This is a genomic window from Micromonospora sp. NPDC004551, from assembly GCF_040609975.1.
Classification (GTDB): Bacteria; Actinomycetota; Actinomycetes; order Mycobacteriales; family Micromonosporaceae; genus Micromonospora.
This window is the reverse complement of record NZ_JBEXLM010000009.1, coordinates 111,346-167,822: the sequence shown is the minus strand read 5'-3', so window position 1 is coordinate 167,822 and position 56,477 is coordinate 111,346. Positions and strand designations below refer to the sequence as shown.

Here is a 56,477-nt window from a genome sequence, read left to right as displayed (position 1 = left end):
CTCCCTGCTCGCCGTGGCGCTGGTGATCCTCACGATGGTCGCCGTGGCGTACGTGGCGCAGGGGCTCGGCGTCGAGCCCGCCGCCGCCTGGGTGCTCGGCGCGGTGCTCGCGCCCACCGACGCCGCCGCCGTGGCCGGCCTGGCCAAGCGGATGCCGCGCGGCATCCTCACCACGTTGCGCGCGGAGAGCCTCGTCAACGACGGCACGGCGCTGGTCCTCTTCGCGGTGACCGTCGGGGTGATCGCCGGCGGGGCGGTGCCCAACGCGCTCGAGCTGAGTGGCCAGTTCGTCGGCAAGGCGCTCGGCGGGGTCCTCTCCGGCCTGCTGGTCGGTGGTGTGGTCGTCCTGATCCGCAAGCACGTGGACGACCCGATGCGCGAAGGCGGGCTGAGCATCCTCACCCCGTTCGTCGCCTTCCTGCTCGCCGACGCGGTGCACGCCAGTGGGGTGCTCGGGGTCGTGGTCGCCGGTCTGGTGCTCTCCTACGCGGGGCCGCGGGTGATCCGGGCCCGCTCCCGGATCACCGCGTACGCGTTCTGGGACCTCTCCACCTTCATGATCAACGGCAGCCTCTTCGTGCTGCTGGGCATGCAGGTGCCCCGATCGCTGCGCAGCATCACCAGCCACTCGCCGCTGGAGTCGTTCGGCATCGCGGTGGTGATCGTTCTGGTGGTGACCGCCACCCGCATGATCTGGGTGCACCTGTCGGTGGGCGGGTTGCAGGGCCTGGACCGCCGGGAGTCCCGCCGCGCCCGCCGCTTCGACGCCCGGGTCCGCACCGCCGCCGGCTGGGCCGGGTTCCGGGGCGCGGTCTCGCTCGCCGCCGCGCTGGCCGTGCCGGTCACCGCGCACGACGGATCCCCCGTGCACGAGCGCGACCTGATCATCTTCGTCACCGTGGTGGTGATCGTGCTGATCATGCTGGTGCAGGGCACCACCCTGCCGGCCGTGGTCAGCTGGGCCCGCCTCATGGGGGACCGGGAGCGGGAGGACGAGGTGCGCTGGGCCCGGATCCGGGCCACCGAGGCCGCCCTGGACGCGCTGCCCCAGGTCGCCGCCGAACTGGGCGCCGACACGGACACCGTCGACCGGCTCCGCGCCGACTACCAGGACCATCTGGCCGACGTCCGCTCCCCGCGCAGCGACCAGGCCGACGAGGAGCGGGAGATGACCCGGCGGCTGCGGCTCGGCGTGCTGGACCGCAAGCGGCAGGAGGTCACCCGGCTGCGCAACAGCAACCAGATCGACGACGCGGTGCTGCGGCAGCTCCAGGCGGCCATCGACATCGAGGAGATCCGGCTGCTCGGCCCCGAGCCGGAGGACTGAACGCCGGCCGCCGGAGGCGGCGGTGGCCCGGCGCGGCCGCACCCGCGCCGGGCCGGTCGGTCAGCCCGCGGTGCAGGTGGGGGCGCCGGAGGGGGCGGTGCCCGAACCCTGGAAACCGAACTCGGTGCTGCCGCCCGCGCCGACCTGGCCGTTGTAGGCGACGTTGCGGAAGGTCAGCGCGCCGCTGGTGCCGCTCGGCTGGGCGTTCCAGGTGTTGACCAGGCTCGCGCCGGCCGGCAGCGTCAGCCCGACCGCCCACCCGTTGAGCGGTGCGGCTCCGGCGGTGACCCGGACGGTGGTGACGAAGCCGCCCTGCCACTGGTCGGTGGTGAACGACGCGGTGCAGGCGTTGCCCGACGGCGGGGGCGTGGTCGGCGGGTTGGTGGTGGGCGGCGGGGTCGTCGGGGTGGTCGGCGGCGGGGTGGTGCCGCCGGCGTTCAGCGCGTCGAGCACCGCCGTGTACGCGGGCTTCTTGTTGCCGTTGCCGTCGAAGAGCAGCGGGGTGCCGCTGGCCCGCCAGGAGTCGGTGTCCCGGATGCCCCACACCGTGATGCCGGTGCAGCGGGACACGGCCAGGCAGTCCTTGACGACGTTGCCGTAGGTGGTGGCCTGGGTGGTGCCCGACCCCTCGATGTCCAGCTCGGTGATCTGCACGTCGACGCCGAGGGCGGCGAAGTTCTGCAGGGTGGTGCGGTAGTTGCCCGGGTACGGCGAGCCGCTGTTGAAGTGCGACTGGAGGCCGACGCAGTCGATCGGCACGCCACGTGCCTTGAAGTCCTTGACCATGTTGTACACGGCCTGCGTCTTTTCCCAGGTCCAGTTGTCGGTGTTGTAGTCGTTGTAGCAGAGCTTCGCCCCGGGGTCGGCGGCCCGGGCGGTCCGGAACGCCACCTCGATCCAGTCGTTGCCGGTGCGCTGGAGGTTGGAGTCGCGGCGGCCGCCGCCACTGTCGGCGAACGCCTCGTTCACCACGTCCCAGGCGTAGATCTTGCCCTTGTAGTGGGTGGCGACCTGGGTGATGTGGTTGACCATCGCCTGCCGCAGGGCGGTGCCGGACAGGTTCTGCGCCCACCCCGGCTGCTGCGAGTGCCAGGCCAGCGCGTGGCCGCGGACCCGCATGCCGTTGGCCTGCGCGTGACTGACGATCCGGTCGGCGTTGGTGTAGTTGAACTGGCCCTGGGACGGCTCGGTGGCGTCCCACTTCATCTCGTTCTCCGGTGTGACCATGTTGAACTCGCGGTTCAGGATGCCGACGTACGTGGCGTCCGACAGCTTGTTCGCGGCCACCGCGGTGCCGAAGTAGCGACCCTTCTCGGCCGCCGACGCCCCGAGCGTCGTGCCGGCGCTGGCGCCGGTCGCCGCCGCCACCGTGGCGGCTACGACCGCCACGCCGGCCATCATCGACAGCACCGCGGTACGCGGGCGCGACCGGGCCACCGCGCTCCCGCTGCCGCGGGCGAGCACCTTGTCCATCTGAAGCCTCTCCTAGCCGTTCGGTGTGGACGGTCGCCCCGACCACTGCCCGCCACGGTGGTCGGCTCGTGCGCGGCCGCCCGGAGGCCGCGCGGGGTGGGGAAGGTTCCCCGCCACCGTGAGTTGATCGAAGCGAATCTTTGGAGCGAGAGTACCGGAAGGCTTTCGAAAACTTAACTGCTTCGATTGGTGGGGCTTTTTGCCGGTAGGGCGGACCCACTTCCGCGCGAGGGGCCGAAACTTCCGGAGCCCGGCGGCGCCCGGGTGGGTGGGGCGGCCGGACCGGAGGGTTGAACCGGGGGCGGTCGGGGCGGATGCTGGACAGGCATCGATCCTCGACGATGGAGGAGGCATCCCGGATGCGCCGATCGCTCGCCGTCCTCGCCCTGACCGCCCTGCTCGCCAGCACCCCGTCCGCCGCCTGGGCCGGCACCGCCCCCGACCCCGCGCCCACCGGGCTCGCCGCGGTACGCACCGCGGGCACCGCGTGGGGATTCGATCCGGCCGGCGGCCGGATGACGCTCACCGTCGACGACACGGTCACCGGCGCCGAGCTGGCCGCGCTGCGGCGCACCGCGGCCCGGGCCGGCGCGGTGCTCCGCCACGAGCCCGGCCGGCTGCGTACCCTGATCGCGGGCGGCCAGGCGATCTACAGTGGCGGCGGCCGCTGCTCACTCGGCGCGAACGTGCGCAGCGGCAGCACCTACTACTTCGTCACGGCCGGGCACTGCACGAACCTGGCCGGCACCTGGTACGCCGACAGCGCCCGCACCACGGTGCTCGGCAGCCGGACCGGGACCAGCTTCCCCGGCAACGACTACGGCGTGGTCCGCTACACCGGCACGGTCGCCCACCCCAGCGCGGTGTACACCTATCCGGGGCAGGTCACCATCAACGGCGCCGGCAACGCGTACGTCGGCCAGGCGGTCTGCCGCAGCGGCGCCACCACCGGCGTGCGGTGCGGCCTCGTCACCGGCCTGAACCAGACGGTCAACTACGCCGAGGGTTCGGTGAGCGGGCTGATCCGCACCAACATCTGCGCGGAACCGGGGGACAGCGGCGGCCCGCTCTACGTGGCCTCCACCGGCACGGTGATCGGGATCCTCTCCGGCGGCAGCGGCAACTGCACCTCCGGGGGCACCAGCTACTACCAGCCGATCACCGAGATCCTCGCCGCGTACGGCCTCACCATTCCGTGACCGCGCCGGGCGGGGGTGCCGAGACACCCCCGCCCGGCCCGTCCGCTCAGCCGGCGCAGTTGTTGTTCCGCACCGGCTGGGTGAGCTTCTCCTGCGTGCCGAACTTCGCATACACCCGCAGGTAGCACGGCAGGTCGACGTCGCCGTAGTAGTTGCCGACCTGGTTGTCGTAGTGCGTGGTGCCGCTCTCGGTGACCTGCCAGCTGCCGCTGTCGCCCGACTGGATCTCCCAGTAGACGTCGCCGGAGCAGCCCTCCAGGCCGCGGGCCCAGGCGATCAGGTTGGCCCCGTTGTAGATCTCGGACTGCACCAGGGTGCAGGACGCCGCCTGCGCCGGTGCGGCGCCGACGAACAGTCCCGCCGTCAGCAACGCCCCCGCACCGACCGCCGACATGAGCTTGCGCATGGTCCGACCCCTCCAAGGTGGATAGTGGATCACTTCCTCGGAGCCTAGCCGGTGCCGCAAACAACCTTCAATATGATGCGCCTCGATCGGTGGAAATTTTCAGACCTTGAGCACCACCTTCAGGCAGTCGTCCTGCTTGTTCTTGAAGATGTCGTAGCCGTGGGGAGCATCGTCCAGTTGCATCGTGTGGGTGATGATGAAGCTCGGGTCGATCTCACCCTTGTGGATGCGCTCCAGCAGCGGGCGCATGTAGCGCTGCACGTGGGCCTGCCCGGAGCGCAGGGTCAGCGACCGGTTCATGAACGATCCCATGGGGAACTTGTCGATGAACCCGCCGTACGCCCCGATCGCCGAGACGGTGCCGCCGTTGCGGCAGGCCAGGATCGCCTCGCGCAGCGCGTGCGGCCGGTCGGTCTCCGCCTTCACCGCCTGCTTGGCCCGGTCGTACGCGTGCAGCGCCGCCGAGGGGTGGTGCCCCTCCATGCCGACTGCGTCGATGCAGACGTCCGGCCCGCGGCCGGCGGTCATCTCGCGCAGCGTGTCCAGGACGTCGGTCTCCTCGTAGTTGATCGTCTCCGCGCCGGCCCGGTCCCGGGCGATCCGTAGCCGGTACGGGAACCGGTCGATGACGATCACCTGCTCGGCGCCGAGCAGGAAGGCGCTCACCGCGGCGAACTGGCCGACCGGGCCCGCGCCCCAGATCGCCACCACGTCACCGGGCTTCACCTCGCCCATCTCGGCGGCCATGTAACCGGTGGGCAGCACGTCGGACAGGAACAGCACCTGCTCGTCCGGGAGGCCGTCCTCGATCTTGAGCGCGCCGACGTCGGCGTACGGCACGCGGACGTACTCGGCCTGCCCGCCCGCGTACCCGCCCATGAGGTGCGAGTAGCCGAAGATGCCGGCGGGGGTGTGGCCCATGGCGGTCTCCGCGATGGCCGCGTTCGGGTTCGAGTTCTCGCAGACGGAGTAGAGGCCGCGCTGGCACGAGGCGCAGTCCCCGCAGGCGATGGGGAAGCCGACGACCACCCGGTCGCCGACGCGCAGCCCGTCCCGCGCCCCGGAGCCCAGCTCGACGATCTCGCCCATGAACTCGTGGCCCAGCACGTCGCCGCGCTTCATGGCCGGGATGAACCCGTCGAGCAGATGCAGGTCGGATCCGCAGATCGCCGCAGAGGTGACCTTCACGACCGCGTCGCGCGGGTTGAGGATCTTCGGATCCGGTACCTCCTCGACGGCCACCCGGTTCGGTGCCATCCAGCAGTTGGCCTTCACGGTGCCTCCTCACGCGGTCCGGTGGGCCGCCAGCGGGCGGGCCGGACGCTGCTTCGCCTGGGTCTGGATGCTCGTGCCGTCGGGTGTCCCGTCCGACCGGGTCAGCTCGCCGGTCTCGATGACCTGTTTGAACCGCCGCAGGTCGTCGCAGATCTGCTGCTGCGGGTTCTCGCCGAACGCCCGGGCGACCAGCGTGCCCGCCCGGCGGCCGGGCACCGCGTACTCCAGTTCCACCCGCACCTCGGTGCCGTTGCCGCCGGCCGCCGGGGTGAACCGGACGGTGCCGCAGTTGGGCACCCGGGAGCCGTCGACGGAGCGCCAGCGGATGAGTCGGTCCCGGCGTTCCTCGACGATCTCGGCCTCCCACTCCACGCTCACGCCGGCCGGCCCCTTCGCCGACCAGCGGGAGCGCCGCGGGCCGGTGCTGCGCACCGACCGGAGGTGGTACATGAACCGCGGCAGGTTCTCGAGGTCATGCCAGAAGCGGTACGCCTCCTCGGGGGTGCGGTTGACCGTCACGGCGCCGTGCGCGAAGCCCTCCGGGCGGATCCGCCGGTTGCGGGTGGCGCGCACCGAGGCGTACAGGTCGAGGGCGGTGATCCCGCCCAGGGCGGCGAGCGTGAGGCCGAGCCGCCGGCGCCGGTCGCCGCACCGGTTCCGGTACGCCCGGCCGGTCGCGGCGAGGTCCAGCACGTCACCCGCCACCCGGGTCCAGGGCCCCAGCCCGGCCCGGCGCGGCACCAGCAGCACCGCGGCATGACCGATCTCCCGGATGCCGGCGGCCCGCAGCACCGTCCGGGCCGTCCGGGAGTCGTCCACGCCGGCGGCCCGGGCCACCCGGGATCCCGCCGCGAGCGCCGTCACGCCCAGGCCGAGGCTGAACCAGCCCAGGAAGCGCGCGAGTCCCTCCGACCCCTGGTCCCCGGTCGCCCGCTGGAGCCCGAGATTGTCGGTCACCGAGCGGACCCCCATGGTCGTCTCTCGTGTCATACGTCGTCTCCCCATGTCCAGAAGGTGCCGGCGCCCGGTCGAGAGGCAGGCCGGGTGCCGACAGGCCGGTCTGCCTTTCCCGCTGATCCCGGCCGCACACCCGGCCGGTGGGCCGGAGTGTGGAACCGCCGTCGCCGGGAACCCGGCGGCGGCACGGGGCCCGCGCGGGGCGACACGGGGGAGGGGCATGGGACGGTGACCGCCACCACGGACGCCACCGCCGAGCAGTCGTTCTCGGCCTGGTCGCCGCTGCGCACCGCGGTCTACCGCAACCTGTGGCTCGCCCTGCTGGCGGCGAACATCGGCACCTGGATGCAGACCGTCGGCGCGCAGTGGCTGCTGGTGCACCAGGCCAACGCCTCCACGCTGGTCGCCCTGGTGCAGACCGCCAGCCTGCTGCCGATGCTGCTGCTCGCGCTGCCGTCGGGCGCGCTCGCCGACACCTTCGACCGCCGGCACCTGCTGATCTCCGTGCAGCTGTTCCTGGTGGCGGTGGCCGTGGCGCTGACGCTGCTCACGGCGGCGGGGCACATGCCGCCGGCGCTGCTGCTCACCCTCACCTTCGCCTTCGGCGTCGGGCAGGCGCTGACCCTGCCGGCCTGGGCCTCGATCATCCCCGAGCTGGTGCCCCGCGACCAGCTCCGGGCCGCCTCCGCGCTCGGGGCGATCAGCGTCAACGCGGCCCGTGCCGTCGGGCCGGCCGCCGCCGGTGTGCTGATCGCCCGGGTGGGCGTGGCCCCGGTCTTCGGACTCAACGCGGTGGCCTACCTGATCTTCGCGCTGGCGCTGTTCCGGTGGCGCTCCGGGGGCGCCCGGGCCGTCGAGGTGCCCGAGCGGTTCACGGCCGCGCTGCGCGCCGGCGGCCGCTACGTGCGGCACTCGCCGACGGTGCGCCGGCTGCTGCGCCGGGCGCTGGTGTTCATCATCCCCGCCAGTGCCCTGTGGGCGCTGCTGCCGCTGGTGGCGAGCCGCCGGCTCGGCCTGGGTTCCGGCGGGTACGGCCTGCTGCTGGCCGCCCTGGGGGTGGGCGCCATCCTGGGCGGGCTGCTGCTGTCGTGGACCCGCACCGCGCTGAAGCCCAACCAGTTCCTGCTGCTGGCCGGGGCGGTGTACGGGGTGACGCTGATCCTGGTGGGCACGGTCCGGAGCGTGCCGGTCGTGCTGGTCGCCCTGCTGCCGGCCGGGCTGGCCTGGGTGACCGTGCTCTCCAACGTCAACGCCGAGATCCAGCTCTTCCTGCCCGGCTGGGTACGCGCCCGCGGCCTGGCCGTGTACCAGGTGGTCCAGGGCGGCGGGCAGGCCGTCGGGGCGCTGCTCTGGGGCGTGGTGGCCGACCTCGCCGGGCTGGTCGCCGCCTTCGGCGTGGCGGCCGCCCTCATGCTGATCGGTGCGGTGACGTCGCAGATCTGGCCGCTGCCCGACCTGCGCGGACTGACCCGCGACCCGACCGCCTACCGGCCGCCCCTGTCCCTCGCGCTCCAACCGGACCCGCGGGTCGGGCCGGTGCTGGTGACGGTCACCTACACGGTCCGGCCCGAACGGGAGGCGGAGTTCCTCGGCGCGATGGACCACGTCCGCGGGTCGCGGCAGCGCACCGGGGCGATGCGCTGGGGGCTCTTCCGGACCGGCGAGACGCCCGACCAGTTCAGCGAGGTCTACCTGGTGCCCTCCTGGGACGAGCACCTGCGCCAGCACGGCGGCCGGTTGACCGAGGCGGACCGGGAGGCGGAGAACCGGGCGCGGGAGCTGTCCGACGGCGCGCCGGTGGTGCGCCACCTGCTGCCGGCGGCCGTCGGCCGGGCGGAGGCGGCCGGCGAGCAGGTGTGCTGACGGGCCGTCCCGGTGTCAGTCGCCCTCGGGCACGGCCATCTCGCCGAGCCGCGACCAGTCCTGCTGCGGCACGGTCGTGTTGACGATGCGGGGCGTCTCGGCCAGGTGCGGCGGCAGGGTGCGCTGCGCCTCGCGGAAGTGCGCGGACTGCACGTGCGCCGCGCCGGCCTCGCCGTCGCGGAACGCCTCGACCAGCACGTACTCCGTCGGGTCGTCCAGGCTGCGGGACCAGTCGAACCAGAGGCAGCCCGGCTCGGCCCGGGTGGCCTCCGTGAACTCGGCGGCGATCTGCGGCCAGCGGTCGGCGTCCTCGGGCCGGACCCGGAATTTCGCGGTAATGAAGATCATGCGCTTCAGGCTACCCAGGCCGGCGGCCGCTCGCCCCCGTCGCCGCTCAGCCCCCCTTCGTGACCGGGGTGAGCAGCTCCGACGCGCGGCGGTCGGCGAACGCGGTGACCGCCTGCTGCCCGGCGCCGAAGACGATGGCCACGCCCAGCAGGGCGGCCGTGCTGTTCACCGTTGTCTCCACCAGGCCGCCGATCACCAGCATGATCCCGACGACCGCGACGAGCGGGCCGATCGCCAGCTTCAGCAGGCCCTGCTGGAAGGGCAGCTTGTAGGGCAGGCCGCCGGAACGTGAGGTGATCATCGAGGGCAGGGCGCTGATGAACGCCCCGAGCGCGCCGGCGATGAGCACGAAGACGAGCAGCCGCCAGGCCGGCACACCGGCCGCGTCGGTCGGCGGCTTGAGCAGCTGCACGTCGCGGCTGCGCCACTGCACCACCACCATCAGCGCCTCCGCGACCAGCGCGAAGACCGACAGCCCCAGCATCCGGTTACGCAGCCGGCGCACCGACTCGTGGAACTCGTCCGACGCCGAGTGGTAGCGCAGGAGCAGGGCCTGCACCTTGGCCTGGAACCGCTCCGGTGCCGCGACGTCGGCCGAGGCGTCGAAGTCGGTCAGCACCTTGTCGTCGGCCTTCAGGAACTGCGCGGCCGCGCCCTGGTACGCCGGCAGCAGGCCGAGCAGCTCCGCGGGTGTCCGTAGCTCCACCATGGCCCGTTCCACCGCGTGGATGGTCTGCCAGGCGTACTCCAGGTTGCCGCCGCGCAGCCACGCGACCACGCCGCTGCGGCCCAGCACGGCCTCGGCCCCGGACAGTTGGGCGCGCAGCGCGGCGACCCGGGAGGCGGATGCGGGGTCGCGCGCCGCCAGGCCACTCAGCTGCTGGTACAGGTCGTCGAGCTTGGTGCGTACCCGCACCTGCCACACGGCGGTGGGCACCATGGACCCGCCGCCCCCGCCGAGCGCCGCCGGTAGCGGCGGCGGTGGCGGGGTCTGCGGTGTGCTTCCGGGCTGGGTCTCCTCGTCGATCATGGTGCCTGCCCCCCAACCGGCGCAGCGCGACCGCTGGCCTGTGGTGTCCAGTATTCGCAGGTCAGGAGCGATCTGGCCACGGCGGATCGGGCAGTTGACAGTTCCCGTACCGGGGCGGTGCGCAACCTGACGGTCCACGGTGGTCGGCCGCTGGGCGGCCGTCCGGTGCCGGGCCGGGGGACACCGGTAGGGCGTACCGGTGAGTAGCCTGGGCCGGTGACCGTCTACGCCCTCGCGCAGATCACCGTCCACGACCGGCGGCGCTACGACCGCTACGTCGCCGCCTTCCTGCCCGTCCTGGCCCGGCACGGCGGGCGGCTGCTCGCCGCCGACGCGTCCCCGCGGGTGGTCGAGGGGAGTTGGCCGCACGAGAAGGTCGTGCTGATGTCCTTCGAGAACCGCGAGGACTTCGAGCGGTGGTCCACCTCGCCGGAATACCGCGAGATCTCGCGGGACCGGGAGGCGGCCACCGAGGGCGTCGTCCTCCTGCTCGACGGGATCGGCCACGCCTGGCCGGCCTGACCGTTACAGCCGGTGCCGCACCCAGACGTTCGGCTCGACGTAGGCGGCGTGGTCGTGCGCGACATCGGCCAGCACCGGGGCCAGCGCGCCCGGCACGTGCACCGGTCCGCTGGCGTCGAACGGCAGCCCGGTCCACCGGCGCCAGTCGGCGAGGGTCCCGGTGACCGCCATCGATCGGGGCGCGACCCGCTCGATCACCCCGCCGGCCCGCACGTGCACCCGCAGCCACGGGTCGACCGGCAGGCCGTCGGGGCGCACCCGGGCCGCGTACTCGCTCATCGGCACGTCGGGGACGGCGGCCTTGCCGTTGGGGCGCACCGGCGCGACAAGGGTGTCGAAGCCCTGCCGGGCGACCGCGTCGCGCATCGCCGCGAGCATGAGCCCGGACACGCCGCCGCCGCGCCGGTCCGGCCGCACGCAGATCTCCAGCGCGGAGACGAGGTTCGGGGTGGCGCCGGAGAGCCGGTTGACCGCGGCCCGCTGGATCATCCGGTCCCAGCCGCCGTCGGGCAGTTCGTCCTCCGTCCACCGCAGCGGCACGGCGTACGCCCGGGCGACGGCGCGGCCGGGATCGGCCGGGTCGACGGCGGCGAAGACGAACTCCGGGTAGAGGTCGTGGGCGACGCTGTAGTAGACCGAGCCCATCGGGTCCCAGAGCATGAACTGCGGCCAGGCGCCGTCGAAGCCGGTGTCGAGCAGGGGTGCCAGGTCGGGGCGCTCCGCCAGGCTCACGATGTCCAGGGTCACGCCGGGCAGGGTAGGGCGGCGGCCGCCCGGACCGCACGTTCTTTTCCGCTCCGGCGGCGGCCGGTGCCCCCGGGCACCGGCCGCCGCCGGAGCGGGTGCGGCCGTCACGGTCAGGTGCCGAAGACCTCCACCTCGTAGAGCCGGGCGGCCGCGTCGGTGGTCTGGGTGGGGGTGAGCACCTTGACCAGCACGTACCTGCCGTCGGCGGACACCGGATGGCTGGTCACCCCGGCCGTGTTGCCGCGCACCTGCGCGACGGTCGTCCACGCCGACCCGTCCGGGGAGACCTGGAGGTCGAAGTCCCGCGTGTTCCAGGCGGGATCCTCGCCACCGGCGGCGGCGTGGTAAACGGTGATCGACTGGAGGTGGTGGGCGGCGCCCAGGTCGATGCGTAGGGACTTCGTGCCGCCGGTCGCGCACCACTTGTCGGAGTTGCCGCCGGTGGTGCTGCCGTTGACGGCCTTCTCGGGCCCCTCCGTGCTCGCGCACTGGGAGTCGGCGGTGGCGGGCCGGTTCAACGCGAGGTTCGTCGCGCCGGCGGTGCCGTACACCTCGAACTCGTCGATCCGGGCGGCGCTGTTGCCGTTGTTGGTGGGCGTGGTGATGCTGAGTCGCACGTACCGGGCCGTCGTGGCCGGGACGGGGTGGTAGGTGCGGCTCGCGCGGTTGCCGGAGACGGTGGCCCGGGTCGTCCACGTGCTGCCGTCGGTGCTGGTCTCGATGGTGAAGGCGCCGGTGTTCCAGCCGGTGTTCTCCCCGCCCAGCCCGGCGTGCTTGACCACGAAGGACCCCACGGTCCGGTTCGCGCCGAGGTCCACCTGGAGGACCTTCGTGCCGGCGGCGAGCGAGCACCACTTGCTGGCGCTGCCGAGGCGTCCGTCGAACGCCCTCTCCGGCCCCTCCGCGGCGTTGCACGGGGCGGAGCCGGTGGCGGGCCGGCCGGCGGCCAGGTTGGCGCCCAGTTCCGGTGCGGCGGGCGGCGGGGTGGCCCCGTCGGTGAACGACGGCGGCACGTCGGCGGGGTCGGTGCCCCACGCCGAGGGCGTGCCGCCCATCGTGTACGACAGGGTGGCGCCGCCCGCGAGGTCGCCGTACCGCAGCCAGGTGCGCCGGCTGGCCGCTCCGTTGACGGCGACGCTCTGCACGTACTGGTTGCCCTGGCCCGCGTTGGCGGCGCTGATCTGCACGTCGCCGGCCGGCCGGTCGACGAGGACCGACGGGAAGAGCGGGCCGTGCAGGGCGAGGGTGTCCGCGCCCGGCGTGGGCGGGTACATGCCGAGGGCCGACCAGACGTACCAGGCGGAGGTGGCGCCGAGGTCGTCGTTGCCGGGCAGGCCGCCGGGGCCGGTGGTGAACGACTCGTTCATGATCCGCCGGACCGCGGCGCTGGTGCCGGCCGGCGCCGCGGCGAAGTGGTACGCCCACGGCACCCCGTGCTCCGGCTCGTTGCCGATGTAGAAGTACGGCTGCGACTGCCCGCCGTTGGTCTGGGTGAAGTGGTGGTCGAGGCGTTGGACGGCGGTCTGCCGCCCGCCCATGAGGTCGATCAGGGCGCCGAGGTCGTAGGGGACCATCCAGGTGTACTGCGAGGCGTTGCCCTCGACGTAGTTCGACTGGCTGGCCGGGTCGAGCGGCCAGGGCCAGGTGCCGTCGGCGTTGCGGGGGTGGATGTAGCCCGACTCGGTGTTGAACGTGTTGCGCCACCACTGCGCCCGCGCCATGTGGGTGTCGTACGTGGCGGTGTCGCCGAGGGCCCGGGCGAACTGGGCGACCGCGAAGTCGCTGGCGGAGTACTCCAGCGAGTCGGACGGGTCGCCGTCGATGTAGTGACGCTGGACGTAGCCGCTCTGCCGGCCGCGGATCGGGCTGCCCTGGGTGGTGCCGCCGGCGGAGCTCTTCTTCATGAGGGCCAGTGCCGCCGCGGTGTCGAAGCCGCGTACACCGAACTGGTACATGCTGTCGACGATGATCGGGCCGGGGTCGCCGGTCATGACGAAGGCCTCGTTGGTGTTGTGCGACCACTTCGGCAGCAGGCCGCCCTGCTGGCCGTCGAGCACCATGGACCGGGCGATGTCGGTCGCCTCGGTGGGGGCGAGGAAGGCGATCAGCGCTGCCCAGGACCGGTAGATGTCCCAGCCGGAGTAGTTCTGGTAGACCGGGTGGCCGGCGGTGTGGACGGCGTTGTCGAAGCCGCGGTACTGCCCGTCGACGTCGCTGGCCAGGTTGGGGTTGATGAACACGCGGTACAGCGCGGTGTAGAACTTCTGGAGGTCGGCGGTGGTGCCGCCGGTGACCTGCACGCGGTTGAGCATCGCGTTCCACTGCGCGTCGGCGTCGGCGCGGACGGTGTCGAAGGCGAAGCCGGACTGCTCGGCGGCGAGGTTGGCCTGCGCGCCGGCCGCGCTCACGAAGGAGATGCCGACCTTGACCTGCACCACGGGGTTGGCCGAGGTGTCGAAGGTCAGGTACCCGCCGGAGTTGGTGCCGCTGGCGCTCGTGGAGCCGGCGGTGACGGTGCCGCCGAGCCAGGTGCCGACGCCGCTCGGGGCGCGGTCGAACTCCATCCGGTAGAAGATCTGGTAGGTCTTGCTGTTGCCGCAGAAGCCGCCACCCGTGACGCTGCCGGTCACGGTGGAGCCGCTGATCTGGATCGAGCCGGCGCGGCTGCCGGTGGCGCTGCGACTGGTGTTGACGAGCACCCGCGCGGTGCTGGTCGCGGGATAGGTCAGCCGCAGGATGGCGCTGCGCCGCGTGGCCGACGCCTCGACGCGGGTGTTGCCGTAGTTGCTGAGCACCGCCTGGTAGAAGCCGGGCCGGGCCTGTTCCTGTGCCTTGTCCTGAGTGGCGCGGTAGGCGGTCCACGAGGTTCCCGGCGAGGCGCCGAGCGCGCCGGTGACGGGCAGGATCCCGAGGTCCTCGTTGTTGGGGCAGCCCGCGCCGTTGAAGTGGGTGAGGCTGAACTCCTCGATCTGGGTGTCGCTGAAGCGGTAGCCGGACGGTGAGGCGGTGGGGGTGTCCGGGCTCAGCTTCACCATGCCGAAGGGCTGCACGGGGCCGGGGACGGTGCTGCCGCCGGCGCCGCCGCCGACGGGGTTCGGCGCGTTGCTGTCGTCGGTGCCGATGAACGGGTTCACGTACGGGGTGAGGCTGAGCGGCGCCGCGGCGGCCGGCGCGGCCACCGCGACGAGTACGGACGCTCCGGTGACGGCGGTGGCCACCAGGGTGAGCAGACGGGACGGGCCTGATCGGAGCATGAGGCGATCCTCCTTCGAGGCGCGGAGGACACGTCGTGACATCGTTGTCATCGACAGGTGTCACCGTCTTGTGTAGAGCGCGCAGAGGTGTGTGTCAATGGGTGACGGTCCTGCCCCGACCGGTCGGCCCACCGCGACCGCGCCACGGAATTCGCCCGCCGCCCGCCAGGGCGGCGCGGCGTGCTAGGAGCCGGCCGTCGGGGCCGGCGGCCGTTCGCCCGAGCCACGGGCCAGCAGCCGGGTCGGGATGACCACCTGCCGGGCCGGTCCGCGGTGACCGTCGATGCGGTCGAGCAGCAGTCCCGCCGCCCGCCGGCCCATGTCCTCGGGGTCGTGCGCCACGACGCTCACGCCCAGGACGTCGCCGACGTCCACCTCGTCGAAGCCGACCAGCGCGGGCGGCGCCGGGTGCCCCCGCAGGGCCAGCAGGGCCCCCAGGGTGATCCGGTTGTTCAGGGTGAACAGGGCGGTCGGGGGAGGGGTACGGGCCAGCAGGCCGAGCACGGCCCGTTCGGCGGCCGCGACGTCGTGCGCGTTCTCCACGAGGTAGTCCGCCCAGTTGGCCACGCCGGCCGCGCGCATGGCGGCGGCGAAGCCGTCCAGCCGGTCACGGTGCGTGCTGAGCCGGGACAGGTCCCCGACCACGCCGATACGCCGGTGACCGGCCGCGGTCAGGTGGGCGCCGGCCTGCCGGGCGCCGTGGTGGTTGTCCAGCAGGACGGTGTCGGCCGCCAGCTCGACCGGCGGCCGGTCCACGAACACGAACGGGATGCCGTGCCGGTGTTCGGCCGCGAAGTGGGCGTGCGCGGTCGCGGTGGAGGCGATCACCAGCCCCCGGACCCGCCGCTCCAGCAGGGCGTCGGCGAGCCGCCGCTCCCACTCCGGATCCTCGTCGGTGCTCGCGGTGATCAACTGGAGGCCCCGCATGCGCAGGTCGCGCTCCAGGCCACCGGCCAGCCGCGAGTAGAACGGGTTCGCCAGGTCCCCGATGAGCAGGCCGACCAGCGTGGAGGTGCTCGCGCCGCGGCGCAGCTCCCGGGCCACACCGTTCAGCCGGTAGCCGAGTTGGTCGGCGGCGTCGCGCACCCGCGACCGGGTCTCCGGGGCCACCCGGGGCTCGCCACCGAGGGCCCGGGAGGCGGTCTTGACCGACACGCCGGACAGCGCCGCGACCTGGGCCAGGCTCGGTCGACCAGCCTTCCGGTCAGCGGTCATGGCGGGAATTATGACACCCGGGTGTCGGGGGATCGCCGGCTCGGCCGCCGGTCGGCGGCACCGCCGTCACCTGGCCGGCCCGGGTCACCAGGCCGTTTCGAAAACTGCGGTATACGATGCGGCGTCAACGTTGTCATGGGTTGGTCGCTAGCACCCTCGCCGCGCCTGCGGGCAGGCCGAGGGGGCGTCGCGAAGGTCACTGAGCGTGGCGGTCGATATTACCGACTTGTTACGCAAAAGAGCGACCTGGGCACTTGCGGAAGCGCCCCCGACGAGATTTCCTTGCCCACGACAACGAAAAGTGAGCGAAGGTCATAACCCGCGGAGGCGGCCATGACGTTGGCAAGGTGGTGGGAGCGATGAGCGATCTGCCCGTCCTCCTGGAGATGCGCTCCATCACCAAGGAGTTCCCCGGCGTCAAGGCCCTGGCCGACGTCAACCTGGTGGTCCGGGCCGGCGAGATCCACGCCATCGTCGGCGAGAACGGCGCCGGCAAGTCGACCCTGATGAAAGTGCTCAGCGGCGTCTACCCGTACGGCAGCTACGACGGCCAGATCATCTACCAGGGCGCCGAGACCCGCTTCTCCGACATCCGGGCGAGCGAGAACGCCGGGATCGTGATCATCCACCAGGAGCTCGCGCTCATCCCGGGCATGTCGATCGCCGAGAACATCTTCCTCGGCAACGAGCCTCGCAAGCGGGGCGCGATCGACTGGAAGGCCGCGAACCGGATGGCGCTGGACCTGATGGCCCGGGTCGGCCTCCGGGAGGACCCGGACACCCTGGTCAAGGACATCGGCGTCGGCAAGCAGCAGCTCGTGGAGATCGCCAAGGCGTTCGCCAAGGACGTCAAGCTGCTCATCCTGGACGAGCCGACGGCCGCGCTCAACGAGGCCGACTCGCAGCACCTGCTGGACCTGCTGCGCGGTTTCCGCTCGCGGGGCATCACCTCGATCATGATCTCGCACAAGCTCAACGAGATCGAGGCCATCGCCGACCAGATCACCATCCTGCGCGACGGCCGGACCGTCGAGACGCTGAACGTCAAGGCGGACGGCGTCGACGAGGACCGGATCGTGCGGGGCATGGTCGGTCGCGAGCTGAGCAGCCGCTTCCCGGACCACACCCCGAAGATCGGCGAGGTCTTCTTCGAGGTGCGCAACTGGAACGTCCGGCACCCGATCTCCGCCGAGCGGCAGGTCTGCAAGAACGAGAGCTTCACGGTGCGGCGCGGCGAGATCGTCGGCTTCGCCGGCCTGATGGGCGCCGGTCGCACCGAGCTGGCCATGAGCGTCTTCGGCCGCTCCTACGGCGTGTACGAGTCGGGCACGATCATCAAGGACGGCGAGGAGATCGTCCTGAAGTCGGTGGCGGACGCGATCGCCCACGGGCTCGCGTACGTCAGCGAGGACCGCAAGGCGATCGGCCTGAACCTGCTCGACGACATCAAGACCTCCACGGTCGCCGCCAAGCTGTCGAAGATCTCGCACCACGGCGTCCTGGACGAGGTCGAGGAGTACAAGGCGGCCGAGTCCTACCGGCGGGAGCTGCGCACCAAGGCGCCGACGGTCGACGAGGGCGTCTCCAAGCTCTCCGGCGGCAACCAGCAGAAGGTCGTCCTGGCGAAGTGGATGTTCACGGACCCGGACCTCCTGATCCTCGACGAGCCGACCCGCGGCATCGACGTGGGCGCCAAGTACGAGATCTACGGCATCATCCAGCGGCTCGCCGACCAGGGGAAGGGCGTCGTCGTCATCTCCTCGGAGCTGCCCGAGCTGATCGGGCTCTGCGACCGCATCTACACCGTGTTCGAAGGCGCCATCACCGGTGAGATCGCCCGGCAGGACGCGGACCCGGAAACCCTCATGAAGCAGATGACCTCGACGAAGAAGATGCAGACACGATGAGCCGAATCAAGGACCTGCAGAAGAACCTCTTCGGAGGGACCACGTCCAACGCCCGCCAGTTCGGGATGATCTTCACCCTGGTGGCGATCGTCGTCCTGTTCCAGATCCTCACGGACGGCCTGACCCTGCGATCGGACAACCTGATCGCGCTGTTCAACCAGAACTCGTACATCCTCATCCTGGCCATCGGCATGCTCATGGTGATCGTCGCCGGGCACATCGACCTCTCGGTGGGCTCGATCGCCGCGTTCACCGGCATCCTGGTGGCCAAGTCGATGGCGGAGTGGTCGCTGCCGTGGCCGGTCGCCATCCTGTTCGGCCTGGTGATCGGCGCGATCATCGGCGCCTGGCAGGGCTTCTGGGTCGCCTACATCGGGGTGCCGGCGTTCATCGTCACCCTGGCCGGCATGCTGCTCTTCCGGGGCGGCAACCAGTTCATCGGCAACGCGAACACGATCGCCGTGCCGGAGGGCTTCCGGGTGATCGGCTCGGGCTTCCTGCCCGAGGTCGGCCCGGACACCGGCTACAACAACCTGACGCTGCTGCTCGGCCTCGCCGCGTGCGTGGCCGTGGTGTGGCGGGAGTTCCAGGCCCGCAAGACCCGCCGCGAGATGGACGCCGAGCCGGCCCCGATGTGGATCTCGGTGCTCCGGATGGCCGTCATGGTCGGCGTGATCGTCTTCGCGTCGCTGCGGTTCGCCAGCGGCCGGGTGGGCACGAGCTTCCCGGTCTCCGGCATCATCCTGGTGGCGCTGGTGCTGGCGTACTCCTTCTACACCCGGAACACCGCGGGCGGCCGGCACATCTACGCCGTCGGTGGCAACTCCCGGGCCGCGGAGCTCTCCGGTGTGAAGCTCAAGCGGGTCAACTTCTTCGTCATGATGAACATGGCCGTCCTGGCCTCCCTGGCCGGCATGATCTTCGTGGCCCGTTCGGCGGCCTCCGGCCCGCAGGACGGCAACGGCTGGGAACTGGACGCCATCGCGGCAGTCTTCATCGGCGGCGCGGCCGTCTCCGGCGGCATCGGCACCATCAGCGGCTCAATCGTCGGCGGTCTGGTCATGGCCGTGCTGAACAACGGCCTCCAGCTGCTCGGCGTGGGCACCGACCGGGTCCAGATCATCAAGGGCCTGGTGCTGCTGCTGGCCGTCGCGCTCGACGTCTACAACAAGAAGCAGGGCAAGTTCTCCGTCATCGGCAGCCTCACCCGCTCGTTCCGCCGCGACACGCCCACCCCGCCCACGGCACCTCCCGACGCGGAACGGGAAACCGCCCGCACGGCCGTGCCGAGCTGACGTTCCACCCCGCCTCACACCCCGTATCACCTCTCCAGAAGGGCACCATCCAGCCATGCGCAAACTCATCGGCAAGTCGGTGGCCATCGGCGCCATCGCGGCGCTGGCCCTGACCGCCACCGCCTGCGGCTCCGGCCGCGACGGCGACACCGGCGGCGCCAAGGGCGGCGACACCAAGGGCTTCGCGGCCGACTCCCTGATCGGTGTCGCCCTGCCGTCGAAGACCTCGGAGAACTGGGTCCTCGCCGGCGACCTGTTCACCAACGGCCTCAAGGAGGCCGGCTTCAAGAGCGACGTGCAGTACGCCGGCGCGTCGACCACCGTCGCCGACCAGCAGGCCCAGATCACCGCCATGGTGACCAAGGGCGCGAAGGTCATCGTCATCGGTGCGACCGACGCCGCGCAGCTGTCGACCCAGGTCGCCGCGGCGCACGCCGCCGGCGCGAAGGTCATCGCGTACGACCGCCTCATCACCAACACCCCGGACCTCGACTACTACGTCGCGTTCGACAACTTCAAGGTCGGCCAGCTCCAGGGCCAGGCCCTGCTGGACGGCATGAAGGCCAAGAAGCCGAACGGCCCGTACAACATCGAGCTGTTCTCCGGCTCGCCGGACGACAACAACGCCGGTGTGTTCTTCAACGGCGCCATGGACGTGCTCAAGCCGGAGATCGACAAGGGCAACGTCGTCGTCGCCTCGAAGCAGACCGACGTGAAGCAGACCGCCATCCAGGGCTGGAAGGCCGAGGGTGCGCAGGCCCGCATGGACCAGCTGCTGACCTCGACCTACGGCAACAAGGAGCTGGACGGCGTCCTCTCCCCGAACGACACCCTGGCCCGCGCGATCATCACCTCGATCAAGGGCGCCGGCAAGAAGATCCCGGTCGTCACCGGTCAGGACTCCGAGGTCGAGTCGGTCAAGTCGATCATGGCTGGCGAGCAGTACATGACGATCAACAAGGACACCCGGAACCTGGTCAAGCAGACCATCGCCATGGTGAAGGCCCTGCAGGCCGGTAACACCCCCGAGGTGAACGACACCAAGTCGTACAACAACGGCGTCAAGGTCGTGGACACCTACCTCCTGCCGCCGGTGGCCGTCACCAAGGCCAACGCGGCCGAGGCGTACGCCAACGACCCGAAGCTGGCCCCGCTCACCAAGTAATCCCCGCGCACCACGAAGGGCCCCGGAGTTCGCTCCGGGGCCCTTCGCCGTGTGTGCCGGGGGATCGACCGCGGCGCGGCCGGAGGCGTACGCCCCCGGCCGCGCCGGGCGGTCACCGCAGGCGGGACTCGATCGCCTCGATGACGCGCGGGCGCAGTTCCGCCGCGCGGATGACCGCGTCGACGGACCCCACCTCGACGGCGCGCTGGATCGAGTGCACGCGGTCGAACTCCGTGGCCACCTCGCCCAGCTTCTCCGCCCGCACCGACGAGCGCAGCTCGTCGAGCTCCGCGGTCAGCGCGGCCCGGTCGGCGCCGGAGGCGGCCGCCACGCGGGCCTCCAGGTCCCGCACCCGGGTGTCGGCCGCGGTGCGGGCGTTGACGTCGCCGGAGAAGACCACCGCGGCGGCCGGGGCGCCGCCCAGCACCGAGGCGAACGAGCCCTCCAGCGCCAGCACGGTCATCTCGGGGTTCAACGCCTTGGAGAACACCACGAACGCGCCGCCGTGGTAGCGCGAGATCACGCAGAACACGATGGGCCCGCGGAAGTTCACGATGGCCCGGCCGATCTCGGCGCCGTACTCCAGTTGCAGCTTGCGCATCGACTCGGGCGAGCCGTCGAAGCCCGACAGGTTCGCCAGCACCACCAGCGGCCGGTTGCCGCTGGCCGCGTTGATCGCCCGCGCGGCCTTCTTGGACGAGCGCGGGAACAGCGTGCCCGCCGTGTAGGTGTCCGGGCCGTCGGTGGGCGGGAAGCCGCGCCGCGGCACCGAGCGGGACTCGATGCCGAGCAGGCACACCGGGATGCCGCCGAGGTGGACGTCCTGCACCACCGCGGTCTCCGCGTCGGCCATGCCCGCCCAGCGCTCCAGCACCGGGTGGTCCTGGTCGGCCAGCGCCCGCATGACGGTCCGGATGTCGAACGGCTTCTTCCGGTCCGGGTTGGCCGCGGCGGAGAAGATCTCGCCGACCGTGGTGAAGTCGCTGCCGGCCACGGTGTGCGGGAAGGGCGAGATGTCCCGGTCGACCGGGTCGGTCGTCGTCGCCCGCCGCGGCGCCGACTCGCCCGGCGCCACGTACGTGTGCTCGTAGTGCGCCATCAGCACGTCCCGGGCGGCGGGGAGGTTCGGCGCCCAGTACTGCGCCTGCCCGTTCGGGCCCATCACCCGGTCGTAGCCGCCGATGCCGAAGTTGTCCTCGGCCGACACGCCGCCGGAGAAGTCGAGCGACTGCTTGCCGGTGAGCACCATCGCCGAGTCCGGCGTCATCACCAGCACGCCCCGGGTGTGCATGAGCATCGTCGCCTCGGCGTTCCAGTACGGCTGCGCCCCGACGTTGATGCCCGCCACCACGATGTTGATCTCACCGCCGTCCTGGGTGAACTCGACGATCCGCTTGAGCGCGGCCGCCACCCAGTCCATGTTCTCGGTGCCGGACGTCATGGAGATCCGGGCGCCGGCGGACAGGGCGTACCACTCCAGCGGGACCCGCATCCGCTCGGCCAGGTCCAGCGCGGCGATCACGCGGCGGCACTCCGGCTCCGACAGCGCGCCGAGCGACTTCGTGGGGTCGCCGAGGAGCACGACCCGGGTGACGCCCTGCGGGTGCCGCGGGGTGGGCGTGGTGACCACACCCGCGACGATCGCCGCGCTGTTGCGCCCCCTGGGCCGGTCGACCGGCACCAGCGCGTGCTTCTCGTCGAGGTCGTGCTCGACGAAGTCGCCGAGCAGGCCGGTCAGCTCGTACGGGTAGACCGTGTTGCGGCTGCTCGCGCGCAGCACCTTCAGCCGGTACTCGTCCAGCGGCTCGACCGGCTCGGTCGGCGGCTCGCCGATGCTCAGCTCGGCGCCGCCCGTGGCGTTGAACGAGATCCGTACGGCGATCTTGGTCAGCTCGCCGGTCCGCCGGTCGCGCTGCCGGGCGATGAAGAGGATCTCCTCCAGCCCGGCGCCCGCGGTCGTCGGGCGCACCCGACCGGCGATCGTCTCGATCTCCTCGCGGGTCAGCTCGCTCGGCGGCCAGACGTAGATCACGATGCGGTTGGTCTGGAAGCGCGTCTTCGCCGGTCGCCGCGACTGTGCCCGGCGGATGGAGTCGAGACAGGCCGCCACGGTGTCCTCGGCCGTCGGCAGGGCGACCAGCCGCCCGTCCTGTTCGCGCAGCTCGGTCAGGTCGCGCACCTGCGCGAACGCCACCAGGCGCTGGTCGGACGGGTTCTCCCGCGCCACACACTGGAAGAGGTAGACCTCCTCGTCCGCCGACGGGAGCCGGGTCAGGTCGAACTCGTGCAGCCGCTCCAGCTGCATCCGCTGGGCGATGTACGGGTGCAGGCCGCGGATCAGCCGCTCCTCGGCCATGCCGTCGCCGGACGGGCGGAAGGTGAAGTGGTGGTGCATGACCGCGCCGGCCCGGCCCGCCACGGTGGTGGTGACCCGGCGGACCTGCGGCGGCAGCGGGTGCGCCCGGACGACCTCGTGCAGCGCGGCGGCCATCGCGTCGAAGTCCTCGGGCTGGTCCTCCCACGCCAGGTAGATGTCGGCGTCGATGGCGTCCGCGCCGCCCGCCAGCTCGGCGAGGCCGCGCAGCGCGCCACCCAGCGCGTCGAAGCGCACCGCGGCGGAGACCACGCTCGACTCCGCGCGCTCGGCGACCACGAACGTGCAGCCGGCGACCTCGCGGGTGTGCACGCCGGTGAGGCCCTTGTTCCCGTAGTACCGCCGGGTCAGCACCTCCAGCATCACGGCGTTGTCGAGGTGGTCACGCACCAGCCGCTGGCCGAGCAGCCGGACGAGGGGCTCGGTGCTGCGCACCATCGCCGCCACGCGCTCGGCGCGGTCCGGGGCGGCCGGGTGCGCGTCGAGGTGGCGCAGGTGCCCGCGGACCTCGGCGTACACCCGGGCGCGGTTGCGGCGCAGCAGCGGCTGGGCGAACCACGCGAACACCACGCCGCGGGCGAGGTCGGCGACCACCGGGAAGCGGACCTGCGTCGCGGCGACCAGCCGCTCCAGCGCGAGGCCCACGGGCTCGCGCAGGCTCTCGTCCGGCGGCGGCTCCCGCAGCCACGAGCGCAGCAGCGTCGCGATGACCGTGGCGTCGGCGGCGGCCCGCTGCTGGGCCAGGAAGATCCGGAACACGGCCGCTTCGAGCGCGGGGGAGCGCTCCAGGTCGGTGACCCCGTAGTGGCCGAGCGCCTTGGCCAGCTTGGCCTGGAACGCGGCCGGCAGCCCGGCGCGCTCGATGTCGAGGCTCTGGAGGTAGGTGTGGAAGTACTCGCGGGCGCTGGGGACGTGACCGTCGCCGTCCTCGCCGGTCGGCCGGTTGCGGCTCAGCTCGGCGAGATCGGCGAAGACGTTCACGAGGTCGAGCTCCTCGGCCAGCGGCCGGTGCCCCTCCTCGGTGGCCGCCCGGCGGGCGGCGAGGTAGTCGTCGAGCACCCGGCGGTCGTCGTGCGGGTCGACGTCGAAGCCCAGCAGCAGGCCGCGCAGGTCCTCCTGGCCGCGGCCGGCCCGCGTGCGCGCCGGGACCTCGGCGGGCTCGGCGGGCAGGTCCAGCTCGACGGCGGCCGCGGGCGCGGCGTCGGCGGCCTCGGCGCCCTCCTCGGCGACCGGCTCGAGCCGCAGCAGCGGCGCGCCGGCCTCCACCTGGCTGCCCACGGAGACGGCGCACTCCTTCAGCCGCGCCTTGAACGGCGCCCGCAGCACCGTCTCCATCTTCATGGCCTCCAGCACCAGCACCGGCGCGCCCGCCTCGACCTCGGCGCCGACCGCCAGCGGCGTGGCGACGACCAGCGCGGGCATGGGGGAGCGGAGCACGCCGCCCTCGTCCCGGCTGACCCGGTGCGTCACGCCGTCCACCTCGACCAGGTGGATCGGCCCGTACGTGTCGGTGAGCAGGCGGTACCGGACGCCGTTGACGACGATCTGCCCGGTGTGCCGGTCGAACCGGTCCAGCTCGACGTCGGCGGTGCGGACGCCGCCCGCCGTCTCGATGCCGACCCGGAACCGGTCCGCGCCGACCCGGGCCACGCGCATGCGGTAGCCGACGCCGCGCAGCTTGAGGTCCAGCGGCCCGCCGCTGGAGTGCTGCACCTGCGGCCGGCCGCCGGCCGCCGTCGACAGCAGCCGCTGCCGCTCGACGTGCTCCTCCTCCTCGTACGCCTCGATGGCGGCGGCCGCCAGCGCGACGGCGGAGTGCCGGTGCGCGACGAGGCGGCCCTCGCCGCGGACCCGGTCGATCCAGCCGGTGTCCGCGCTGGCGTCGATCACCTCGGGCTGGTCGAGCAGGTCGAGCACGAAGCTCTTGTTGGTCGCGCCGCCCTCGATGATCACTGTGGTGTTCGCCATGGCCCGGCGCAGCCGGCCGAGGGCCTCGTCGCGGTCGCGGCCGTACGCGATGATCTTCGCGATCATCGAGTCGAAGTCGGCGGGGATGGTGTCGCCCTCGCTGACGCCGGTGTCCACCCGGATGCCCGGCCCGGCGGGCAGGTCCAGCCGGGCGATGCGGCCGGGGGAGGGCGCGAAGTCGCGGTCCGGGTCCTCGGCATTCAGCCGGGCCTCGATGGCGTGCCCCCGCTCCACCGGCGGCTCGCCGACGAGCCGCCCGCCCGAGGCCACGTGCAGCTGCGCCTTGACCAGGTCGAAGCCGGTGGTGGACTCGGTGATCGGGTGCTCCACCTGGAGGCGCGTGTTGACCTCCAGGAACGCGAACAGCCGGTCGCCGGGGTGGTAGAGGAACTCGACGGTCGCCGCGCCGCGGTAGCCGACCGCGACGGCCAGCCGCTCGGCCGACGCCTTGAGCTCGGCGGCCTGATCCGGGCCGAGCACCGGCGACGCCGACTCCTCGATGACCTTCTGGTTGCGCCGCTGCACCGAGCAGTCCCGCACGCCGAGCGCCCAGGCGGTGCCCTGGCCGTCGGCGATCACCTGGACCTCGACGTGCCGGGCGCCGGTGACCAGGCGCTCCAGGAACACGATGCCGCTGCCGAACGCCCGCGCGGCCTCCTGGCTGGTGCGCTCGTACGCGTCGTCCAGCTCGGCCTCGTTCGTGATCACGCGGATGCCGCGCCCGCCGCCGCCGGCGGTGGCCTTCAGCATCAGCGGGTAGCCGATCTCGGCCGCCGCCGCGCGGGCGGCGGCCAGGGTCTCGACCGCGCCGCGGCTCCACGGCGCGACGGGCACGCCGACCTCCTCGGCGATCAGCTTCGCGCCGATCTTGTCGCCGAGCTGGCGCATGGCGTCCGGGCTCGGCCCGACGAAGGTGACCCCGATCTTCTCGCACAGCTCGGCGAACGCCGGGTCCTCGGCGACGAAGCCCCAGCCGACCCAGGCGGCGTCGGCCCGGGTCGCCACCAGCGCGCGCTCCAGGACCGCCAGGTTCAGGTACGGGCGCGCGGACGCGGGACCGAGGTCGTAGGCGACGTCGGCCTCCCGCACGAACGTGGCGTCGCGGTCGACGTCGGTGTGCAGGGCTACGGTCTCGATCCGGGTCCCGGTCTCCGCGGCCAGCTCCCGGACGGCGTGGATGAGCCGCATCGCGGCCTCTCCACGGTTGACGATGGCGATACGGCTGAACACCCGACCGACCCCTCCGTTGGACCCACGATGTACACGCCGTGGGGCGGTGGCCCCCGGCAGTGATCACTTTTCCCTCTGTCGGCGGGCGCCGCCATGTCGTAACCGCCGAACCCTGAGCGGCACCAATTGTAGGAACCGAACAAAACTTTTTGGCGCTCCTAGGGGCGGGTGCGACCCCTATCCGGCTACCGGCGGGTACGGGTCAGCGGGCGTCGCGGAGCTGGAACACGACCAGCCCCGCGAGGACCGCCGCGGCGGCGTACAGGGACAGGACGCCGAGCCCGGCCCACGGCCCGATGTGCTCGGCGGCGAGGTCGCGCGTCGCCTGGATGCTCAGCCCGGCGTCCATCGGGGCGAACCGGTGGATGCGGTGCTGCCAGGTCGGGTTGGTGACGAACTGGGCGACGACGGGCGACCCGTAGAGCAGGGCCAGCGCCGCCGTCAGCGCACCGGCGGTGTCCCGCAGGAGAAGACCGAGTCCGGCGCCGAGCAGCGTGACCAGCCCGGTGTAGAGAACCGTGCCGACGGCCGCCCGCCGGGTGAGGTCGTCGGCGAGCGACAGCGGGGGAAAGCCGTGCGCCGCGGTGAACCCGCTGCCGGGCAGCATCGTCCGGCCGGCCTTCAGGGAGGCGGCGACCGCCAGCGCCCCGGCACCGACCCCGAGGACGGCCAGCACGCCGAGCTTGCCCAGCACCACCAGGAACCGGCGCGGTACGGCCGCCAGCGTCGGCTGGATCGTCCGGGTGCTGTGCTCCGCCGTCACCGTCAGCACCGCGAGGACCACGATGCCGACCTGGCCGAGACGCACGCCCGCCAGCGACAGTTTCGTGAGGTCGGGGGCGCAGGGGGCGGAGCAGTGGGCGTGGTCCAGCGAGCCGGTGACGGCGAACGCGGCGCCCACCGTGCCGGCGACGGTCAGCAGGAGCAGCCATCCGGTGCTCGGCAGGGTCCGCAGCTTGGTCCACTCCGCCCGCAGCGCCCGCAGCCCGCGCGGCGCCGTCATGCGTCCCGACCCCGCAGCCGCCACCAGGCGAGCCCGAGGGTGACCACCGCCCACGCCGCGACGACGCCGATCCCGGCCCAGGGCCCGATCATCGACCACGGCTCCACCAGCGTGATCGTCGGCGGCTTGGCCCGCTGGGTCGCCATCCCGCCCGCCAGCGTCGTGTACATCAGCCACCTCGGCGCGGTGCCCGGCAGGATCATGCCGACGATCAGCGGTCCGAGCACGAGCAGGACGGTGACCGTGATGGCGGCCGCGCTGTGCCGCAGCAGCACGCCGATCCCGAGCCCGACGACGGCGACACCGGCCAGGAACGCGGCGGTCAGCAGCAGCGCCCGCAGCACCGGGCCGTCGGCCAGGGACGGTGCGGGAAAGGCCGGCGGCGTGAAGCCCCGGGCGCGCAGCGCCGGGACGGCGAGGAGGAACGAGCCGACCGCACCCACCAGGCCCACGAGGAAGGAGATGACGCCGAGGACGAGCGCCTTCGCGGCCAGGACCCGGCCGCGGCGCGGGGTCGCCGCGAACGTCGTCCGGATCATGCCCCGGCGGTACTCCGAGGTGGCGTAGAGCACTCCGATCGCGATGAGGGCCATCAGGCCGGCGACCACGCCGATCAGCGCGATCTCCACCATGTCGTCGTCCGGCGGTCGCGGACCGACCTTGCCGGTGCCCACCACGGTGTACGCGCCGCCGGCCTCGGTGACCTGGCCGCCGCCGGGTGCCGCGCCCTTTTCGCCGAGCCGGTCCGCGCCGCCGATCGCCTCGCCGCGCCAGGCGCCACCCGGTTCGACCCGCACGTTGTCGAAGCTGGCCACGGCGCTGGTCGGCCGTTCACCGATCGACGAGCTGCCGCCACCTCGGGAGGTGTAGACGGCCGCCGGCGAGGTGACGTAGAAGCCGATCTCCACGGTGGCGGGCAGGCCCCTGGGCGCGGCCGTGCCGATCCGCTGCCACGTGGCGCCGTCTGCCGACTCGTATCCGGTGATCGTGTCGCCCGAGCGCACGAGCCGCAGCCAGCGCGGCCCGCTGCTCGCGCTGCCCCGGCGGACCGCGTCGAAGTCCCACTGCAGGTGTACGCCCTGACCCTCGGTCAGCAGCACCGCCGCGTACGACGAGCCGGCCCGGGTGCCGTCCTTGATCATGATGCCGGCGCCGGGCTGGGCGAACGGGCTCGGATCCGCCAGCCGGGTCATCCCCCGGGCGTCCATGCTCGCGGTGCGCCGATCCGGCTCCCGCGCCACCGACGCGACCCGCACGGTGAGCGTCGCGTCGCCGGTGACCGGCTGGTGCACGAAGTAGAAGGCGTCGGCCACCGGCCCGCCGTGTGGCCCGCTCACGAAGTCGGCGTGCTCGTTGATGTTCGTCCTGCTGCCGGAGGCGGCCAGGTAGCTCAGCCCGACGGTCAGCGCGGCCGCGGCGACCAGTGTGGCCACCCACCGGCTCACCGAGCGCAGCTTGGTCCACTCGGCCAGCAGCAGCCGGGGAAAGGATTCGCGGGCGGTCACCGTACGCTCCTCTCGGCGGCCGGCGTGCCGCCCTCCGGTGCGAACTCCAGGGCGCCGCGGGTCAGATCCATGTACGCCTCCTCGAGCGTGGCCCGGTGCCGGCGCAGTTCGGAGAACGGGACGGCCGCCTCGGTCAGCAGCGCCGCCACCCGGTCGCCGGGCAGCCCGTCGACGACGACGGTCTCCGGACCGGCCACGCTCACCGTCGCGCCCGCGTTGGCGAGCACCGTCGTCGCCGCGGCACGCTGCGCGGTGGTGACCTCGACGCGGTCCTTGGACGCCGCCGTCAGGAGTTCGGCGACGCCGGTGTCGGCGATGAGGCGCCCTCGGCCGACCGCGATCAGATGGTCGGCGGTGCCCTCCAGCTCGCTCATGAGGTGGCTGGAGACCAGGACCGCCCGGCCCTCGGCGGCCAGCGACCGCATCAGGCCCCGGATCCAGACGATGCCGTCCGGGTCGAGTCCGTTGACCGGCTCGTCGAACATCAGCACCGGCGGATCGCCGAGCAGGGCGGCGGCGATGCCCAGCCGCTGCTGCATGCCGAGGGAGAAGCCGCCGGTCCGGCGGCGGGCGGCCGAGGCCAGGCCCACCTGGTCGAGCACCTCGGCAACCCGGCGCCGGCCGATGCCGTTGCTGTGCGCCAGCCAGAGCAGGTGGTCGCGGGCGCGCCGGCCCGGGTGCAGGGCCGACGCGTCGAGCAGCGCACCGACCTGGGTCAGCGGCGTACGCAGGGAGCGGTAGGGGCGGCCGTTGACCAGCGCCGCGCCCTCGTCCGGCGTGTCGAGCCCGAGGATCAGCCGCATGGTCGTCGACTTGCCGGCGCCGTTGGGCCCGACGAATCCGGTCACCTCGCCGGCCCGGACGGTGAACGACAGCCCGTCCACCGCGACGGCCGTACGGTACCGCTTGCGCAGCCCGCGTACCTCGATCCTGGGTTCCATGCCAGCGACGCTAGGCGGCGGCGACCGGCCGGCGCGTCACGGCGCAGAGGGGTCTTCCGCCGGTGGCCGCCTCCCTCGTGCGGGGGAGGGCGGGTCCCTGCCGGGGGGACGACACCGGCGTCGCCGCCGGTCACAATGGCGGGCGTGAAGCGGATCGGGCCGGCCGCGACCGCCGCCGCCCTCGGCGCCGGGGCGGTGATCGAGGCGGTGGCCGGCCCGTCGGGCGGGCCGCCGACCGGGATCGCGGCGCTCGTCGCGCTCGCGGTGGTCGCTCCCGTCGCCCTGGTCCGGCTCTGGCCCGCGACGGCGGCCGTGCTGTCGGCCGCCGCGGCCCTGTCCGGGCTGCTGGTCTTCTGTCCGGTCACCGTCGCCGGGGCCGGCGCGCTCGCCGTGCTCTACGGGATCGCCGGCCGCCGGCGTCCACTGAGCACCGCGGGAGTGCTGGTCCTGCCCTTCGCGGGGTACGCCGCGGCGCCGCTGTCCGACGACCGGCCGGGCGGGCGTCCCGTCGCGCTGGTCCTGCTGGCCGTCGCGGCCCTGGCGGCCATCACCGGGGCGGCGCTGCGTCAGCGCGACCAGCGGCGCCGGCGGCGGGCCGACGAGCGGTCGTCGGCCGCGTCGCTCATGGAGTACGCGGCCCGCGGCGAACGGGCCCGCATCGCCCGGGAACTGCACGACGTGGTGGCGCACCACATCACCATGATCGCGCTCCAGGCCGAGGCGGCCCGGCTCGCGACACCGGGCCTGCCGCCGGAGGGCGCCCGCCGGCTGACGGCCATCGGGGACACCGCGCGGGTCGCGTTGACGGAGATGCGGCGCCTGCTGGGCGTGCTCCGGGAGGATGTGGACGCCGAGCCGACGCTCCGCCCGCAACCCGGGCTCGGCCAGCTCAACGCCCTCCTCGACGAGGTACGCGACGCGGCTGTGGGCGGCGGCGTCCGCCTGATCGTCAGCGGGCCGGTCGAGGCGCTCGACCCCGGGGTCGAGCTGACGGCGTACCGCATCGTGCAGGAGGCGTTGACGAACGCCCGTCGCCACGCGCCGGGCGCGGCCGTCGACGTCGTGCTGTGTTACCGCGGCGACGACCTCACCGTGCGGGTCTACGACAACGGTCCGGGCCCGGTCCCGGCCGACGGCCGCGGGCACGGGCTGGCCGGGATGCGGGAACGGGCGGCCATGGTCGGTGGCCAGGTCACGGCCGGTGCCGCGCCGGGCGCCGGCTTCCTCGTCGAGGCCGTCCTGCCGACGAAGGGAGCCGCGCCGTGACGATCACCCGCATCGTCGTGGTCGACGACCAGGACGTCGTGCGCGCCGCCTTCGAGGTGCTGCTGGCGACCCAGCCGGACTTCGCGGTGGTGGGCTCGGCCGCCGACGGCGAGCAGGCCGTGCGGATCTGCCGGCGGCTGCGCCCCGACGTCGTCCTCATGGACATCCGCATGCCGGGGATGGACGGCATCGAGGCGACCCGCCGCCTCCGCGCCGAACCGGCGCCGCCGCGGGTGCTCATGCTGACGACGTTCGACCTCGACGAGCACGTGTACGACGCGCTCGGCGCGGGCGCGAGCGGCTTCCTGCTCAAGGACGCCACCGCGGAGCGCCTGTTCGACGCCGTCCGCGTCGTCGCCGCCGGGGAGGCGCTGCTCGCCCCGACGGTGACGCGGCGGCTCGTGGCCGAGTTCGCCCGGCTGCGGGTGCGCCGCCGCGAGCGCGACGCGGTGCTCCGTGCGCTCACCACCCGGGAGACCGAGGTGCTGCGGCTGATCGCCGAGGGGCTGTCGAACGCCGAGATCGCCGCCCGGCTGGTCGTGGGGGAGGAGACCGTGAAGTCCCACGTCAGCCGGGTGCTCGCCAAGCTCGGTCTGCGCGACCGCACCCAGGCCGTCGTGGTGGCGTACGAGTCCGGCCTGGTGGTCCCCGGCGACCGGTGACGGGAGGCGTGCGCGGGGTCGCGTGGACGCCCGGGCCGGTCGGCGGTCGCTGTGCGGGGCTCAGCCGGCCGAGCCGACGCGCTGGAAGGCGCGGGCCAGCTGGACGAGGTCGATGCCCTCGAAGTGGTCGAGGAAGCGCCGCCGCACGCTGGCCAGGTGACTCGGCCAGGACTCCTGGAGCCGGGTGAGGCCGGCGTCGGTGAGGACGGCGTTCCACCCGCGCGCGTCCTCGGCGCACTTGACCCGCTCGGCCAGGCCCTGTGTCTCCAGCCGGGCGATGGTGCGGGTCATCCCGCTCAGGGAGAGCTGGCACGCGGAGGCGAGGTCGCTCATCCGCATCCGCCGCTCCGGCGCCTCGGAGAGGTGCATGAGCGCCGTGTACTCGGTGAGCGGCAGCTGGCGGTCGCCCACCATGTCGGCGTCGATCGCGCGCGGCAGCACGTGCATGATCCGGCCCAGCGAGCGGACCAGCGCCTCCTCCTCGGCGTCGACGGGGCGCAGCGGTTCCGGAGCGGCGGACATGCCCCCATCCTACTTGCTTGACCGAGCAACGACAGGTTGAGACGGGTTCGTGATGGTCACCCCGGAGTACAACCACTCCACCTCGGGCGCCCTGAAGAACGCCATCGACTACCTCTACGCGGAGTGGAACAACAAGGCCGTCGGGTTCGTGAGCTACGGCTCCGTGGGCGGCGCCCGGGCCGTGGAGCACCTGCGGCTGATCGCCGGCGAGCTGCAGATGGCCGACGTGCGGTCCCAGGTGGCGCTGTCGCTCTTCACCGACTTCGAGAACTTGAGCGTCTTCAAGCCCAACCAGTTCCAGGCCGACGCGCTCAACGCCACCCTGGACCAGGTCGTCGCCTGGAGCGACGCGCTGGCTCCGCTGCGCAACCGCTGACCCGGTCCGGCGACGGCTGCGGACTCCTCCGCGGCCGTCGCCGCGCTCACGACTGCTGGCGGGGTGCCACGAATCCCGGTGCCGGCGGCGGGGACTCGCCGGTGACCTGGGTGATGATCTCCGCGGCCACGTCCCGCAGCTTGCGGTTGCGGTTCTGCGACGCCTGCCGGAGCAGGGTGAAGGCCTCCGCGGCGGTGCACCGCTGCTGGCCCATCACCACCCCGAGGGCCTGGTCGATGACGCTGCGGGAGGCCATCGCGTCGGCCAGTTGCCGGTGCAGGAGGGCCTGATCGGCCTGGCGGAGGATGACGCCCAGCGCCGCGGACCCCTGGTCGGCGAATGCCAGGGCCTGCTGGCGCACGTCGGTGAAGGCCCCCGGGCGAGTGGCGTAGAGGTTCAGCGCCCCGACGGTCTCGCCGTCGACCGTCATCGGCAGCGACAGCGAGCTGACGATGCCGAGCCGGAGCGCGTGCTCCCGGTACCGGCTCCAGCGCTCGTCCGCACGCAGGTCCGACACCTCCACGATCCGTCCCAGGCGCAGGGCTTCGAGGCAGGGACCCTCGTCGGCCCCGTACTGGACCTCGTCTCCGTGCGCGGCCAGGTCGCCGCTGCTCGCGACGGTGAAGGCACCGCCGTCCCGGCGCACCGTCAGCCCGCAGGCCACGGCCGGGGCGACGACCTCCACCGCGACCCGGACCATCTGATCCAGGAACACGTCGACGTGGGGCGAATCGGCGAGCAACGTCAGCAGCCGGCCGTAGGCCGAGGCCAGCTGCGGGTCGGCAGCATCGGGCGCCACCGCTACCTCCTGAACTCCCTCTACCGGCCGCCGTGCGTGGGCGGTGGCCGGCGCTCTTCCTTGTCGAGGAGCACACGTTTCCCCGATCGGCGGGGTGTCAATCAGGCGACACCCGGCTAGAGTCGAGGTGGGTTCGGACATGAGCCCAGGACCAGTGCCGGGCCGCCGATGGTGATCCCGGTAACAACCCGGTCCGGCAACCCTCGTTTCGAGGAGCACCCTCATGTCCGTCCACCATGCGCAGCGACCGTCGGCGCCGGAGATCAACTACCCACCGACCCTGACCCTGGCGCTCGCCCGGGAGGGCCCGGCCGTCGTGGTCGAGGTCCGCGGCGCGCTCGACCTGGCGGCGGTCGACCCGCTCGTCGACCTCGTGGCGCGGCTGCTGTCCGGCCAGCCGCCGCCGACGCTGGTGCTCGACCTGAGCGGGGTGAGCTTCTTCTGCGCCGCCGGCGTCAACGCCTTGCTGACGGTCCGGGGGAGAGCCGCCTCGGCCGGCTGCGCACTGCTGCTGCGCAGACCCTCCCGGATCACCGTCCGGGTGCTCGACATCGTCGGACTCACGGACGAATTCCAGACCGGGTGACCTGCCGTCGCGGCGACTCCGGTGGGCGTACGCCGGATCAGGCCCGAGGGCCGAGCGTGTCGACGGCCCGGCCCATCCGGGTGAGGGCCTCGGTGAGGATCGCGGGGGAGGTGGCGAAGTTGAGGCGCACGAAGCCGGTGCCGCCGGTGCCGAACACGTGCCCCGAGCTGAGGGCGACCCGCGCCCGGTCGAGGAAGAACCTCGCCGGCCCGGCGAGGTCGCTGGCCACCCCGGGCCGGCCGGCCGGCGCCTCGGTGGGGATGCCCAGCCCGGTGCAGTCCAGCCAGGCGAGGTAGGTGCCCTCGGGGCGGCGGTGGCTGATGGCCGGGAGGTGCTTCGCCAGCAGGGTCTCCAGCAGGGTGCGGTTGGCGTCGAGACCGTCGAGGAGGAGGTCGAGCCACGGGCCGCCGGCGCGGAACGCGGCGGTGTGTGCGAGGACGCCCAGATGGCTGGGGCCGTGGCTGACCTCCTCGGGCATGCGGTGCAGGTCGGCGACGGCACGCGGCCCGGCGACCGCGAGCGCCGCCTTGAGGCCGGCGAGGTTCCACGCCTTGGAGGCGGAGGTCAGGGCGAAGGCGTCCTCGGCGCCGGCCACCGTGAGGTACGGGGTGAAGCGCGCACCGGGCAGCGCCAGCGGGGCGTGGATCTCGTCGGAGACCACCCGAACGCCGTGCCGGCCGGCCAGGTCGGCGACGGCGTCGAGTTCGTCGCGGCGGTGCACCACCCCGGTCGGGTTGTGCGGGTTGCACAGCAGGAACGCGGGCCGGCGGCCGAGCGCCCGGGCCCGGCGGAACGCCTCGTCCAGGGCGGCGTGGTCCAGCCGCAGGTCGGGTCCGAGCGGCGCCTCGATCACCCGCCGGTCGGCGTGGCTCACGAAGGCGTAGAAGGGCGGGTAGACGGGAGGGCAGACGACCACGGCGTCGCCGGGGCCGGTCACCAGCCGGAGCACCTCGACGATGCCCATCATCACGTCGGGGACGACGGTGGTGTGGTCGACGCGGAAGCCGTCCCAGCCCCAGCGGTCGGCGGCGAACCCGCCGAGCGCCTCGGCGTACGCCGTCCCGTGCGGGTAACCGGTGTCGCCGAGGTCGACCGCGCGGCGCAGCACGTCGGCCACCGGGGGAGCGAGGGGCACGTCCTGCTCGGCGACCCAGAGGGGGAGCACGTCCGGCGGGTGCATCCGCCACTTCACGCTGCTGCGCCGCCGGAGTTCGTCCAGGGTCAGCGCCGTGAGCGGGTTTCCGGCGGCGGAGGGGGTGGGGCCTGCCATGCCCACCACCCTAGATCGTCGGGCGCTCGCCGCCGACCCGCTGCCGCGCGGCGGCCTGCCGCCGCAGCTCGTGCCGGGCGAGGGCGTTGCGGTGCACCTCGTCGGGCCCGTCGGCGAACCGCAGCGTGCGGATGCCGGCGTACGCGGCCGCCAGCGGGAAGTCCTGCGACAGCCCGGCGGCGCCGTGCACCTGGATGGCCTTGTCGAGGATCCACTGCACCGTCGCGGGGGTGGCGATCTTGATGGCCTGGATCTCGGTGTGCGCGCCCTTGTTGCCGACCGTGTCCATGAGCCAGGCCGTCTTGAGCACCAGCAGGCGCAGCTGCTCGATGCGCACCCGCGACTCGGCGATCCACTCGCGGATCACGCCCTGCTCGGCCAGCGGCCGGCCGAACGCGACCCGCTGCTCGGCGCGGGCGCACATCAGCTCGATGGCCCGCTCGGCCAGGCCGATCGAGCGCATGCAGTGGTGGATGCGGCCCGGGCCGAGCCGGGCCTGGGCGATGGCGAAGCCGTCGCCCTCGCCGCCGATCAGGTTCTCCACCGGCACGCGGACGTCGTGGAACGCCAGCTCGGCGTGCCCGCCGTGGTCGTGGTCGTCGTAGCCGAACACCGCCGTGCCGCGCACGATCTCCAGGCCGGGGGTGTCCCGCGGGACCAGCACCATGGACTGCTGGCGGTGCCGCTCGGCGTCCGGATCGGTCTTGCCCATGACGATGAAGAGGCGCGCGTTCGGGTTCATGGCGCCGGTGATCCACCACTTCCGGCCGTTGATGACGTAGTGGTCGCCGTCCCGCTCGATCCGGGTGGCGATGTTCGTGGCGTCCGACGAGGCCACGTCGGGCTCCGTCATGGCGAACGACGACCGGATCTCGCCCTCCAGCAGCGGGTCCAGCCACTGCTTGCGCTGCGGCGCCGTGCCGAACATGGCCAGCACCTCCATGTTGCCGGTGTCCGGAGCGGCGCAGTTCACCACGGCGGGCGCCAGGTGGCTCCGGCCGGTGATCTCCGCGAGCGGGGCGTACTGGAGGTTGGTGAGCCCGGCGCCGTGCTCGCCGGGCAGGAAGAGGTTCCACAGCCCCCGCTTCCGGGCCTCGGCGCGCAGCTGCGCGAGCACCGGCACCGAGTCCCACGCCCAGCGGTCGTCGAGCCGGCCGAGCTGCTGGTGGAAGACCGGCTCGGCCGGGTGGATCTGGCGGTCCATGAAGTCCAGGAGGTTGTCGCGCAGCCCCTCGGTCCGCGGGTCCAGGGAGAAGTCCATCAGTGCTCCTTCAGGTAGGTCAGGCCGGCGTCGAGGAGCAGCTCGGTGATCTCGCCGAGCTGGTCGAAGCCGGCACCGACGGTCTGGCCACGCAGGTGGCGGACGTGGATGCCCTCGAGGATCACGGCCAGTTTGAAGGCCGCCAGGCCGAGGTGGAAGCCCAGGGGCGGGAGCGCGCGGCCGCTCGTGGCCGCGTACCGGTCGAGGATCTCGTCCTCGGTCAGGAAGCCGGGCGCGGACGACGCCTCGGCCACCGCCGGTCCGACGAGCCGGCCGAGGCGCTGGTAGAGCACCAGCAGCGCCAGGTCGGTGAGCGGGTCGCCGAGGGTGGCCATCTCCCAGTCGACGACCGCGGCGAGACGGTCGTGCTCGTCGACCAGGACGTTGTCGAGGCGGTAGTCGCCGTGCACGATGCCCGGCGCCGAATCGGCCGGTACGCCAGACGCCAGGCGGGCGTGCAGCTCGTCGGCGGCGGGCAGGTCCCGGCAGTACGACGCGTCGAGCTGCGCGCGCCACCGCCGCACCTGCCGGCCCAGGAACCCCGCGGGCCGGCCGAAGTCGGCCAGCCCCACGGCCGCCGGGTCGACCGCGTGCAGGGCGGCCAGGGTGTCGACCAGCCGGGTCGAGATGGCCCGGGTGCGTTCCGGGCCGAGCGGCGCCAGCTCGGCCGCGTGCCGGTACGCCGTGCCGGTGACCCGCTCCATCACGTAGAACGGCGCCCCCAGCACGCGGTCGTCCGTGCAGAGCGCCCAGGTCGCCGGCACCGGCACGGCGGTGGCGCGCAGCGCCGACATGACCCGGTACTCCCGGGCCATGTCGTGTGCCGTCGACAGCACGTGCCCCAGCGGGGGGCGCCGCAGGATCCAGGCGCTGCGCCCGTCACCGACCTCGTAGGTGAGATTGGACTTCCCGCCGGTGACCAGCCGGGCGGTCGTCAGCCGTCCGGCCCCGGGCACGGCGGCGGCGAACCAGTCGCCGAGCCGGGCCAGGTCGAGGCCCGGCGGGTCCGGCGGGGCGGGGGCGGTCACGGGACCAGGACGCTGACGGTCTCGACCACGCAGGCCGGCTTCGCGGCGCCGGCCACCTCGACGGTCACCTTCGCGGTCAGCTGGTAGCCACCGCCGCCGGGCGCCAGCGACAGCAGCTCCACCCCGGCCCGCACCTCCGAGCCGACGGGGACCGGAGCGGGGAAGCGGAGCTTGTTGGCGCCGTAGTTGACGCCCATGCTCACCCCGTCGACCCGGTAGACCTGCCAGACCAGCATCGGCACCAGCGACAGGGTCAGGTAGCCGTGGGCGATCGTGCCGCCGAACGGGCTGCGCGCCGCCCGTACCGGGTCGACGTGGATCCACTGGTGGTCACCGGTGGCCTCGGCGAAGGCGTCGATCTGCCGCTGCGTGATCCGGTGCCAGCCGGAGTACCCCAGGTGGGTGCCGACCGCCTGCTCCAGCTCCTCGATGCCCTGGAAGACCTTCATCGTCTCTCCCTCCACTCAGGCCCTCGGCCCGCCGGCGACGTACAGCACCTGGCCCGACACGAAGCCGGCGCCGTCGCTGACGAGGAACGAGACGGCGTGCGCGATGTCCTCCGGGGTGCCGGTGCGGGCGACCGGGATCTGCGCCGCGGCGGCCCGCTTGAACTCCTCGAACGGCACGCCGAGCCGGGCCGCGGTGGCGGCGGTCATCTCGGTCTCGATGAACCCCGGCGCGATCGCGTTGGCCGTGACCCCGAACTTCCCGAGTTCGAGGGCGAGGGTCTTCGTGAAGCCCTGGAGCCCCGCCTTCGCCGCCGCGTAGTTGGCCTGGCCGCGGTTGCCCAGGGCGGACGTGCTGGACAGGTTGACGATCCGCCCCCAACCGGCCCCGGTCATGTAGCCCTGCACGGCCCGGGTCATCAGGAAGGAGCCCCGCAGGTGCACGTTCACGACCGCGTCCCAGTCGTCGGCGGTCATCTTGAACACCAGGTTGTCGCGGGTGATGCCGGCGTTGTTGACCAGGATGGTGGGCTCGCCCAGCTCCGTGGCGACCCGGTCCACGGCGGCCCGCACGGCCTGCTCGTCGGCGACGTCGGCGCCGACGGCCAGGGCCCGGCCGCCCGCGGCCCGGATCTCGTCGACGACCGGCTGGCCGGCCGCCCCGTCCAGGTCGACGACGGCCACGGCCACGCCGTCGCGGGCCAGCCGCTTCGCGACGCCGGCCCCGATGCCGCGGGCCGCTCCGGTGACGACGGCGGTGCGGGTGGTGGTCATGGCAGGTCAACTCCTCGCTGGGTACGGACGGGCAGGTGACTGGTCACGGCACGTACACCACCCGGCCGACGGTGGAGCCGTCGGCGAGGCGCTGCACCCCGTCGGCCACCTCGGCGAGCGGCAGGCGCTCGCTGACCAGGGGCCGTACGGCGCCCTGGGCGGCCAGCGCGGTGAGGGCGCGGTGGCACTCGGCGACGGCGGCCGGGTCGTGGCGCTGGTACAGGCCCCAGTGCAGGCCGACGATCGAGTAGTTCTTCACCAGGGCGTGGTTGAGCGCGGCGGACTGGATCCGCCCACCGGCGAAACCGACCACGAGGATGCGGCCCTCGAAGGCCACACACTTCGTGGACCGCTGGTAGGTGTCCCCGCCCACCGGGTCGTAGACGACGTCGGCGCCCCGGCCGCCGGTCTCGGCCTTCACCACCTCGACGAAGTCCTCGGCGCGCCGGTCCACCACCACGTCGGCCCCGAGGGCGCGGGCCACTGCCGCCTTCTCCGGACCACCCACCACGCCGATCACCCGGGCGCCGGCCGCCCGGCCGAGCTGGACAGCCGCGCTGCCGACCCCGCCGGCCGCGGCGTGCACCAGCAGCGTCTCGCCGGCCCGCAGCCCGGCACGCCGGTGCAGGCCGAACCAGCCGGTCTGGTAGCCGATGTAGAGGGCCGCCGCCTCGGCGTCGTCGAGGGCCGCGGGCGCCGGGAACGTGGTCGCCGCGTCCAGCAGAGCGAACTCGGCGAACCCGCCGTACGGCAGCGCCGCGCCGCCGAGCACCCGGTCACCGACGGCGAACCCGTGCACGCCCGCGCCGAGCGCGACGACCTCGCCGCACAGCTCGACCCCCGGGGTGAAGGGCAGGTCCGGCCGGACCTGATACTCGCCGCGGCACATGAGGACGTCGGGGAAGTTGGCCGGACCGGCCAGCACCCGCACCGCGAGCTGCCCGGGGCCGGGCTCCGGGTCGGCCACGTCGACGAGCCGCAGCACGTCGACGGGCTCGCCGAGCGCGGCCACCTGCCATGCCTTCACCGGGCCCCCTCGTCATCGAGCTGCCGCTGGAGCCGGTTCATGCCGTCGAGCCAGCGGTCGGTGCCGGTGGCCCGGTGCCGGTAGTAGTCGGCCACCTGGGGATGCGGCAGGACCAGGAACCGGTCGTCGTGCAGGGCCTGCCACGTCGCCTCGGCCACCTCCTCCGGGGTGAGCGCCCCGTCGCGGCTGATCAGCTCCCGCAGCGGTCCGCTCCGGTCGAGCATCCGGGTCCGTACGCCCTGGGGGCAGATGGCCTGCACCACGACACCCCGGTGCCGGTAGGTGGCCGACAGCCACTCGGCGAAGGCGACGCAGGCGTGCTTGCTGACCGCGTACACCGGATTGCCGAGCGTCGTGAGCAGCCCGGCCGCGGACGCGGTCACCACGAAGCGGCCGGCGCCCCGCTCGACCCAGGCGGGGACGAGCAGTCGCGCGGCGCGGACGTGGGCCATGACGTTCACCTCGTGGCCGGCGGCCCAGTCCGCCTCGCCGGCGTCCAGCCCCCGCCCGCGGTCGACGCCGGCGTTGCCGAACCAGATGTCGATGCCGCCCAGGTGCTCCCGGGCGGTCTCGACCAGCGCGGCGACGCCTTGCTCGCCGGCGGCGTCGCCGGGAGCCGCGATGCCGCCGATCGCCTCGGCCACCCACCGGGCCGCCTCGGCGTCGAGGTCGTTGACCACCACCCGCGCGCCCCCGGCGGCGAGCCGGGTGGCCAGCGCGCGGCCGATGCCGTGCCCGGCGCCGGTGACGACGACGCCCCGGTCCCGCACCGGCATCAGACACCCCCGGTCAGGGTGAGGCCGCCGTCGACGACGAGCAGCTGGCCGGTGATCCAGGCGGCGTCCTCGGAAAGCAGGAACGCGACGGCGCCGCCGACGTCCGTGGGTACCCCGAGCCGCCGGAGCGGGTACGCGGCCGCGACCTGCTCCTCGCGGCCCTCGTAGAGGGCGGTGGCGAACCTCGTCTTCACCACGGCCGGAGCGACCGCGTTCACCCGGACGTCCGGGCCCAGTTCGACGGCGAGCTGCCGGGTGAGGTGGGTGAGCATGGCCTTGCTGGCGCCGTAGAAGCCGATGCCGGACGCCGGCCGGACGCCGGCCACCGAGGAGACGTTGACGACCGCGCCCCCGTGCACGCCCATCCAGGTTCGGTGGACCTGCTGCACCCAGGACAGCGCGGCGAGGCAGTTGACCTCGAAGACCTTGCGGGCCGCGGCGAGGTCCAGCTCGACCAGCGGCCCGTACGCCGGGTTGATGCCGGTGTTGTTGACCAGGAGGTCCGCGCCGCCGAAGGTCTCGACCGCCCGGCTCACCACCTCGGCCTGGTGGTCGGGGTCGTCGGCGTGGCCGGCGACGCCGACGGCGTGCCCGGCGCCCAGCTTGGCCACCGCCTGGTCCAGCGCCTCCTGCTTCCGTCCCGTGATCACCACCCGGGCGCCCTCCGTGACCAGCCGCTCGGCGACGGCCAGGCCGATGCCGCGGCTGGCGCCGGTGACGATCGCCGTGCGGCCGGCGAATCTGGTCGACGGGGCCTCCGACACGGCCACCTCCTCCGAACTTACTAAGCGCTTGCTTAGGATGTGTCTGAGGGAGTGTGCGACAGCCCGGTGGGCGTCGTCAACAGGTCCACCGGGCCGGTTGTGGTATCAATGCCGGCCGAGGGTCAGGAGGGGAGAATGGACGTGGTGGCCGACAGTGCCGAGCAGTCCCGCGCCGACTCGACGCGCGCCCGGCTGCTCGACGCGGCCGTCGCCGCGTTCGCCGAGCGCGGCTTCCACGGCACGACGACCCGCGACATCGCGGCCGCGGCCGGGCTGAGCCCCGCCGCGCTCTACGTGCACCACCGGTCCAAGGAGGAACTGCTCTACCTGATCTCGCGGTCGGGGCACGAGCACGTGCTGGCGCTGGTGCGGGAGGCGGTCGCGTCGTCCGCCGACCCGGCCACGGCGCTGCGGCGGGTGGTCCACGACTTCGTCGTCACCCACGCGCGCGACCACACCACCACCCGGGTGGTGAACTACGAGCTGGCCGCGCTCAGCCCCGCGCACCTGGCCGAGATCCGCGAGATCCGCCACCAGATCGAGCAGGCGATCCGGCAGCTCGTGGAGGCCGGGGTCCGCGTCGGCGTGTTCGAGACCCCCGACCCCCGGATGGCGGCCGCCGCCCTGCTGTCCCTCGGTGTCGACGTGGGCCGGTGGTACCGGGACGGCGGCGACCTGGTCCCCGAGTACATCGCCGCCCGCTACGCCGAGATGGCGCTGCGGATCGTCGGGGCCGGGTCACCAGACGCAGGACCGGGGTAGGAAGGCCCAGGCGATGCCCGCGGCGAAGCGGTTACCGCGCCACTTGGCCATGATCCACTGGCGGTCCTTGGTGACGTAGCGGATGTCGATCTGCGCGCCGGCGGGAGCCGTGCCGAGCGGGTGGACGGGGACGGCCGGCCCCGACCCGTACGCGGCGGCGGCCCCGATGTTGCCGTACGCGCTGCAGGTCGTGCGGGCGGTGGTGGCCTTGAGCCCGCCGCCCTTGTTCTCGCTCCACACACCGTAGGGACTGCACAGTGGATCGACGGCGGTGGCGGTGCAGAAGACCTGCTCGGAATGCCACCAGCGCAGTTGGTCCGGGGAGCCGTCGGCGTTGCTGGAGCCGACGACGTTGGGGCCGCCGGCGCAGCTCGACGACATGAATCCGGTGCGCTCGATGGCGAACTTACGGGTGCCGTAGGCGTAGGCGCACCCGTCGAAGCTGCCTCCGGCGTAGCCCCAGGGCCAGCGCGTGATGCCCTCGGTGTTGCCGGCGCTGGCGTCGCCGGTGTCCCGGATGTCCATGTGGTCGAAGCTGGACTTGACGACGCCGTCGGCGAAGACGAAGTCACGGGCGAAGAGATAGCCGACCATCGGCCCGTTGGCCTTGTAACTCAGCAGCACCCAGCCCGGTCCCATGCCGGTCTGCGCCCAGGAGTCCTCGGCCGCCGTCTGCACCCGGTTGACGCCGTATCCCCAGGCGGCAGCGGGGGACGGGGCGGTCAGGGCGGTCACCGCCAGAACGGCGGCCAGCGCCGTCGCGAACCGGGTCACGCCACGCCAGCGAGCCATCCGCCGCTCCTCAGCTCAGATTCTGGCGAGAACCTACATCGTTGTAGGTCGATCTGACAATGTTCTTCGACGGATCCGGTCAGCCCACCTTGGGCACGGCGCGGGCGATGATCGCGGCGAAGTCGACGCCGCTCGGCAGGGTGCCGAACGCCTGGCCGTGGTCGCGGCCGAGGCGGGAGGCGCAGAAGGCGTCGGCGACGGCCGGGTGGCCGTGCCGCACCAGCAGCGCGCCCTGGAGCACCAGGGCGAGCCGCTCGACGACCCGGCGGGCCCGCAGTTCGAGGTCGTCGTGGTCGGCCAGGTCGGCCTGCACCTGGCGTACCGCGGCGTCGAGCCGCGGGTCCGCGCCGCCGGCGGCGGCCACTTCGGCCCGGAACGCCTCCACGACCTGGGGTTCCCGGGCGACCGCGCGCAGCACGTCCAGCGCCGCGACGTTGCCCGAGCCCTCCCAGATCGAGTTGAGCGGTGACTCGCGGAACAGCCGGGGCATGCCCGACTCCTCGACGTAGCCGTTGCCGCCCAGGCATTCGAGGGCCTCGGCGGAGTGTGCCGGCCAGCGCTTGCACACCCAGTACTTACCGACGGCCAGGGCGAGCCGCTTGAACGCCGTCTCGCCCGCGTCGCCGCGCGCGGACCGGTCGGTCGCCCCGGCGAGGCGCATCATGAGGACGGTGGCGGCCTCGGACTCGACCGCGAGGTCGGCGAGCACGTTGCGCATCAGTGGCTGGTCGACGAGGTAGCGGCCGAAGGTGCGCCGGTGGGTGGCGTGGTGGGCGGCCGTGATCAGGCCCTGCCGCATCCCGGCCGCCGCCCCGATGACGCAGTCGAGGCGGGTCAGGTTGACCATGTCGATGATGGTGCGCACACCCCGGCCCTCGTCGCCGACGCGCCAGGCCACGGCGTGCTCGTACTCGATCTCGGCGGAGGCGTTGGACCGGTTGCCGAGCTTGTCCTTGAGGCGCATCAGCCGCAGGGGGTTGCGGGCGCCGTCCGGCAGGACGCGCGGGACGAGGAAGCAGGTGAGCCCGCCGGGTGCCTGGGCGAGGGTGAGGAACACGTCGCACATCGGCGCCGAGGTGAACCACTTGTGCCCGACGAGCCGGTAGGTGCCGTCCGGGTCGGGGTGCGCCACCGTGGTGTTGGCCCGCACGTCCGACCCGCCCTGCTTCTCCGTCATCGACATGCCGGCCAGCAGCCCGTGCTTGGTCAGCGGAGCGCGCAGGCCGAAGTCGTACGCCGTCGCGGTGAGCAACGGCTCGTACCGCGCGGCCAGGTCCGGGGCGTGCCGCAGCGCCGGAACGGCCGCGTAGGTCATCGAGATCGGGCAGCCGTGCCCGGCGTCGGGTCGCCACACGTAGAACTTGGCCGCCCGGGCCACGTGGGCGCCCGCCCGGCCGTCCGCCCACGGCGCGGCGTGCAGGCCGTGGGCGACCGCGGTGCGCATGAGCTCGTGCCAGGACGGGTGGAACTCCACCTCGTCGATCCGGTTGCCGTAGCGGTCGTGGGTGCGCAGGACCGGCGGGTGCTCGTTCGCCAGCCGCCCGTGCTCGATCGCCGGCGCGGCGCCGCCGAGCCGGCCGAGCTCGCGTACCTCGGCCGTGGCCCAGCCGGCGCCCTCCCGCTCCAGCCCGTCGAGCAGCGCGGGGTCGTCCGCCGCGTCGTGGCCGGCCAGCGGGGGAACCTGATTGAACACCTCGTGTGTGGTCACGGCGATACTCCCAGCGCGCGGTGGATGAACCGGATGAGGTCGGGAATGGTGCCCGGGCCGGCGACACCCGCGGCCAGCGGGCCGACCATGGCCTCGGCCAGGGCGCCGACCAGCGCGGTCGCGGTCAGGTCGGGGTCCTGCGCGGGCAGTTCGCCGCTCGCCACCCCCGCGGCGACGTGACCGGCGATCAGGTCGGCGTAGGCGCGGCGGAAGGTGAGCCGCTCGGCGTCGACCGCCGGGTCGACCGGCTCGGCGAGCAGCGCGTACGCCAGCCGGGGGGACTGCAGGGCGCGGCCGGCGAACGTCTCGACGACGGCCGACATCTGCGCGGCGGCGGTGGCCCGCTGCGCCGCGGCGCGCGCCACGGCGTCCACCTCGCGCTGCGACGCGGTGCGGAACACCTCGGCGAAGAGGTCGGCCTTGGTGGGGAAGTGGCGGTAGACGGTGCCCGTTGCGACGCCGGCCCGCTCGGCGACGGCCGCGACCGAGCAGCCCGCGTAGCCGTGGCCGGCCATGATCTCCAGCGCGGCCGCGATGATCCGCCCGCGCGAGGCGCTCAGGCGGGCCTTCACCCGCTCGGTGCTCCGGTACGCCACGCAAGAAGTGAACCACCATTCAATCCTTGGTCGCAAGGTCCGTCCGGTTGCGTGCCGGAGTGCCGGGTTCACTCGGCGGAATCGGTCACAGCTTGGGTGCGGGCGCCCGACGTGATCTTGGTGAGCCCCCGCCGATCGGGTAGCGTCCCCTGGCACATCGTCTTTGCACCAGCCCTGGTCGGCTGTCATGCCAGGGTCGAACGGAGGGACACCGCCCGTGACTTTCCAGAGCGCAGTCCGCAGGGCTGGCATCGTCGTGGCCATCGCCGCCCTCGCGGCGAGCGCGGGATGCGCCAAGAAGGAGGACGGCGAGACCCAGGCGAGCGGGGTCAAGCTCGTCGAGAAGGGCAAGCTCACCGTCTGCACCCACCTGCCGTACGCACCGTTCCAGTCCAAGGACACGAGCGGCAAGGTCGTCGGGTTCGACGTCGACGTGATGGACCTGGTCGCCAAGGAACTCGGCGTCGAGCAGACGATCGTCGACACGCCGTTCGAGGGGATCAAGTCCGGTCAGGACCTGAACACCGGCAAGTGCGACGCGGCCGCCGCCGGCATGACCATCACCGAGGAACGGCAGAAGGTCATGAACTTCTCCGACCCGTACTTCGACGCGACCCAGGCGCTGCTCGTCAAGACCGGCAAGCCGTACAAGTCGCTCGACGACCTGCGGGGCAAGAAGGTCGGCGTCCAGGCCGCGACCACCGGCCGCGACTACGCCAAGAAGCTCGCCGACGAGAAGGGCCTCCAGCTCGTCGAGTTCGAGGATCTCGCCGCCGAGCAGCAGGCTCTCGCCAACGGCCAGGTCGAGGCCGCTGTCAACGACCTGCCGGTCTGGACCGAGTACATCAAGGAGCACCAGGGCGGGTTCGAGGTGACCGCCGAGTTCGACACCGGTGAGCAGTACGGCTTCTCGGTGAAGAAGGACGGCAACCCCGAGCTGCTCAAGAAGATCAACGAGGTGCTCGCCAAGGCGAAGCAGGACGGCACCTACGACACGATCTACGAGAAGTGGATCGGCAAGAAGCCGAGCGCCTGAGCCACCCACCCGGGCCGGAGGGCGCGCCCCGGCGCGCCCTCCGGCCCGGCACCCCTCCGCACCTTCCCAAGGAGCGCCGAACGTGAAGCTGCGACGCCGCCAGCGAGAGCGGCTGTCCCTCTGGCTCCAGTACCTGGCCTTCGTGGCCGTCATCGCCGTGGTGATCCTCGCGGCGGACTGGGGCCGCCTGCGGGACGCGTTCTTCCGCGTCGACATCATCGAGTCGATGTTCCCGACGATCATCACGGTCGCGCTGCGCAACACGATCCTCTACACCCTGGGCGCGTTCGCCTTCGGCCTGGTCTTCGGCACCATCCTGGCGCTGATGCGGCTGTCCCGGGTGGCGCCGTACCGGTGGGTCGCCACGGCGTACATCGAGCTGTTCCGGGGCCTGCCCGCGCTGCTGGTGCTGTTCCTCGTCGGCTACGGCATCCCCATCGCCTTCCCCGAGCGGGAGATCCCCGGCGGCGTGTTCGGGTCGATCACCATCGGTCTCGGGCTGACCGCCGCGGCGTACATGGCCGAGACCATCCGGGCCGGCATCCAGGCCGTGCCGAAGGGTCAGATGGAGGCGGCGCGCACCCTCGGCATGTCGCACTTCACCGCGATGCGCACGATCGTCATCCCGCAGGCGTTCCGGATCGTGATCCCGCCGCTGACCAACGAGCTGATCCTGCTCACCAAGGACTCCTCGCTCGCCTACGTGCTCGGCGTGACGGCGCAGACCATCGAGGTCACCAAGTTCGGCCGGGACACGCTCAACGACCGGGTGAACGCCACGCCGTTGCTGGTGGCCGGGCTCACCTACCTGGTGATCACCCTGCCGCTGTCCCAGGTGGTGCGCCGCCTCGAACTCCGCTACGCCAAGGCCCGGTGAACCCATGACGACCAGCCCGTCCCAGCCCGCCGTCGAGATTCGCGACCTGCACAAGTCCTTCGGGGCGCTCGAGGTGCTCAAGGGCATCGACTTCGAGGTCGGCCACGGCGAGGTGGTCTGCGTCATCGGCCCGTCCGGCTCCGGCAAGTCGACGCTGCTGCGGTGCGTCAACCTGCTGGAGGAGCCGACGGCCGGCCGGATCTGGGTGAACGGCACCGAGATGACCGACCCGGACGTCGAGATCGACGCCGTACGCCGCGGCATCGGCATGGTCTTCCAGTCGTTCAACCTCTTCCCGCACCTGACCGTGCTGGACAACCTCACCATCGCCCAGCGCCGGGTGCTGCGGCGCGGCCGCGCCGAGGCGGAGCGGGTCGCGCGGGCCAACCTGGACCGGGTCGGCCTGAGCGACAAGGCCGGCGCGTTCCCGGCCCAGCTCTCCGGCGGGCAGCAGCAGCGGGTCGCCATCGCCCGGTCACTGTCGATGGACCCCCAGCTGATGCTCTTCGACGAGCCGACCTCCGCGCTCGACCCCGAGCTGGTCGGCGACGTCCTCACCGTCATGCGCACGCTGGCCGAGGACGGCATGACCATGATGGTGGTGACCCACGAGATGGCGTTCGCCCGGGACGTCGCCGACCGGGTGGTGTTCATGGACGGTGGCGTGGTGGTCGAGCAGGGGCCGCCGGAGGAGGTGCTGGGCGCGCCCCGGCACGAGCGGACCCGCTCGTTCCTCTCCCGCGTCCTCGACCCGACGCACGTCGCGCAGCTCGGGCGGCCCGACGAGACCGCCGGGTGATGTCGTACCCGTGGCTAGGCTCGACGGCATGGCAGATCCGTTCCGGGTGCGCGTCACCGTCCGCGGCTACGAACTCGACACCCAGGGCCACCTGAACCAGGCCGTCTACCTCCAGTACGGCGAGCACGCCCGGTGGGAGTGCCTGCGCGCCGCCGGCATCCCCCAGGACCGGCTCCTCGCCGGCGGGGTGGGCCCGGTCGCCCTGGAGGTCACCCTGCGCTACCTGCGGGAGCTGCGCGGCGGCGACGAGGTGGACGTGTCCTGCGAGTTCCGCTGGGGCGACGGGAAGACCTTCCAGATCGTGCAGGACCTCACCCGCCCGGACGGCACCCCGGTCGCCACCATCACGGGCGTGGGCGGCCTGCTCGACCTGGCCTCCCGGCGGCTGGTGCCCGACCCGCGCGAGCGGTTCCGGCAGCTCGCCACCGACCCCGCGCCGATGGACCTCTGAGCCGTCAACGCCCGGCGCGCAGGTAGGCGAGCACGGCCAGCACCCGGCGGTTGGTGTCCTCGGCGGGCGGCAGGTCGAGCTTGGTGAGGATGTTCCCCACGTGCTTGCCGACCGCCGCCTCGGTGACGTGCAGCCGCGCCGCGATCGCCCCGTTGGAGTGGCCCTCGGCGACCAGCGCGAGCACCTCCCGCTCCCGGGGCGACAGGGCGGCCAGGGGATCCCGTGGCCGGCGCAGCAGGTGCCGCACCACGTCGGGGTCGACCGCGGTGCCGCCGGCCGCCACCCGGTGCAAGGTGTCGGCGAACTCGGCGACGTCGGCCACCCGGTCCTTGAGCAGGTAGCCCACCCGCCGGCCGTCGCCGCTGTCGAGCAGCGCGGCCGCGTACCCGCTCTGCACGTGCTGGCTGAGCACCACCACGGCCAGGTCCGGCCGTTCCGCGCGCAGGGTGACCGCCGCGCGGAGCCCGTCGTCCCGGTGGTCCGGCGGCATACGGATGTCGGTGACCAGCAGCTCCGGCCGGTGGGTGCGGACCGCGTCGAGCAGGTCGGGCGCCGTGCCGACGGCGGCGACAACGGTGAAGCCGAACCGGGTCAGCAGGCCGGCGAGGCCCTCCCGCAGGAGGACCTCGTCCTCGGCGAGCACGACCCGGGTCACGGGCGGCACGGCACCTCCACCCGGACGAGGGTAGGGCCACCGGGCGGGCTGGCGAGCAGCAACCGCCCGTCCACGGCGGCCACCCGGTCGGCGAGACCGGTCAACCCCGTGCCCCGGGCCGGGTCGGCGCCGCCCCGGCCGTCGTCCTCCACCTCCACGACCAGGCGGCGGTCGGCGCGGGTGAGCCGCACCTCGGCGCGGCTCGCGGCGGCGTGCCGGGCGACGTTGCCCAACGCCTCGGAGACCACGTACCAGGCGGTGGTCTCGACCAGCTCCGGCACCGGCCCGCTGAGGTCGGCCCGCACGGTGACCGGGACGGTGGCCCGGTCGGCCAGCTCGCGGACGGCGCCGGCCAGGCCGAGCTCGGTGAGCTGCTGCGGACGGATGCCCTGCACGATCCGCCGGAGCGTCACCATCAGCTCCTTGGCCTGCTCATGGGCGGCGGCCAGGGGCATCGCTGCAGGGGAGTCCTCGGGCACGTCGAGCCGGGCCAGCCCCAGCTGGAGGGTGAGGCTGGTCAGCCGCGGCTGCGCCCCGTCGTGCACGTCCCGCTCGATCCGGCGGCGTTCCGCCTCGTACGCGCCGACCAGCCGGGCCCGGGAACGGGTGACCTCGCGCAGCGCCGGCCCGTCGGGCGGGACGCCCAGCAGCCGGCGGGCCACCGCGGCCTGGGCCGCCACGAGCAGGCCGCCCAGGTAGCCCAGTCCCGGCACGGCCAGCAGCGCCGCGACGGCGTACGGGACCGCCGCGCCCGGGGTGTCCACGGTGGTCCAGACCAGCACGATCCGGTCCGTCCCGCCGGCCAGCCACGGGCCGGCGAGCAGGACGACGTCGAGCAGGGCGAGCAGGGCGAACATCCCGTACGCCAGCGGCACGACCCCGCCCAGCCAGGCCGCGTACGCCACCTCCCGCCACGCGGCCGGGCTGGCGTACCGCGCGGCCGGCCCGCGCAGCCGCGGCCCGGCCACCGGGCGCCCGTCGACCACGCCGAGCCGCCACCGCTCGACGGCGGCCAGCGGGGCGCTCACGAGCGGCGCGACGGCCACCACGGCCAGGGCGGCGACGGTGAGCAGGACGACGAGGGGGAGGGCCACGGGACGGCCCCGCTGGGCCGCCGTCACCACCGCGAGCAGCGGCGCCCCGGCCACGAACAGCCCGGCCGCGAGGACCCCGGCCAGCGGCACGGTGGTGACGGCGTACGCCAGCGCGCGCCAGGGCCACGCGGAGATCAGGTAGCGGCGCCGGCGCAGGGCCTCCGCCAGGTGCCGGGGTTCGTCCAAGGTCATGTCGTCACGCTAGCCAGGCGGTGTTCGCCCAGCCCAGCCGTCTGGACCCACTTCCCGGGTATGCCTGGCCCTACCTTCTTCCGGCCGCCAGGCCCCGTGCGCCGGCCCGCCCCTGCGCGCTGGACTGGACCCCATGGATCGTGACCGTCTCGGCGCCACCTGCTGGCTGCTCGCCACACCCCTGTTCCTGGCCGCGAACGTGGTCGTCGGGCTCGCCTGGCGGCAACCGCCGTTCAGCTGGGCCACCAACAACATCAGCGACCTCGGCAACGTGACCTGCGGCCTGTGGGACAGCACCCGGCCCCGCCCGGTCTGCTCGCCCTGGCACGCCGGGATGAACGGCGCGATGACCGCCACGGCGGTCCTGCTCGCGCTCGGGGTGCTGCTCACCTGGCCGGCGCTCGGCCGCGGCGCCGCCGCCACCGTCGCGCGGCTGTTCACGCTCGCCGCCGCCGCCGGGTACGCGCTGGCCGCCGCTGCTCCGGCCGACGTGGACGAGAACCGGCACTTCCTGGCCGCGCTGCTGATCTTCGTGCTCGGCAACGCCGGGATGGTGGCGGCCGCGGCGGCCCGGCGGTCGCCGGTGCTGGGCGGGATGCGGGGGGCCAGCCTGGTCCTCGGTGCGACCGGGGTGGCCGGCGTGGCGCTCTTCCTCGCCCAGGTCGACGTGGGCATCGGGGTCGGGGGGATGGAGCGGGTCGCGGTGTTCCCGATGCTGGTGTGGACGGTGCTGGCCGGCGTGCGGGTGCTGCGGACCGGGCGGGATCGACGCCTATCCTGAGCGGGTGGAGCTGGAGTTCAGCGGCGAGGTGTGGTTCTGGCGGGGGCCGGCGCCCTGGCACTTCGTCACCGTGCCCGACGACCTGTGCGGCGAACTGGAGGCGGCCTCGGCCTCGGTCACGTACGGCTGGGGGATGATCCCGGTCACCGCGCGGATCGGCGGCACCGGCTGGCAGACGTCGCTCTGGCCCAAGGACGGGCGCTACATCGTGCCGGTGAAGACCGCGGTCCGCCGGGCCGAGGGCATCGCGCTGGGCGACCGGGTGGACGTCCACCTGACCGTCACCCGGTGACCGGCCCACGGGAGCGGGAGCGGATGGACCTGGCGGACGCGGCGGAGGCGCTCGCGGGGGCGCGACGCCTGGTGGTCTTCACCGGCGCCGGCATGTCCGCCGAGAGCGGCGTGCCCACCTTCCGGGACGCGCTCACCGGCCTCTGGGCACGGTTCGACCCGGAGGCCCTCGCCACCCCGGAGGCGTACCGCGCCGACCCCGCGCTGGTCTGGGGCTGGTACGAGTGGCGGCGCGCCGCCGTCGGCCGCGCCGAGCCGAACCCGGGGCACCGGGCCGTGGCCGCGCTGGCCGCCCGGGTGCCGGACACGGTGGTGGTCACCCAGAACGTCGACGACCTGCACGAGCGGGCCGGCTCCGCCGGAACGGTCCACCTGCACGGCAGCCTCTTCGCGCCGCGCTGCTCGGCCTGCGCCCAGCCCGCGCCCGTGCCCGTGGCCGGCGCGGAGCCGGGGGAGGGCCGGCGCCTTGAGCCGCCCCGCTGCGGGCGCTGTGCCGCGCCGGTCCGGCCCGGGGTCGTGTGGTTCGGCGAGGCGCTGCCGGAGGCGGCCTTCGCGGCCGCCGTCGAGGCGGCGTACCGCTGCGACGTCCTGCTCACCGTCGGCACCTCCGGCCTGGTGTATCCGGCCGCGGAGATCCCGCAGGTCGCGGCCCGCGGAGGCGGGACGGTGATCCAGGTCAACCCGGAGGAGACGCCGCTGGACGCGGTGTGCGCGGTGAACCTGCACGGGCCGGCGGCCCGCGTGCTCCCGGCCCTCGTGCGGGCCGCGTGGGGTGACGCCGCGGGGGCGTAACAGGGCACCGGCCAATCACCGGAATCCGCGCACCGCTCCCGCCGCGCCGCCTACCGTCGGCGGAGGCGACCGGTCGGGAGCGGTGGAGGGGCGGCGGTGTGGGGCGGGACGGGGCACGGCGGCGTCCGTCGTGGCCGCGCCCGCCCGCCCCCGCGCCGGCCGGGCGCCGGGTCACGCCGTTCGAGATCTTCTTCGACCTGGTCTTCGTCTTCGCGCTCACCCGCATCATGGCGCTGATCGGGCAGCGGGCCACCCCGGCCACCATGGGGCAGGGGCTGATCCTGCTCGTGCTGCTCTGGATCGCCTGGTCCTCGTACACCTGGTTGGGCAACCACACGCGGGCCGAGGTCGGGGTGGTCCGCGGCGGGTTCCTGGTCGCGATGGCGGCGCTGTTCGTGGCCGCGCTGGCCATGCCCGAGGCCTGGACGCCCGGGCCGGGCCTGGACGGGCCGCTGCTCGTCGCGCTCGCCTACGTGCTGCTCCGCGTCGTCCACCTGGGGCTCTACCACTGGGCGGCGGCCGGGGTGCCCGGGCTGCGGGCGCGGATCCGGTTCTTCGCGGCGGTCAGCGCCGCCGGCTGGGTGCCGCTGCTGCTGGGCGCGCTGCTGAGCGGGACCGCGCACGCCGTGCTGTGGGTGGTGGCCTTCGTCGTCGAGATCGGCGGGCAGCGCCTCTCCTACGCGCGGCGCGGCACCTGGCCGCTGCGCAGCGCCAGCCACTTCACCGAGCGGCACGGCCTCGTGCTGATCATCGCGCTCGGTGAGTCGCTGGTCGCCGCCGGGGTGGGCGCCGGGTCGGCGGTCACCCGGCTGCCGGTCCTCGGCGTGGCGCTGGTCGGCTTCGCGATCACCTCCTGCCTGTGGTGGCTCTACTTCGACCGGGCCGGACCCGCCGCCGCCCGTGTGCTCGCCACGGCGATGGGGCAGCGGCGGGACCGGATCGCCTCCGACGCCTACAGCCAGACCCACCTGCTGCTGATCACCGGCGTCATCTACCTGTCGCTCGGCGTCGAACAGGTGCTCGCCCTCGTCGCCGGCGGCGACGAGCACGCCGAGGGCGCGACCATGAGCTGGTCCGCCTCGGTCGCCCTGCACGGCGGCGCCGCGCTGTTCCTGGGCGGCCGGCTGCTCTTCCTCCGGCTCACCGGGCAGCCGGTCCCGCCCGGGCAGCGCGCCGTCGTCGTGCTGGTCCTGCTCCTGCTGCCGCTCGGGGTGGTGCTGCCGCCCGCCGCCGCGCTCGGCGCGCTCGGCCTGCTCCTGCTCGCCGCGGTCGCCGTCGAGCGGCTCTCGGGGCGGCGGCCGGCGCAGATCGACTGATCACCCACTTCCGCCCTCCGGGTTTGAAGTTCCCGGGAACCGGAGAAGTGCAGGTCGCGCGAGCAGGGTGGCCCGCGCGACTACGGGAGGTGGCCATGTCACGGAGACTGCGGGCAACCGCGTTGGCCGGGGCGCTGACCTTGGCGATCAGCGGCTGCGGCGGAGTGGGTGGCGGGGGTGACTCCGACGGTGGTGACAGCAAGGGCAGCGGTGCCCTGAGCACCATGGGCTTCGGCCTCTCCGACGAGATCGCCAAGACGCGGGTGGACGCCTTCAAGAAGGACCACCCGGACGTCCAGTTGAAGATCACCGAGGGCGCCTTCGACGAGCAGCAGTTCCTCTCCGCGGTCGCGTCGGGCAACCCGCCGGACCTCGTGTACATGGACCGCAAGCTGATCGGCACGTACGCCAAGCGCGGCTCGATCCAGCCGCTCACCGACTGCGTCGAGAAGCAGCAGATCGACCTGGGGCAGTACCGGCAGGCCGCCAAGGACCAGGTCACTCTCGACGGCACGGTCTACGGCATCCCGGAGTTCTCCCAGGTACGGGTGCTCTATCTCAACGAGGCGCTGCTGAAGCAGGCCGGCCTCACCGCCGACGACGTCAACCTCGCCGACTGGGCAAGCCTGCCGGCGGTCAACACGAAGCTGGCGAAGGTTTCCGGCGGTCGGCTCAGCCGGATCGGTATCGACCCGAAGATTCCCGAGTTCCTGCCCATGTGGGCCAAGGCCAACGCCGCCGAGATGATCTCGGCGGACGGCGCCAAGGCCAACCTGACCGACCCAAAGGTGGTCGAGGCGCTGACCACCGGCGTCAAGCTCATCCAGGACCAGGGCGGCTGGGGCAAGTTCAAGTCGTTCCGGGACACCTTCGACTTCTTCGGCGCCCAGAACCCCCTCGCCAGGAACCAGATCGCCGCGTGGCCCATGGAGGAGTGGTTCCTCAACCAGGTTGCCAAGAACAGCCCCAAGGCCGAGCTGGTCGTGAAGCCCTTCGTGGACCGGCAGGGCAAGCCGCTGACCATGTCCTCCGGCCAGGCGTGGGTGGTCACCAAGGGCGCCAAGAACCCGGAGGCGGCCTGCGCCTTCGTCAAGCAGATGACCGCCACCGACACCTGGTTCGCCGCCGCCAAGGCCCGGGCCGAGGCGCGCAAGGCGGCCAACCTGCCGTTCACCGGCGTCTGGACCGGCAACACCGCCGCCGACAAGAAGATCTTCGACGAGCTGTACCAGCCGACCGGCAACAAGCGCTTCGACGACGCCGTGACCACCATCCGTGAGGCCCAGGACGCCGCGTTCGCGATGCCCGCCTCGCCGGCCGGCGCCGAGTTCGACAAGGCCTGGACCGACGCCGTGAACCGGGTGCTCTCCGGGCAGGCGCAGCCGGCCGAGGCGCTGGCCCGGGCCCAGCAGGAGGCGACCGCCGCGCTGGACAAGGCCGCGGGCTGAGCCCGGCCATGGCCGCCACCGTCACCCCTCCCGTCCCGGGCCGGCGGCGCCGCACGCCGCTGGCCCGGCGGGAGGCCCGCTGGGCGTACGTCTTCCTGGCGCCCTGGATCGTCGGGTTCCTCGTGTTCACCGCGGGCCCGATGGTCGCCAGCCTCTGGCTCAGCTTCACCGAGTACGACGTCATCAACGCCCCGCGCTGGACCGGGCTGGACAACTACCGGCAGCTCGTGTCGGACCCGCAGGTGGCGCGCAGCCTCGGCAACACCGTCTACTACACGGCACTGCACGTGCCGCTGGTGATGTCGATCTCGCTCGGCCTGGCGCTGCTGCTCAAGCGGGTCGGCCGCTGGCAGGGCTTCTTCCGCACCGTGTTCTACCTGCCGGTGATGACCCCGGCGGTGGCCGTCGGCATCCTGTTCCTGCTGCTGCTCAACACCCAGGACGGCCTGGTCAACCGCGGCCTGGCGCTGCTCGGGATCGACGGTCCGAGCTGGACCACCGACCCGCACTGGGTGATGCCCGGCATCGTGCTCATGAGCCTGTGGAGCCTCGGCTCCACGGTGATCATCTACCTGGCCGCGTTGCAGAACGTGCCCCGCGACCTCTACGAGGCCGCCGACCTCGACGGGGCCGGCGCCTGGGCCCGGTTCCGCCACGTGACCCTGCCGATGATCTCGGGGTCGCTCTTCTTCACGCTGATCGTCAACACCATCGCGTCGCTGCAGATGTTCACCGAGGTCTACACCATGTACTTCGGCAACCGGCAGACACAGGGCTCGTTCAACAGCGACGCGGCGTCGTTCTACGTGATCCACCTGTTCCAGGAGGCGTTCCAGTTCCTGCACATGGGCTTCGCGTCGGCGATGGCCTGGCTGCTCTTCCTGATCATCCTGATCATCACGGCCGTGCAGGTGAAGCTGAGCAACCGGTTCGTCTACTACGAGGGGGAGGACCGGTGACCACGACGAGTCAGCCGGTGGGCACCGGCGTCGCGGGCACGGTGGTCGCGCCGGTGACGGCGCCCCGCGAGCAGGGCCGGGAGGACGGCCGGCGGCCGCGCTGGCAGCGGATCCTGTTCGTGCTCGCCCTGGTGGGCGCGGCCGTCATCTTCACGCTGCCGTTCGTCTGGCTGGTCAGCGCCTCGCTGCGACCTCGGGAGTACGTCTTCGCACCCGGCTTCCTGCCCACGCCGTTCGCGCCGGACAACTACGCCGAGGCCTGGCAGGCCATGCCGCTGCTCACCTGGCTCTTCAACAGCGTGGTGGTCGGGGTGGCGGCGGCCGCCGCGGCGACCCTGTCCAGCGCCTGGGTGGCGTTCGGGTTCGCGTACTTCCGGTTCCCGGGCCGGAACCTGCTGTTCGGCCTGGTGCTCGCCACCATGATGCTGCCGTTCGCGGTCACCATGATCCCGACCTACCTGATCTGGAACCGGCTCGGGCTCATCGACACCCAGGTGCCGCTCTGGGCCGGCAACCTCTTCGGGTCGGCGTTCTACATCTTCCTGCTGCGGCAGTTCTTCCTCTCCCTGCCCCGCGAGTACTTCGAGGCGGCCCGCGTCGACGGGGCGAGCTACCCGCAGCTGTTCTGGAAGCTGGCCTTCCCGCTGATCCGCCCGGCGCTGCTGGTGGCGTTCGTCTTCGAGTTCAAGGCGAGCTGGACCGACCTCGTCAAGCCGCTGATCTACCTGCGCAACGAGCAGCTCTACACCCTGCCCCGCGGGCTCAAGGTGATCCTCGACCGGTTCGGGTACGGCGGCGAGCAGCAGTGGGAGATCGTCCTCGCCGGCAGCGTGATCGCCACCGTACCCATGATCATCCTGTTCTTCCTGGCGCAGCGGCACTTCGTGGAGGGCATCGCCACCACCGGCCGCAAGGGCTGACGCCACCTCGCCGGGTCAGGAGAAGTGCGTCCGTGGCCGGGCGAGGCGTTTCCCGTCCACGAGCAGGTCGACCTTCTCGTTGTAGAAGGCCACCAGCCCGGCGATCGGCAGCAGCGCGGCGGTGGGGAAGTCGTACGACCAGGCCAGGTCCGGGTGGAGCCGGTCGCCGGCGCGCACCGACCAGTAGCCGCTGGTGCGGCCCTTGTACGGGCAGGCGGTCCGGGTCCGGGACGGCACCAGGTGCCGGAAGTGCGCGTCGGTGCGGCTCAGGTAGTAGCGGGTCGGCAGGCCGGTCTCGAAGACCAGCACCGGCGAGGTCGACTCGGCCAGCACCGTCCCGTCCAGCTCGACGCGGACCCGGCGGGTGGAGCGCAGCGCGTCCACCCGGGAGTACGGGTTGCGGGGGTGGACGAAGACCTCCTCGTCCTCCTCGAACCAGGCGTCCAG

51 protein-coding genes and 1 pseudogene (2 of these 52 only partly in view) are annotated in these 56,477 nt (G+C 73.1%); 23 read left to right on the top strand and 29 right to left on the bottom strand.

Annotated elements, in window-relative coordinates:
• A protein-coding gene (locus ABZW14_RS13990) for a Na+/H+ antiporter (RefSeq protein ID WP_355345005.1) crosses the window boundary here: on the top strand, positions 1-1,327 show its 3' portion. It extends 248 nt beyond the left edge of the window; the window shows 1,327 of its 1,575 coding nt (coding positions 249-1,575); its start codon lies beyond the left edge, outside the window; its stop codon occupies positions 1,325-1,327.
• Between the two features lie 60 nt (positions 1,328-1,387).
• Here the strand turns inward: ABZW14_RS13990 and ABZW14_RS13985 are convergent, their stop codons facing one another.
• Entirely contained in the window at positions 1,388-2,800 is a 1,413-nt protein-coding gene (locus ABZW14_RS13985; RefSeq protein WP_355345002.1) for an endo-1,4-beta-xylanase, read from the bottom strand.
• 359 nt (positions 2,801-3,159) lie between these two features.
• Here ABZW14_RS13985 and ABZW14_RS13980 point away from each other — a divergent pair, with 359 nt between their 5' ends.
• Positions 3,160-3,999: a S1 family peptidase gene (locus tag ABZW14_RS13980; protein ID WP_355344999.1), complete on the top strand. Its 840-nt coding sequence runs from the start codon at positions 3,160-3,162 to the stop codon at positions 3,997-3,999.
• A gap of 46 nt (positions 4,000-4,045) precedes the next feature.
• Here the strand turns inward: ABZW14_RS13980 and ABZW14_RS13975 are convergent, their stop codons facing one another.
• From ABZW14_RS13975 to ABZW14_RS13965, 3 genes are all read right to left on the bottom strand, one after another.
• Complete coding sequence (locus ABZW14_RS13975) at positions 4,046-4,405, bottom strand: hypothetical protein (RefSeq protein ID WP_355344996.1); 360 nt, start codon at positions 4,403-4,405, stop codon at positions 4,046-4,048.
• A 99-nt stretch (positions 4,406-4,504) separates the two neighbouring features.
• Positions 4,505-5,680, bottom strand: a complete 1,176-nt coding sequence (locus ABZW14_RS13970; RefSeq protein WP_355344993.1) for a zinc-dependent alcohol dehydrogenase — start codon at positions 5,678-5,680, stop codon at positions 4,505-4,507.
• A gap of 9 nt (positions 5,681-5,689) precedes the next feature.
• Complete coding sequence (locus ABZW14_RS13965) at positions 5,690-6,670, bottom strand: SRPBCC family protein (RefSeq protein ID WP_355344990.1); 981 nt, start codon at positions 6,668-6,670, stop codon at positions 5,690-5,692.
• A 195-nt stretch (positions 6,671-6,865) separates the two neighbouring features.
• On the opposite strand from ABZW14_RS13965, the gene ABZW14_RS13960 reads away from it, so the two are divergent.
• On the top strand, positions 6,866-8,500 hold the full coding sequence (locus tag ABZW14_RS13960) for an MFS transporter (protein WP_355344987.1): 1,635 nt from the start codon (positions 6,866-6,868) through the stop codon (positions 8,498-8,500).
• A gap of 15 nt (positions 8,501-8,515) precedes the next feature.
• On the opposite strand, the gene ABZW14_RS13955 is transcribed toward ABZW14_RS13960, so the two are convergent.
• Positions 8,516-8,848, bottom strand: coding sequence for a putative quinol monooxygenase (locus ABZW14_RS13955; RefSeq protein WP_355344984.1), 333 nt, complete (start codon positions 8,846-8,848; stop codon positions 8,516-8,518).
• Between the two features lie 46 nt (positions 8,849-8,894).
• The gene (locus tag ABZW14_RS13950) at positions 8,895-9,878 is read right to left on the bottom strand and encodes a hypothetical protein (protein ID WP_355344981.1); all 984 of its coding nucleotides are present in this window, start codon (positions 9,876-9,878) and stop codon (positions 8,895-8,897) included.
• Positions 9,879-10,094: 216 nt separating this feature from the next.
• Between ABZW14_RS13950 and ABZW14_RS13945 the strand changes: the two genes are divergently transcribed.
• Entirely contained in the window at positions 10,095-10,400 is a 306-nt protein-coding gene (locus ABZW14_RS13945; protein ID WP_355344978.1) for a DUF1330 domain-containing protein, read from the top strand.
• Between the two features lie 3 nt (positions 10,401-10,403).
• On the opposite strand, the gene ABZW14_RS13940 is transcribed toward ABZW14_RS13945, so the two are convergent.
• The 3 genes from ABZW14_RS13940 to ABZW14_RS13930 all read right to left on the bottom strand — a co-directional run bounded on the left by ABZW14_RS13940 (position 10,404) and on the right by ABZW14_RS13930 (position 15,616).
• Entirely contained in the window at positions 10,404-11,147 is a 744-nt protein-coding gene (locus ABZW14_RS13940; RefSeq protein ID WP_355344975.1) for an N-acetyltransferase, read from the bottom strand.
• Between the two features lie 110 nt (positions 11,148-11,257).
• Positions 11,258-14,401, bottom strand: a complete 3,144-nt coding sequence (locus ABZW14_RS13935) for a GH92 family glycosyl hydrolase (RefSeq protein WP_355344972.1) — start codon at positions 14,399-14,401, stop codon at positions 11,258-11,260.
• Between the two features lie 183 nt (positions 14,402-14,584).
• Positions 14,585-15,616 carry a LacI family DNA-binding transcriptional regulator gene (locus tag ABZW14_RS13930; RefSeq protein ID WP_355344969.1) on the bottom strand — a complete coding sequence of 344 codons (1,032 nt, stop codon included), beginning with the start codon at positions 15,614-15,616 and terminating at the stop codon, positions 14,585-14,587.
• Positions 15,617-15,975: 359 nt separating this feature from the next.
• Here ABZW14_RS13930 and mmsA point away from each other — a divergent pair, with 359 nt between their 5' ends.
• Genes mmsA through ABZW14_RS13915 form a run of 3 tightly spaced genes read left to right on the top strand, consistent with a single transcriptional unit; the run spans position 15,976 to position 19,983 of the window.
• Positions 15,976-17,523, top strand: coding sequence for a multiple monosaccharide ABC transporter ATP-binding protein (mmsA, locus tag ABZW14_RS13925; protein WP_355344966.1), 1,548 nt, complete (start codon positions 15,976-15,978; stop codon positions 17,521-17,523).
• The gene (gene mmsB, locus ABZW14_RS13920; RefSeq protein ID WP_355344963.1) at positions 17,520-18,818 is read left to right on the top strand and encodes a multiple monosaccharide ABC transporter permease; all 1,299 of its coding nucleotides are present in this window, start codon (positions 17,520-17,522) and stop codon (positions 18,816-18,818) included. The genes mmsA and mmsB overlap by 4 nt, the downstream gene beginning before the upstream one ends.
• A 55-nt stretch (positions 18,819-18,873) precedes the next feature.
• A complete protein-coding gene (locus tag ABZW14_RS13915) occupies positions 18,874-19,983 on the top strand; it encodes a sugar-binding protein (protein WP_355344960.1) in 1,110 nt (369 codons plus the stop codon).
• A gap of 112 nt (positions 19,984-20,095) precedes the next feature.
• Here ABZW14_RS13915 and ABZW14_RS13910 read toward each other — a convergent pair whose 3' ends face one another.
• The 4 genes from ABZW14_RS13910 to ABZW14_RS13895 form a co-directional block, all read right to left on the bottom strand.
• Positions 20,096-25,555: a carboxyl transferase domain-containing protein gene (locus ABZW14_RS13910; RefSeq protein ID WP_355344957.1), complete on the bottom strand. Its 5,460-nt coding sequence runs from the start codon at positions 25,553-25,555 to the stop codon at positions 20,096-20,098.
• Positions 25,556-25,757: 202 nt separating this feature from the next.
• Positions 25,758-26,558 (bottom strand): ABC transporter permease, encoded by an 801-nt coding sequence (locus ABZW14_RS13905; RefSeq protein ID WP_355344954.1) that lies wholly within the window; start codon positions 26,556-26,558, stop codon positions 25,758-25,760.
• Positions 26,555-28,063, bottom strand: a complete 1,509-nt coding sequence (locus tag ABZW14_RS13900) for a hypothetical protein (protein WP_355344951.1) — start codon at positions 28,061-28,063, stop codon at positions 26,555-26,557. The genes ABZW14_RS13905 and ABZW14_RS13900 overlap by 4 nt, the downstream gene beginning before the upstream one ends.
• Positions 28,060-29,004, bottom strand: coding sequence for an ATP-binding cassette domain-containing protein (locus tag ABZW14_RS13895; protein WP_355344949.1), 945 nt, complete (start codon positions 29,002-29,004; stop codon positions 28,060-28,062). The genes ABZW14_RS13900 and ABZW14_RS13895 overlap by 4 nt, the downstream gene beginning before the upstream one ends.
• 144 nt (positions 29,005-29,148) lie before the next feature.
• Between ABZW14_RS13895 and ABZW14_RS13890 the strand changes: the two genes are divergently transcribed.
• Positions 29,149-30,270 (top strand): sensor histidine kinase, encoded by a 1,122-nt coding sequence (locus tag ABZW14_RS13890; RefSeq protein ID WP_355344945.1) that lies wholly within the window; start codon positions 29,149-29,151, stop codon positions 30,268-30,270.
• 2 nt (positions 30,271-30,272) lie between these two features.
• Complete coding sequence (locus tag ABZW14_RS13885; protein ID WP_355345154.1) at positions 30,273-30,932, top strand: response regulator transcription factor; 660 nt, start codon at positions 30,273-30,275, stop codon at positions 30,930-30,932.
• A gap of 60 nt (positions 30,933-30,992) precedes the next feature.
• On the opposite strand, the gene ABZW14_RS13880 is transcribed toward ABZW14_RS13885, so the two are convergent.
• Positions 30,993-31,454 carry a MarR family winged helix-turn-helix transcriptional regulator gene (locus ABZW14_RS13880; RefSeq protein WP_355344942.1) on the bottom strand — a complete coding sequence of 154 codons (462 nt, stop codon included), beginning with the start codon at positions 31,452-31,454 and terminating at the stop codon, positions 30,993-30,995.
• Between the two features lie 40 nt (positions 31,455-31,494).
• Between ABZW14_RS13880 and ABZW14_RS13875 the strand changes: the two are divergent.
• Positions 31,495-31,830 (top strand): annotated as a pseudogene (locus ABZW14_RS13875) (NAD(P)H-dependent oxidoreductase); the annotation flags it as partial.
• Between the two features lie 46 nt (positions 31,831-31,876).
• Here ABZW14_RS13875 and ABZW14_RS13870 read toward each other — a convergent pair.
• On the bottom strand, positions 31,877-32,629 hold the full coding sequence (locus ABZW14_RS13870) for a GAF and ANTAR domain-containing protein (RefSeq protein ID WP_355344939.1): 753 nt from the start codon (positions 32,627-32,629) through the stop codon (positions 31,877-31,879).
• 223 nt (positions 32,630-32,852) lie between these two features.
• On the opposite strand from ABZW14_RS13870, the gene ABZW14_RS13865 reads away from it, so the two are divergent.
• Positions 32,853-33,215, top strand: coding sequence for an STAS domain-containing protein (locus ABZW14_RS13865; RefSeq protein ID WP_355344937.1), 363 nt, complete (start codon positions 32,853-32,855; stop codon positions 33,213-33,215).
• 37 nt (positions 33,216-33,252) lie between these two features.
• On the opposite strand, the gene ABZW14_RS13860 is transcribed toward ABZW14_RS13865, so the two are convergent.
• The 8 genes from ABZW14_RS13860 to ABZW14_RS13825 are packed head-to-tail and all read right to left on the bottom strand — an operon-like array spanning position 33,253 to position 40,561.
• Complete coding sequence (locus tag ABZW14_RS13860) at positions 33,253-34,485, bottom strand: aminotransferase class I/II-fold pyridoxal phosphate-dependent enzyme (protein WP_355344934.1); 1,233 nt, start codon at positions 34,483-34,485, stop codon at positions 33,253-33,255.
• 10 nt (positions 34,486-34,495) lie between these two features.
• Entirely contained in the window at positions 34,496-35,746 is a 1,251-nt protein-coding gene (locus ABZW14_RS13855; protein ID WP_355344931.1) for an acyl-CoA dehydrogenase family protein, read from the bottom strand.
• Positions 35,746-36,774: a phosphotransferase family protein gene (locus tag ABZW14_RS13850; RefSeq protein ID WP_355344928.1), complete on the bottom strand. Its 1,029-nt coding sequence runs from the start codon at positions 36,772-36,774 to the stop codon at positions 35,746-35,748. The genes ABZW14_RS13855 and ABZW14_RS13850 overlap by 1 nt, the downstream gene beginning before the upstream one ends.
• Entirely contained in the window at positions 36,771-37,223 is a 453-nt protein-coding gene (locus tag ABZW14_RS13845; protein ID WP_355344925.1) for a MaoC family dehydratase, read from the bottom strand. The genes ABZW14_RS13850 and ABZW14_RS13845 overlap by 4 nt, the downstream gene beginning before the upstream one ends.
• 15 nt (positions 37,224-37,238) lie before the next feature.
• Positions 37,239-37,994: a 3-oxoacyl-ACP reductase FabG gene (fabG, locus tag ABZW14_RS13840; RefSeq protein WP_355344922.1), complete on the bottom strand. Its 756-nt coding sequence runs from the start codon at positions 37,992-37,994 to the stop codon at positions 37,239-37,241.
• 43 nt (positions 37,995-38,037) lie between these two features.
• Entirely contained in the window at positions 38,038-39,021 is a 984-nt protein-coding gene (locus ABZW14_RS13835; protein ID WP_355344919.1) for an NADPH:quinone oxidoreductase family protein, read from the bottom strand.
• Positions 39,018-39,797, bottom strand: a complete 780-nt coding sequence (locus ABZW14_RS13830; protein WP_355344916.1) for an SDR family oxidoreductase — start codon at positions 39,795-39,797, stop codon at positions 39,018-39,020. Before ABZW14_RS13830 ends, ABZW14_RS13835 begins: the two co-directional genes overlap by 4 nt.
• Complete coding sequence (locus ABZW14_RS13825; protein WP_355344913.1) at positions 39,797-40,561, bottom strand: SDR family oxidoreductase; 765 nt, start codon at positions 40,559-40,561, stop codon at positions 39,797-39,799. Before ABZW14_RS13825 ends, ABZW14_RS13830 begins: the two co-directional genes overlap by 1 nt.
• A 135-nt stretch (positions 40,562-40,696) precedes the next feature.
• Here ABZW14_RS13825 and ABZW14_RS13820 point away from each other — a divergent pair, with 135 nt between their 5' ends.
• Entirely contained in the window at positions 40,697-41,323 is a 627-nt protein-coding gene (locus ABZW14_RS13820) for a TetR/AcrR family transcriptional regulator (RefSeq protein ID WP_355344910.1), read from the top strand.
• Here the strand turns inward: ABZW14_RS13820 and ABZW14_RS13815 are convergent.
• The 3 genes from ABZW14_RS13815 to ABZW14_RS13805 form a co-directional block, all read right to left on the bottom strand.
• Positions 41,300-42,115, bottom strand: a complete 816-nt coding sequence (locus ABZW14_RS13815; RefSeq protein ID WP_355344907.1) for a hypothetical protein — start codon at positions 42,113-42,115, stop codon at positions 41,300-41,302. The two genes, ABZW14_RS13820 and ABZW14_RS13815, sit on opposite strands and share 24 nt — an antisense overlap.
• Positions 42,116-42,194: 79 nt before the next feature.
• The gene (locus ABZW14_RS13810; RefSeq protein WP_355344904.1) at positions 42,195-43,823 is read right to left on the bottom strand and encodes an acyl-CoA dehydrogenase family protein; all 1,629 of its coding nucleotides are present in this window, start codon (positions 43,821-43,823) and stop codon (positions 42,195-42,197) included.
• The gene (locus ABZW14_RS13805) at positions 43,820-44,419 is read right to left on the bottom strand and encodes a TetR/AcrR family transcriptional regulator (protein WP_355344901.1); all 600 of its coding nucleotides are present in this window, start codon (positions 44,417-44,419) and stop codon (positions 43,820-43,822) included. Before ABZW14_RS13805 ends, ABZW14_RS13810 begins: the two co-directional genes overlap by 4 nt.
• A 217-nt stretch (positions 44,420-44,636) precedes the next feature.
• On the opposite strand from ABZW14_RS13805, the gene ABZW14_RS13800 reads away from it, so the two are divergent.
• The 4 genes from ABZW14_RS13800 to ABZW14_RS13785 all read left to right on the top strand — a co-directional run bounded on the left by ABZW14_RS13800 (position 44,637) and on the right by ABZW14_RS13785 (position 47,582).
• Positions 44,637-45,455 (top strand): basic amino acid ABC transporter substrate-binding protein, encoded by an 819-nt coding sequence (locus tag ABZW14_RS13800; protein ID WP_355344898.1) that lies wholly within the window; start codon positions 44,637-44,639, stop codon positions 45,453-45,455.
• 82 nt (positions 45,456-45,537) lie between these two features.
• Positions 45,538-46,332: an amino acid ABC transporter permease gene (locus tag ABZW14_RS13795; RefSeq protein WP_355344895.1), complete on the top strand. Its 795-nt coding sequence runs from the start codon at positions 45,538-45,540 to the stop codon at positions 46,330-46,332.
• Between the two features lie 4 nt (positions 46,333-46,336).
• Complete coding sequence (locus tag ABZW14_RS13790) at positions 46,337-47,131, top strand: amino acid ABC transporter ATP-binding protein (RefSeq protein ID WP_355344891.1); 795 nt, start codon at positions 46,337-46,339, stop codon at positions 47,129-47,131.
• Positions 47,132-47,159: 28 nt separating this feature from the next.
• Positions 47,160-47,582, top strand: a complete 423-nt coding sequence (locus ABZW14_RS13785; protein ID WP_355344888.1) for an acyl-CoA thioesterase — start codon at positions 47,160-47,162, stop codon at positions 47,580-47,582.
• Positions 47,583-47,586: 4 nt separating this feature from the next.
• Here the strand turns inward: ABZW14_RS13785 and ABZW14_RS13780 are convergent, their stop codons facing one another.
• Together ABZW14_RS13780 and ABZW14_RS13775 are read right to left on the bottom strand one after the other, a co-directional pair.
• The gene (locus tag ABZW14_RS13780) at positions 47,587-48,246 is read right to left on the bottom strand and encodes a response regulator transcription factor (protein ID WP_355344885.1); all 660 of its coding nucleotides are present in this window, start codon (positions 48,244-48,246) and stop codon (positions 47,587-47,589) included.
• Entirely contained in the window at positions 48,234-49,523 is a 1,290-nt protein-coding gene (locus tag ABZW14_RS13775; protein WP_355344882.1) for a histidine kinase, read from the bottom strand. Before ABZW14_RS13775 ends, ABZW14_RS13780 begins: the two co-directional genes overlap by 13 nt.
• Before the next feature lie 133 nt (positions 49,524-49,656).
• On the opposite strand from ABZW14_RS13775, the gene ABZW14_RS13770 reads away from it, so the two are divergent.
• From ABZW14_RS13770 to ABZW14_RS13740, 7 genes are all read left to right on the top strand, one after another.
• Complete coding sequence (locus ABZW14_RS13770; protein WP_355344879.1) at positions 49,657-50,304, top strand: DUF998 domain-containing protein; 648 nt, start codon at positions 49,657-49,659, stop codon at positions 50,302-50,304.
• 4 nt (positions 50,305-50,308) lie between these two features.
• On the top strand, positions 50,309-50,596 hold the full coding sequence (locus ABZW14_RS13765) for a DUF1905 domain-containing protein (protein ID WP_355344876.1): 288 nt from the start codon (positions 50,309-50,311) through the stop codon (positions 50,594-50,596).
• Positions 50,597-50,619: 23 nt separating this feature from the next.
• A complete protein-coding gene (locus tag ABZW14_RS13760) occupies positions 50,620-51,387 on the top strand; it encodes an NAD-dependent deacylase (RefSeq protein ID WP_355345151.1) in 768 nt (255 codons plus the stop codon).
• A gap of 98 nt (positions 51,388-51,485) precedes the next feature.
• Entirely contained in the window at positions 51,486-52,703 is a 1,218-nt protein-coding gene (locus ABZW14_RS13755) for a low temperature requirement protein A (RefSeq protein ID WP_355344874.1), read from the top strand.
• A gap of 95 nt (positions 52,704-52,798) precedes the next feature.
• Positions 52,799-54,151 carry an extracellular solute-binding protein gene (locus ABZW14_RS13750; RefSeq protein WP_355344871.1) on the top strand — a complete coding sequence of 451 codons (1,353 nt, stop codon included), beginning with the start codon at positions 52,799-52,801 and terminating at the stop codon, positions 54,149-54,151.
• Positions 54,152-54,159: 8 nt separating this feature from the next.
• Positions 54,160-55,110, top strand: coding sequence for a sugar ABC transporter permease (locus ABZW14_RS13745; RefSeq protein ID WP_355344868.1), 951 nt, complete (start codon positions 54,160-54,162; stop codon positions 55,108-55,110).
• Positions 55,107-56,030, top strand: a complete 924-nt coding sequence (locus ABZW14_RS13740; protein WP_355344865.1) for a carbohydrate ABC transporter permease — start codon at positions 55,107-55,109, stop codon at positions 56,028-56,030. Before ABZW14_RS13745 ends, ABZW14_RS13740 begins: the two co-directional genes overlap by 4 nt.
• A 15-nt stretch (positions 56,031-56,045) precedes the next feature.
• Here the strand turns inward: ABZW14_RS13740 and ABZW14_RS13735 are convergent, their stop codons facing one another.
• Positions 56,046-56,477, bottom strand: partial view of a DUF427 domain-containing protein gene (locus tag ABZW14_RS13735; RefSeq protein ID WP_355344862.1) — the 3' portion only. Its footprint extends 333 nt past the window's final position; 432 of the gene's 765 nt are visible here — the last part of the coding sequence; its start codon lies off the right edge, out of view; it ends in the stop codon at positions 56,046-56,048.

Excerpts from the sequence above, each read along its gene's own strand:
- ABZW14_RS13845 (WP_355344925.1), bottom strand. The coding sequence starts at position 37,223 with ATGAAGGTCTTCCAGGGCATCGAGGAGCTGGAGCAGGCGGTCGGCACC.
- ABZW14_RS13750 (WP_355344871.1), top strand. The coding sequence starts at position 52,799 with ATGTCACGGAGACTGCGGGCAACCGCGTTGGCCGGGGCGCTGACCTTG.
- fabG (WP_355344922.1), bottom strand. The coding sequence starts at position 37,994 with ATGACCACCACCCGCACCGCCGTCGTCACCGGAGCGGCCCGCGGCATC.
- ABZW14_RS13760 (WP_355345151.1), top strand. The coding sequence starts at position 50,620 with ATGGACCTGGCGGACGCGGCGGAGGCGCTCGCGGGGGCGCGACGCCTG.
- ABZW14_RS13895 (WP_355344949.1), bottom strand. The coding sequence starts at position 29,004 with ATGGAACCCAGGATCGAGGTACGCGGGCTGCGCAAGCGGTACCGTACG.
- ABZW14_RS13770 (WP_355344879.1), top strand. The coding sequence starts at position 49,657 with ATGGATCGTGACCGTCTCGGCGCCACCTGCTGGCTGCTCGCCACACCC.
- ABZW14_RS13820 (WP_355344910.1), top strand. The coding sequence starts at position 40,697 with ATGGACGTGGTGGCCGACAGTGCCGAGCAGTCCCGCGCCGACTCGACG.
- ABZW14_RS13745 (WP_355344868.1), top strand. The coding sequence starts at position 54,160 with ATGGCCGCCACCGTCACCCCTCCCGTCCCGGGCCGGCGGCGCCGCACG.
- ABZW14_RS13865 (WP_355344937.1), top strand. The coding sequence starts at position 32,853 with ATGTCCGTCCACCATGCGCAGCGACCGTCGGCGCCGGAGATCAACTAC.
- ABZW14_RS13830 (WP_355344916.1), bottom strand. The coding sequence starts at position 39,797 with ATGCCGGTGCGGGACCGGGGCGTCGTCGTCACCGGCGCCGGGCACGGC.
- ABZW14_RS13880 (WP_355344942.1), bottom strand. The coding sequence starts at position 31,454 with ATGTCCGCCGCTCCGGAACCGCTGCGCCCCGTCGACGCCGAGGAGGAG.
- ABZW14_RS13980 (WP_355344999.1), top strand. The coding sequence starts at position 3,160 with ATGCGCCGATCGCTCGCCGTCCTCGCCCTGACCGCCCTGCTCGCCAGC.
- mmsA (WP_355344966.1), top strand. The coding sequence starts at position 15,976 with ATGAGCGATCTGCCCGTCCTCCTGGAGATGCGCTCCATCACCAAGGAG.
- ABZW14_RS13935 (WP_355344972.1), bottom strand. The coding sequence starts at position 14,401 with ATGCTCCGATCAGGCCCGTCCCGTCTGCTCACCCTGGTGGCCACCGCC.
- ABZW14_RS13965 (WP_355344990.1), bottom strand. The coding sequence starts at position 6,670 with ATGACACGAGAGACGACCATGGGGGTCCGCTCGGTGACCGACAATCTC.
- ABZW14_RS13790 (WP_355344891.1), top strand. The coding sequence starts at position 46,337 with ATGACGACCAGCCCGTCCCAGCCCGCCGTCGAGATTCGCGACCTGCAC.
- ABZW14_RS13955 (WP_355344984.1), bottom strand. The coding sequence starts at position 8,848 with ATGATCTTCATTACCGCGAAATTCCGGGTCCGGCCCGAGGACGCCGAC.
- mmsB (WP_355344963.1), top strand. The coding sequence starts at position 17,520 with ATGAGCCGAATCAAGGACCTGCAGAAGAACCTCTTCGGAGGGACCACG.
- ABZW14_RS13815 (WP_355344907.1), bottom strand. The coding sequence starts at position 42,115 with ATGGCTCGCTGGCGTGGCGTGACCCGGTTCGCGACGGCGCTGGCCGCC.
- ABZW14_RS13785 (WP_355344888.1), top strand. The coding sequence starts at position 47,160 with ATGGCAGATCCGTTCCGGGTGCGCGTCACCGTCCGCGGCTACGAACTC.
- ABZW14_RS13950 (WP_355344981.1), bottom strand. The coding sequence starts at position 9,878 with ATGATCGACGAGGAGACCCAGCCCGGAAGCACACCGCAGACCCCGCCA.
- ABZW14_RS13905 (WP_355344954.1), bottom strand. The coding sequence starts at position 26,558 with ATGACGGCGCCGCGCGGGCTGCGGGCGCTGCGGGCGGAGTGGACCAAG.
- ABZW14_RS13975 (WP_355344996.1), bottom strand. The coding sequence starts at position 4,405 with ATGCGCAAGCTCATGTCGGCGGTCGGTGCGGGGGCGTTGCTGACGGCG.
- ABZW14_RS13985 (WP_355345002.1), bottom strand. The coding sequence starts at position 2,800 with ATGGACAAGGTGCTCGCCCGCGGCAGCGGGAGCGCGGTGGCCCGGTCG.
- ABZW14_RS13860 (WP_355344934.1), bottom strand. The coding sequence starts at position 34,485 with ATGGCAGGCCCCACCCCCTCCGCCGCCGGAAACCCGCTCACGGCGCTG.
- ABZW14_RS13915 (WP_355344960.1), top strand. The coding sequence starts at position 18,874 with ATGCGCAAACTCATCGGCAAGTCGGTGGCCATCGGCGCCATCGCGGCG.
- ABZW14_RS13775 (WP_355344882.1), bottom strand. The coding sequence starts at position 49,523 with ATGACCTTGGACGAACCCCGGCACCTGGCGGAGGCCCTGCGCCGGCGC.
- ABZW14_RS13930 (WP_355344969.1), bottom strand. The coding sequence starts at position 15,616 with ATGACCGCTGACCGGAAGGCTGGTCGACCGAGCCTGGCCCAGGTCGCG.
- ABZW14_RS13855 (WP_355344931.1), bottom strand. The coding sequence starts at position 35,746 with ATGGACTTCTCCCTGGACCCGCGGACCGAGGGGCTGCGCGACAACCTC.